This window comes from Nannocystis sp. (assembly GCF_016714285.1).
GTDB lineage: Bacteria > Myxococcota_A > Polyangia > Nannocystales > Nannocystaceae > Nannocystis.
Map to the genome: position 1 here is coordinate 1 of NZ_JADJNN010000003.1, position 56,849 is coordinate 56,849.

The 56,849-nt window shown below is 70.5% G+C and carries 50 protein-coding genes and 1 pseudogene (1 of these 51 running past the window's edge); 27 read left to right on the forward strand and 24 right to left on the reverse strand.

The features are described from left to right. Positions 1–1,529 (reverse strand): serine/threonine-protein kinase (locus IPJ59_RS07670; RefSeq protein WP_293270591.1); only part of this gene is annotated, 1,529 nt, incomplete at its 3' end. A gap of 101 nt (positions 1,530–1,630) precedes the next feature. Next, positions 1,631–2,245, reverse strand: coding sequence for an RNA polymerase sigma factor (locus tag IPJ59_RS07675; protein ID WP_293271331.1), 615 nt, complete (start codon positions 2,243–2,245; stop codon positions 1,631–1,633). Between the two features lie 167 nt (positions 2,246–2,412). Between IPJ59_RS07675 and IPJ59_RS07680 the strand changes: the two genes are divergently transcribed. Continuing rightward, positions 2,413–3,462 (forward strand): ADYC domain-containing protein, encoded by a 1,050-nt coding sequence (locus IPJ59_RS07680; RefSeq protein ID WP_293250032.1) that lies wholly within the window; start codon positions 2,413–2,415, stop codon positions 3,460–3,462. Between the two features lie 11 nt (positions 3,463–3,473). Here IPJ59_RS07680 and IPJ59_RS07685 read toward each other — a convergent pair whose 3' ends face one another. Continuing rightward, positions 3,474–6,716 (reverse strand): serine/threonine-protein kinase, encoded by a 3,243-nt coding sequence (locus tag IPJ59_RS07685; protein ID WP_293270592.1) that lies wholly within the window; start codon positions 6,714–6,716, stop codon positions 3,474–3,476. A gap of 281 nt (positions 6,717–6,997) precedes the next feature. On the opposite strand from IPJ59_RS07685, the gene IPJ59_RS07690 reads away from it, so the two are divergent. Both IPJ59_RS07690 and IPJ59_RS07695 read left to right on the forward strand, forming a co-directional pair. After that, positions 6,998–8,464 (forward strand): ABC transporter substrate-binding protein, encoded by a 1,467-nt coding sequence (locus IPJ59_RS07690; protein ID WP_293250036.1) that lies wholly within the window; start codon positions 6,998–7,000, stop codon positions 8,462–8,464. A gap of 191 nt (positions 8,465–8,655) precedes the next feature. Continuing rightward, positions 8,656–10,218: a serine/threonine protein kinase gene (locus IPJ59_RS07695; RefSeq protein ID WP_293270594.1), complete on the forward strand. Its 1,563-nt coding sequence runs from the start codon at positions 8,656–8,658 to the stop codon at positions 10,216–10,218. Positions 10,219–10,358: 140 nt separating this feature from the next. Here the strand turns inward: IPJ59_RS07695 and IPJ59_RS07700 are convergent, their stop codons facing one another. The 5 genes from IPJ59_RS07700 to IPJ59_RS07720 form a co-directional block, all read right to left on the reverse strand. Next, positions 10,359–11,225: a hypothetical protein gene (locus IPJ59_RS07700; RefSeq protein ID WP_293250040.1), complete on the reverse strand. Its 867-nt coding sequence runs from the start codon at positions 11,223–11,225 to the stop codon at positions 10,359–10,361. A gap of 120 nt (positions 11,226–11,345) precedes the next feature. Next, the gene (locus IPJ59_RS07705) at positions 11,346–11,846 is read right to left on the reverse strand and encodes an SET domain-containing protein-lysine N-methyltransferase (RefSeq protein WP_366524565.1); all 501 of its coding nucleotides are present in this window, start codon (positions 11,844–11,846) and stop codon (positions 11,346–11,348) included. A gap of 49 nt (positions 11,847–11,895) precedes the next feature. Next, positions 11,896–14,070, reverse strand: coding sequence for an ATP-binding cassette domain-containing protein (locus IPJ59_RS07710; RefSeq protein ID WP_293250045.1), 2,175 nt, complete (start codon positions 14,068–14,070; stop codon positions 11,896–11,898). A 148-nt stretch (positions 14,071–14,218) separates the two neighbouring features. Beyond that, positions 14,219–14,977 (reverse strand): GNAT family N-acetyltransferase, encoded by a 759-nt coding sequence (locus IPJ59_RS07715; protein ID WP_293250047.1) that lies wholly within the window; start codon positions 14,975–14,977, stop codon positions 14,219–14,221. Beyond that, positions 14,974–15,942, reverse strand: coding sequence for a fatty acid desaturase (locus IPJ59_RS07720; protein ID WP_293270596.1), 969 nt, complete (start codon positions 15,940–15,942; stop codon positions 14,974–14,976). Before IPJ59_RS07720 ends, IPJ59_RS07715 begins: the two co-directional genes overlap by 4 nt. Positions 15,943–16,101: 159 nt before the next feature. Here IPJ59_RS07720 and IPJ59_RS07725 point away from each other — a divergent pair, with 159 nt between their 5' ends. The 4 genes from IPJ59_RS07725 (at position 16,102) to IPJ59_RS07740 (ending at position 20,828) form a co-directional block, all read left to right on the forward strand. Next, positions 16,102–16,794 (forward strand): glutathione S-transferase N-terminal domain-containing protein, encoded by a 693-nt coding sequence (locus IPJ59_RS07725; RefSeq protein WP_293270598.1) that lies wholly within the window; start codon positions 16,102–16,104, stop codon positions 16,792–16,794. A gap of 49 nt (positions 16,795–16,843) precedes the next feature. Beyond that, a complete protein-coding gene (locus IPJ59_RS07730; protein ID WP_293270600.1) occupies positions 16,844–18,847 on the forward strand; it encodes a bifunctional aldolase/short-chain dehydrogenase in 2,004 nt (667 codons plus the stop codon). A 17-nt stretch (positions 18,848–18,864) separates the two neighbouring features. Beyond that, positions 18,865–19,983, forward strand: a complete 1,119-nt coding sequence (locus IPJ59_RS07735; RefSeq protein ID WP_293270601.1) for an MBL fold metallo-hydrolase — start codon at positions 18,865–18,867, stop codon at positions 19,981–19,983. An 83-nt stretch (positions 19,984–20,066) separates the two neighbouring features. Further along, entirely contained in the window at positions 20,067–20,828 is a 762-nt protein-coding gene (locus tag IPJ59_RS07740) for a hypothetical protein (RefSeq protein ID WP_293270603.1), read from the forward strand. Positions 20,829–20,850: 22 nt separating this feature from the next. Here IPJ59_RS07740 and IPJ59_RS07745 read toward each other — a convergent pair whose 3' ends face one another. The 7 genes from IPJ59_RS07745 to IPJ59_RS07775 form a co-directional block, all read right to left on the reverse strand. After that, positions 20,851–21,711: a DUF4215 domain-containing protein gene (locus IPJ59_RS07745; protein ID WP_293270605.1), complete on the reverse strand. Its 861-nt coding sequence runs from the start codon at positions 21,709–21,711 to the stop codon at positions 20,851–20,853. A gap of 67 nt (positions 21,712–21,778) precedes the next feature. Beyond that, positions 21,779–23,179: a DUF4215 domain-containing protein gene (locus IPJ59_RS07750; protein WP_293250062.1), complete on the reverse strand. Its 1,401-nt coding sequence runs from the start codon at positions 23,177–23,179 to the stop codon at positions 21,779–21,781. Between the two features lie 7 nt (positions 23,180–23,186). Beyond that, on the reverse strand, positions 23,187–24,341 hold the full coding sequence (locus IPJ59_RS07755; protein ID WP_293270607.1) for a DUF4215 domain-containing protein: 1,155 nt from the start codon (positions 24,339–24,341) through the stop codon (positions 23,187–23,189). Positions 24,342–24,370: 29 nt separating this feature from the next. Next, complete coding sequence (locus tag IPJ59_RS07760; RefSeq protein WP_293250067.1) at positions 24,371–25,339, reverse strand: DUF4215 domain-containing protein; 969 nt, start codon at positions 25,337–25,339, stop codon at positions 24,371–24,373. Positions 25,340–25,397: 58 nt separating this feature from the next. Then, positions 25,398–27,023, reverse strand: a complete 1,626-nt coding sequence (locus IPJ59_RS07765) for a DUF4215 domain-containing protein (protein WP_293270609.1) — start codon at positions 27,021–27,023, stop codon at positions 25,398–25,400. 227 nt (positions 27,024–27,250) lie between these two features. After that, complete coding sequence (locus IPJ59_RS07770; RefSeq protein ID WP_293270611.1) at positions 27,251–28,534, reverse strand: spinster family MFS transporter; 1,284 nt, start codon at positions 28,532–28,534, stop codon at positions 27,251–27,253. After that, a complete protein-coding gene (locus IPJ59_RS07775) occupies positions 28,531–29,121 on the reverse strand; it encodes a DUF1802 family protein (protein WP_293250073.1) in 591 nt (196 codons plus the stop codon). The genes IPJ59_RS07770 and IPJ59_RS07775 overlap by 4 nt, the downstream gene beginning before the upstream one ends. Before the next feature lie 26 nt (positions 29,122–29,147). On the opposite strand from IPJ59_RS07775, the gene IPJ59_RS07780 reads away from it, so the two are divergent. The 6 genes from IPJ59_RS07780 to IPJ59_RS07805 all read left to right on the forward strand — a co-directional run bounded on the left by IPJ59_RS07780 (position 29,148) and on the right by IPJ59_RS07805 (position 34,617). Then, complete coding sequence (locus IPJ59_RS07780; RefSeq protein ID WP_293250075.1) at positions 29,148–30,647, forward strand: gluzincin family metallopeptidase; 1,500 nt, start codon at positions 29,148–29,150, stop codon at positions 30,645–30,647. A gap of 188 nt (positions 30,648–30,835) precedes the next feature. After that, positions 30,836–31,075, forward strand: coding sequence for a hypothetical protein (locus IPJ59_RS07785; RefSeq protein ID WP_293250077.1), 240 nt, complete (start codon positions 30,836–30,838; stop codon positions 31,073–31,075). Between the two features lie 80 nt (positions 31,076–31,155). After that, positions 31,156–32,055, forward strand: a complete 900-nt coding sequence (locus tag IPJ59_RS07790) for an MbnB/TglH/ChrH family RiPP precursor modification enzyme (protein ID WP_293250079.1) — start codon at positions 31,156–31,158, stop codon at positions 32,053–32,055. Continuing rightward, positions 32,052–32,864 carry an HvfC family peptide modification chaperone gene (locus IPJ59_RS07795; RefSeq protein ID WP_293270612.1) on the forward strand — a complete coding sequence of 271 codons (813 nt, stop codon included), beginning with the start codon at positions 32,052–32,054 and terminating at the stop codon, positions 32,862–32,864. The genes IPJ59_RS07790 and IPJ59_RS07795 overlap by 4 nt, the downstream gene beginning before the upstream one ends. Before the next feature lie 110 nt (positions 32,865–32,974). Beyond that, positions 32,975–33,280 carry a hypothetical protein gene (locus IPJ59_RS07800; RefSeq protein ID WP_293270613.1) on the forward strand — a complete coding sequence of 102 codons (306 nt, stop codon included), beginning with the start codon at positions 32,975–32,977 and terminating at the stop codon, positions 33,278–33,280. A gap of 395 nt (positions 33,281–33,675) precedes the next feature. Continuing rightward, positions 33,676–34,617: a hypothetical protein gene (locus tag IPJ59_RS07805; protein ID WP_293270614.1), complete on the forward strand. Its 942-nt coding sequence runs from the start codon at positions 33,676–33,678 to the stop codon at positions 34,615–34,617. A gap of 15 nt (positions 34,618–34,632) precedes the next feature. Here the strand turns inward: IPJ59_RS07805 and IPJ59_RS07810 are convergent, their stop codons facing one another. Next, entirely contained in the window at positions 34,633–36,054 is a 1,422-nt protein-coding gene (locus IPJ59_RS07810; RefSeq protein WP_293250088.1) for a TolC family protein, read from the reverse strand. A gap of 239 nt (positions 36,055–36,293) precedes the next feature. Between IPJ59_RS07810 and IPJ59_RS07815 the strand changes: the two genes are divergently transcribed. The 3 genes and pseudogenes from IPJ59_RS07815 (at position 36,294) to IPJ59_RS07825 (ending at position 40,615) form a co-directional block, all read left to right on the forward strand. Next, complete coding sequence (locus tag IPJ59_RS07815) at positions 36,294–37,481, forward strand: efflux RND transporter periplasmic adaptor subunit (RefSeq protein ID WP_293270615.1); 1,188 nt, start codon at positions 36,294–36,296, stop codon at positions 37,479–37,481. A gap of 55 nt (positions 37,482–37,536) precedes the next feature. Further along, positions 37,537–38,943 (forward strand): annotated as a pseudogene (locus tag IPJ59_RS37640) (efflux RND transporter permease subunit); the annotation flags it as partial. A 148-nt stretch (positions 38,944–39,091) separates the two neighbouring features. Next, on the forward strand, positions 39,092–40,615 hold the full coding sequence (locus IPJ59_RS07825) for an efflux RND transporter permease subunit (RefSeq protein WP_293271333.1): 1,524 nt from the start codon (positions 39,092–39,094) through the stop codon (positions 40,613–40,615). A 50-nt stretch (positions 40,616–40,665) separates the two neighbouring features. Here IPJ59_RS07825 and IPJ59_RS07830 read toward each other — a convergent pair whose 3' ends face one another. The 4 genes from IPJ59_RS07830 to IPJ59_RS07845 all read right to left on the reverse strand — a co-directional run bounded on the left by IPJ59_RS07830 (position 40,666) and on the right by IPJ59_RS07845 (position 44,355). Further along, complete coding sequence (locus IPJ59_RS07830) at positions 40,666–41,601, reverse strand: acyl-CoA desaturase (RefSeq protein WP_293250094.1); 936 nt, start codon at positions 41,599–41,601, stop codon at positions 40,666–40,668. Between the two features lie 92 nt (positions 41,602–41,693). Then, entirely contained in the window at positions 41,694–42,470 is a 777-nt protein-coding gene (locus tag IPJ59_RS07835; RefSeq protein ID WP_293250097.1) for a response regulator transcription factor, read from the reverse strand. A gap of 49 nt (positions 42,471–42,519) precedes the next feature. Further along, on the reverse strand, positions 42,520–43,464 hold the full coding sequence (locus IPJ59_RS07840) for a sensor histidine kinase (protein WP_293250099.1): 945 nt from the start codon (positions 43,462–43,464) through the stop codon (positions 42,520–42,522). A gap of 3 nt (positions 43,465–43,467) precedes the next feature. Beyond that, positions 43,468–44,355 (reverse strand): hypothetical protein, encoded by an 888-nt coding sequence (locus tag IPJ59_RS07845; RefSeq protein ID WP_293270619.1) that lies wholly within the window; start codon positions 44,353–44,355, stop codon positions 43,468–43,470. Positions 44,356–44,392: 37 nt separating this feature from the next. On the opposite strand from IPJ59_RS07845, the gene IPJ59_RS07850 reads away from it, so the two are divergent. Further along, positions 44,393–44,998: a MiaE family protein gene (locus IPJ59_RS07850; protein ID WP_293250103.1), complete on the forward strand. Its 606-nt coding sequence runs from the start codon at positions 44,393–44,395 to the stop codon at positions 44,996–44,998. After that, on the forward strand, positions 44,995–45,471 hold the full coding sequence (locus IPJ59_RS07855) for a VOC family protein (protein ID WP_293250105.1): 477 nt from the start codon (positions 44,995–44,997) through the stop codon (positions 45,469–45,471). Before IPJ59_RS07850 ends, IPJ59_RS07855 begins: the two co-directional genes overlap by 4 nt. A gap of 46 nt (positions 45,472–45,517) precedes the next feature. On the opposite strand, the gene IPJ59_RS07860 is transcribed toward IPJ59_RS07855, so the two are convergent. The 3 genes from IPJ59_RS07860 to IPJ59_RS07870 all read right to left on the reverse strand — a co-directional run bounded on the left by IPJ59_RS07860 (position 45,518) and on the right by IPJ59_RS07870 (position 50,180). Continuing rightward, positions 45,518–48,301 carry an EAL domain-containing protein gene (locus IPJ59_RS07860; protein ID WP_293250107.1) on the reverse strand — a complete coding sequence of 928 codons (2,784 nt, stop codon included), beginning with the start codon at positions 48,299–48,301 and terminating at the stop codon, positions 45,518–45,520. A 466-nt stretch (positions 48,302–48,767) separates the two neighbouring features. After that, on the reverse strand, positions 48,768–49,172 hold the full coding sequence (locus IPJ59_RS07865; RefSeq protein WP_293250109.1) for a response regulator: 405 nt from the start codon (positions 49,170–49,172) through the stop codon (positions 48,768–48,770). Positions 49,173–49,352: 180 nt separating this feature from the next. Further along, positions 49,353–50,180, reverse strand: a complete 828-nt coding sequence (locus IPJ59_RS07870; RefSeq protein WP_293250111.1) for an MBL fold metallo-hydrolase — start codon at positions 50,178–50,180, stop codon at positions 49,353–49,355. A gap of 37 nt (positions 50,181–50,217) precedes the next feature. On the opposite strand from IPJ59_RS07870, the gene IPJ59_RS07875 reads away from it, so the two are divergent. The 8 genes from IPJ59_RS07875 (at position 50,218) to ttcA (ending at position 55,486) form a co-directional block, all read left to right on the forward strand. Continuing rightward, positions 50,218–50,952 carry an arginyltransferase gene (locus tag IPJ59_RS07875; RefSeq protein ID WP_293250114.1) on the forward strand — a complete coding sequence of 245 codons (735 nt, stop codon included), beginning with the start codon at positions 50,218–50,220 and terminating at the stop codon, positions 50,950–50,952. Positions 50,953–51,079: 127 nt separating this feature from the next. Then, complete coding sequence (locus tag IPJ59_RS07880; RefSeq protein WP_293250116.1) at positions 51,080–51,823, forward strand: FadR/GntR family transcriptional regulator; 744 nt, start codon at positions 51,080–51,082, stop codon at positions 51,821–51,823. After that, a complete protein-coding gene (locus IPJ59_RS07885) occupies positions 51,807–52,478 on the forward strand; it encodes a sterol desaturase family protein (RefSeq protein WP_293250118.1) in 672 nt (223 codons plus the stop codon). The genes IPJ59_RS07880 and IPJ59_RS07885 overlap by 17 nt, the downstream gene beginning before the upstream one ends. Positions 52,479–52,529: 51 nt before the next feature. Beyond that, the gene (locus IPJ59_RS07890) at positions 52,530–53,216 is read left to right on the forward strand and encodes a M14 family metallopeptidase (protein WP_293270621.1); all 687 of its coding nucleotides are present in this window, start codon (positions 52,530–52,532) and stop codon (positions 53,214–53,216) included. 162 nt (positions 53,217–53,378) lie between these two features. Continuing rightward, a complete protein-coding gene (locus tag IPJ59_RS07895; RefSeq protein WP_293250122.1) occupies positions 53,379–53,981 on the forward strand; it encodes a hypothetical protein in 603 nt (200 codons plus the stop codon). Between the two features lie 2 nt (positions 53,982–53,983). Continuing rightward, a complete protein-coding gene (locus IPJ59_RS07900; protein ID WP_293250124.1) occupies positions 53,984–54,244 on the forward strand; it encodes a DUF1244 domain-containing protein in 261 nt (86 codons plus the stop codon). Then, entirely contained in the window at positions 54,241–54,654 is a 414-nt protein-coding gene (locus IPJ59_RS07905) for a secondary thiamine-phosphate synthase enzyme YjbQ (RefSeq protein ID WP_293250126.1), read from the forward strand. The genes IPJ59_RS07900 and IPJ59_RS07905 overlap by 4 nt, the downstream gene beginning before the upstream one ends. Position 54,655: 1 nt before the next feature. Beyond that, complete coding sequence (ttcA, locus tag IPJ59_RS07910; protein ID WP_293250128.1) at positions 54,656–55,486, forward strand: tRNA 2-thiocytidine(32) synthetase TtcA; 831 nt, start codon at positions 54,656–54,658, stop codon at positions 55,484–55,486. Here ttcA and IPJ59_RS07915 read toward each other — a convergent pair. Further along, positions 55,483–56,535 (reverse strand): metallophosphoesterase, encoded by a 1,053-nt coding sequence (locus tag IPJ59_RS07915; protein ID WP_293270623.1) that lies wholly within the window; start codon positions 56,533–56,535, stop codon positions 55,483–55,485. The genes ttcA and IPJ59_RS07915 overlap by 4 nt on opposite strands. A 130-nt stretch (positions 56,536–56,665) precedes the next feature. Here IPJ59_RS07915 and IPJ59_RS07920 point away from each other — a divergent pair, with 130 nt between their 5' ends. Then, positions 56,666–56,849: the start of a response regulator gene (locus IPJ59_RS07920; RefSeq protein ID WP_293270624.1), read on the forward strand. Its footprint extends 950 nt past the window's final position; 184 of the gene's 1,134 nt are visible here — the first part of the coding sequence; its start codon is at positions 56,666–56,668; its stop codon lies off the right edge, out of view.

Consider the following 56,849-nt stretch of genomic DNA (forward strand, 5'->3'; position numbering starts at 1 on the left):
AGTTGATCTGACTGGCGCGCCCCGTGGTGGGTCTCGCAGGCCTCCGTGCGCATCGCCAGCCACTCCTGCGCGTAGGTGTCGAGGCGGGGCTGCACCCGTGCCCAGGTGTCGGCCGCGTAGGCGACCTTGGTGCCGGCGATCGCCGTCTGGACCGCCTGGCTGCGGGCGTCGTCCCAGACGCCGACGAGCTCGGCGTCGATGTCCTGGCACACGGGCGCGGCCGCCGGGAGCAGGGTGGCCGCGCCGAAGCTGCCGGCGCCGACGAAGCCGGCGAGCGCGGCCGAGGCGAACCAGCGACGCCGGGTCTGCGCCGGATCCTTGGCGAGTTCGGCGAGCAGCGCCGTCATCGACGGCCAGCGCTTGCTGGCGTCGACGGCGAGGCCGCGGACGAGCACCCGGCGGAGCCAGCCCGGCACGCGGTTGTTCGGTCCGGGCTCCTGCAGGCGCCCGGTCGTCACGCCAGCGATCAGCGTGCCGAGCGAGCTGCAGTCGAAGGGGTGGATGCCGTAGAGGCCCTCGTGCAGGCTGACGCAGAAGCTAAATTGATCGCTCTGCGCGTTGGCGATGCGGCCCTCGTGCTGCTCCGGGGCCATGTACGCCGGCGTGCCCATGATGGCGCCGGTGCGGGTGAGCGGCGTGTCGAGCAGGCTGCCCTTTGGCGCGCCCTGCTGGTTGTAAGCCCCGCTCTCGGGGGTGGCGGACAGCTCCTCGCTGCCGGCGTGCTCGAGCGCGCGGGCGAGGCCGAAGTCGAGGACCTTGACCGCGCCGTCGTCGCCGACGAGCACGTTGTGGGGCTTGAAGTCGCGGTGGACGATGCCGGCGCGGTGAGCCGCCTCGAGGCCGCGACCGGCGAGAATAAAGGTGTGAAGCACGGAGCGCCACGGCCTCGCCTCGCTCTTGAGCCAGGCGTCGAGGCTGTGGCCGCGGACGAACTCCATGGCGATGAAGATCTCGTGGTCGAGCGGCTCGACCTCGTAGACGGTGACGATGTTGGGATGGGAGAGGCGGGCCATCGCCTGCGCCTCGCGGAGCAGGCGGGTGCGGCCGTGTTGGTCGTGGCGGGTGGCCTCGCCGCGCAGCACCTTGACGGCGACTTTGCGGTCGAGCTGGTCGTCGTACGCGGTGTACACGACGCCCATGCCACCCTCGCCCAGGCGGTCGAGAACGGTGAAGCGGCCGATCTTGACGGGCTGGGCCCGGTTGCGGAACAGGCGGGCCTTGACGAGGTCGCGGGCGCGGCGGTCCTCGTCGCTCGGAGGCGGCGCGAGCTGGCGGCGGCTCGCGCCGTCGCCGTTGCTGAGCATGGTGGGGGCGAGGAGCGGTGAAGCGTGGTGCTCGTCGCGGGGGTCGGAGTCAGGGAGGGGAGTGCGGGTCTCGTCGAGGTCGATTGGCAGGGGAGTGAGCGTCTTCTCCAGGGCAGGGGGGAGCGGGGTCTGAGTCTTGGCGAGCGCCAGCTCGGGGTGGGGGCCACGACCATCCGACGACGCGAGCGTCTGGTCGAGACTGAGCTCGCGTGGTTCGTCATTCATGGCCACCCTCCGGATCACCCGTAGCATCGAGGGGACGAGTGTCGTCCGCGGCGGAAACAATTGCCTTGATCAAGAAGAACATCAGGCTGGCCGCGCGCGCCTCACTTGCGCTGCTTCAGGTCGTCGCGAAGATGCCGCGCCCAGCTCTCGAGGTCCGAGACCGTGCTGTGCAGCAGCGCCGGTGACGCGGCGAGCTGCTCGAGCTGCGCCTCGAGCAGCTGCTTGGCCCGACGGATGCGCGTGCGCGCGGTGCCCTCGGGGATCTCGAGCACGTCGCCGATGTCTCGCGCTGTCATGTTCTCCCAGAAGTACAGCTCGAGGATCATCTGCGACTCGATCGGGATCTTGCGCATGGCCTGCAGCAGCAGCCGTGTCTCCTGGGCCTGGGCCAGCAGGGTGGTAGGGGTCGGGCCGAGATCCTCGACCGAGCGCTCGGCCACGTCGAAGCGATCCCCGTCGCGTCGCTTGCCGCGGTAATGCTCGAGCAAGATGTTGCGCGCGACCCCAAAGAGGTACGCCTGGAAGCTGGTCCCCTCGCGCATCCGAGCCTGTGTCTCCAGGAGCACGAGGAAGGTCCGCTGGATGAGGTCCGGCGCGTGCTCGCCCGCCTTGCTGCGAAAGAACCGCGATAAAGCGTCGTAGAAGCGCTCAAAGAGCACCTCTCCGGCATCCTCGTCGCCGCCTCGCCAGGCCACCAGGAGCTGCTGATCATCCATCACGGGGCCGCATGTTAGCCAAAATCGCGAGCGCTGGGCCAGCGCGGGTGAGGACCCCGGTTCGAACCATGGTCAGCCATAGAAAATTCTCCGGCTTGCAGGCAATTGGTCGGGCATCGAGGATCACTAGTCCCCTGAAGCGCGGTGCGGTGGGAGCGGAGACAGCCATGAAGACCTTTATCAACAGCAACAACCTCCTTGCGATGGCCCTGATGTCCGTGGCAGCCGCCACGGGCTGTGACACCGGGGACGACGCCGACTTCGGCGCCGGCGACGTGACCGAGCGCTGCACCAACGGCTGCGGCATCAAGCTCAACACCTTCCTGTTCGGCAAGCTGGAGGCTGGCGAGCTCGCCCGCGACTTCACCGAGATCTACAACGACACCCGCCTCGCCGAGGTGCGCCTGCTGTGCACCAAGGATGGGAAGCAGGCGTGGCGCTTCCCCAAGTCGTGCAAGGAGAAGCCGACCTTCAAGCTCGAAGAGGTGTGGTCCGACCGGGGTGAGCTCAAGGGCAAGGCTGAGGGCCTCGAGTTCGGGCGCGCCGACTTCCTCAAGTCGGAGTGGGACATCGCGTTCTACGAGAACGGCCAGCAGAACGACCAGGTCACGCTCACCGTGAACAAGTACGAGGAGCAGCCCGGCTTCCACTTCTACACCTTCGACTATCCGAACACCGACCAGAGCGGCCCGAAGGACACCCTGACGGTCCCGGCCTGCAAGGAGACGCTCGACCCCGTGACCGGCCAGTACGTTGGCACCAAGGCCGTAGCGATCGAGGACATCGTCGTCGACACCACCACCGGGGTTATCGACCGCAAGAAGGGCATGATCTACATCGCCTGTGTCTCCGCGGCGGTCGGCAAGGCGACGCTCTGGGGCTTCACGCCCTACGACGCGCAGGTCGATGTCGAGAACTTCACCACCGCGGTGCGGGTCGTCCGCGCCGACTACTGCGGCGACGGCGACTCGTGGACCACGGTCGGCAACGCGCTGCAGCTCGCGGACAAGTGGGGCTACAGCAGCTTCAACAACAACCCCGGCCCGACCGAGGCGCTCTGGGGCGAGCACGGCGCGGCCTGCCTCGGCACGCCGCGCTGGCAGGGCACGTACAGCTACAGCGACGTGACCTGCAACGGCAACAAGATCGAGCCGTGCAAGGTCGGCGCTGACCTCGGCACCTACGAGGGCACGAAGTTCTGGTCGACCCTCCCCTAGTCGGCGGCGGGTCAACGAAGCTTCGCCAGCACGGCGTCGGCGTCGGCCCGCTTGCTGGCGAACTCGGCCGGGTCGAGCCCGGCGAAGCCTTCGCGCGCGTTCAGGGCGAGGGCCCGGGCGCGCGCTCGGTCCGTTGGTTTGCGGACCGCGAGCGCCTGGGCGAGCCGTAGCTTGGCCTCGAAGACGTCCTGCGGCAGCGCCTCGCTGCTGGCCTCGTAGATCTGCAGCGAGCGCTCGGCCGGCGTGGTCGCGTCGCCGCCCGCGAGTCGTTCGAGCTCGGACTGCGCGGCGAGGCAGGCGGCGACGTCGGGGTGCTGCGGCCCGAGGGCGCGCGTGCGGATCGCCAGCGCGGCCGTCAGGCGCTCGCGCGCCTCGGGGTAGCGGCGCTGACGGGTGAGGGTGGCGCCGAGGTTGAACAGGCTGGTCGCGACCAGCGGGTGGTCGGCGCCGAGGGTCTTCTCGCGGATCTGCAGCGCCCGCTCCTGATGCGTGACCGCCGAAGTGAGGTCGCCCTGCTCCGTCTCGATCTCGCCGAGGTTGTCGAGGTTGTAGGCGACGTCGGGGTTCTCGGGGCCGAAGGCCTGCTCGCGGATCTTCAGCGCGCGCTGGTAGTAGACCAGGCTCTCGGTGAGCTTGCTCTGGTTGCGCAGCACCAGGCCGATGTTGGTCAGCGAGTAGGCGACGGTCGGGTGGTCGGGGCCGAGGGTCTTCTCGTGGATCGCCAGCGCGTGTTCGTAGTTGGCGCGGGCTCCTTCGAGGTCCTCCGTCATCAGCTCGGCGTTGCCGAGGTTGACCCACGAGGCGGCGGTGTTCGGATGGTCGGGTCCGAGGCTCTGCTCGCGGATCGTGAGCGCGCGCTGATAGTGGTCCCGCGCCCGGGCGAACTCGCCGCGGGCGTAGTCGACGGCGCCGAGGCTGTTCTCGGTGTCGGCGACGCGGGAGTGCTGCCCGCCGAGCACGCGCGTGCGGATCGCCAGGGCCTCGCCGAGGTGGGACTCGGCGTCGTCGTAGCGGGCGAGGCGGTAGTCGTTGTTGCCGAGGTCGTGCAGCGAGGAGGCGACGTCGGGGTGATCGTTGCCGAGGGTGTGACGACGGGTGTCGAGGGCGCGACGGAAGTAGCGGTCTGCGGCCTCGAACTCGCCCTTGCTGTTGTAGGTGGTGCCGAGCGCGGCGAGCACGTCGGCGATCGCCAGGTCGCGGGCGTGGGTCTCGTTGTCGGCAGGCAGGCCCTCGTACAGGGCGAGCGCGCGGCCGCTGATCTCGATCGCCTCGGCGAAGCGAGCCTGCGCGTGCAGCACCCCCCCGATCGCGGCGAGCAGGCGAGCGGTGAGGACCGTGTCGTCGCCGGCCCAGGCGATCGCGGCCTCGCCGGCCAGGCGCATGGCCAGGCCGCGCTCGGGTTGGGCCTCCTCGACGCCGACGAGGTGGATGAGTTCGATCCACGCCTCGGCGGCGGCGGTCGCGTGCTTGCCCACCGCGGCTGTCCGCACCGCCTCCGACAGCGCTGCCTCGGCCTCGCGCATCTTGCCCGACTGAAACAACAGGTCACCCTCGATCACCAGCGCCTCCGCGAGCACCGGCGCGTAGGCCAGCTCGCGTGCGGTCTCGGCGGCGACCCTCGCGGTCTGCAGGCCCGGACCGTACTTGCCGGCCCGCTCGAGCGCTCGCGCCGAGTCGAGCTGCACGCGCACGCCGTCGACCGCGGCCCGCGTCTGCACGTCGGCGGGCGGCACGACGGCGGATGTCAGCGCGTCCTCGTCGGTGCAGCTGCGCAGGTCGTTGAGGCCGGCGACCATCTGCACCGCGCGCTCGAGCACCGGCGCGTCGGCGCGGGTGAACACGGCGGTGACGGCTCTCAGCTCGCTGAGGCGGCGCGCGAGGCAGGCGTTCTGGAGGTGGAGGAGCTCGACGCTCTGGGTGTGGTCGATGTGAGTCGCGGTGCAGGCCGCGGTCTGCACGCGCACCCAGCCGTTGGTGTAGCTGTCGAGGGTCCGGGCGACGCGCTGCCAGGTATCTTCGGCGAAGGTGCTGTCACCGGCGGCGAGGAAGGCGGTGTGGGCGGCCTTGCGGGTGTCGTCGTCCCACACGCCGGCGAGGTGTTGCTCGGCGTCGGCGCAGCGCTGGGACGACTGGGCCAGGTACTGCGCGTAGCCGACGGCGGCGAGGGCGAGCAGGCCGAGGCCGGTGGCCACGGCGAGCCAGCGCTTGCGCTGGTTGCTGGGGTCGCGGGCGAGGGCGTCGATGAGCTCGGAGATCGTCGCGTAGCGGTGGGTGGGGTCGCAGCTCAGGCCCTTGAGCAGGACCTTGCGCAGCCACGGCGGCACCCGGGCTTGCGACTCGCGCGGGGCCTCGGCCACCTTGCCGCCGACCACCGCCATCGCCAGGCTCGCCATGGTGTCGGCCGGGAACGGCGGCGTGCCGTAGAGCGCCTCATAGAGTCCGACACAGAAGCTGAACTGGTCGGTGCGCGCGTCGGTCGGCAGGCCGAGGTGCTGCTCCGGAGACATGTACGCTGGCGTCCCCATCACCGCGCCCTGTTGGGTGAGCTCGCGGCTGAGCGACTGCATGCTGCTGGCAAGCTCGAGGGCGCTGCGCTCCGGCTTGTCCGCCCGCTCGCCGCCCTCCTCGGTCGACTTGGCGAGTCCGAAGTCCAGGACTTGCGCCTGACCGGCGGTGGACACGAGCACGTTCTCGGGCTTGAAGTCGCGGTGGACCAGGCCGGCGTCGTGCGCGGCCTGCAGGCCGCGGCCGGCCTGGATGAACACCGCGAGCACCTCCTTGCGGGTCCGCGGGCGCGCGCGCAGCCACGACTTGAGGGTGGAGCCCTCGACGAACTCCATGGCGATGAAGACGCGGTCGCCGTAGGAGCCGACGTCGTGCACTGCGACGACGTTGGGGTGGCGCAAGCGGGCCATCGCCTGGGCCTCGCGCAGCAGTCGGGCGTGGCCGTCGACGCGCGACTGGGTCGCGCCGCCGCGGGTGATGGCCTCGCTGTGCAGCAGCTTGAGCGCGACCTTGCGGTCGAGCTGCGGGTCGTAGGCCGCGTAGACCACGCCCATGCCGCCGGCACCGAGCGGGTTCAGGACCACGTAGCGACCGACCAGCTGTCCGTGGCCGATCTCCTCGGGCGTGCGCGTGAAGGTCGAGCCGCTGCCGCCGATCGTGCGCGCCATGCTGATCTCCTCCGCGCCCTGGCCGCGTGCGCCCAGGACCGAGGGCGCCTCGTGGACGAGGGTGGCGTCGCGGGGGTCCACGGCGGCGAGTGTACCACCCTCATCCATGCGCCCCGGCGGGCGCCTTCGCGCGGCGTACGCGTGCCATTGTCGGGTTCGACATGGCCGTTGCGACCTGTGCGATCGAACATGTCCTAACGGATAGGCGAGGCTGATTCGCGCGCCCCCGAGGCGTTATTTTGCATGATCGTCCGTATATTTGTATCAGTGGGGCACGAGGCCAACTTTTCGCCACTGCACCGCGACCAGGAGCCTCGTTGGGGCGGTAGGAACTTGGCCGCCTTGGTACTAAGATGCCGCCGATGTCACGCGCTTTTCTTCGGACCTGCCTCACCGCCTCTGGTCTGGTCGCTGTCGCTGTCGCCACCGCGGCGCTGACCGTCGCCTGCTCCGTGGTCACGAAGGTCGACTACAACGAATGCGTGAGCAGCGACGAGTGTCGCGGCGCGTTCGGGCTCGGGTGGGTCTGCGGCGACGCGGGGCTGTGCCAGGAGGTGGAGACCCTCAAGCGCTGCGACAGGGTGTTCCCGGAGGACCTGTTCACCAACCCGGATGCCTACCGCGACGCGATCATCTTCGGCTCGCTGTTCGACCACAACACAGCGGACGGCGACCTCATCCTGGTCAACGCCGCCAGCCTGGCGATCGACGAGGCCAACGCCTCCGGCCTCACGGAAGGGCGGCTGTTTGGCATCGTCCACTGCGACTATCAGGAAGACCCGAAGATCGACGCGCTGACCTCGGAAGAGGCCACCGTGGCGTCTGCGAAGTACCTCGTGGACGAGCTCGGCGCGATCGCCATCATCGGCCCGGGCTATTCCAGCCTCGCCGAGGCGCTGTTCAAGGAGCTCCAGAGGCCCGAGCACGATCCCACCGCCGTCATCATCTCGCCTTCGGCCACCAGCGACAGCCTCACTGACATCGATGTCCGCGACGGCGACAAGCCGGGCCTGTTCTGGCGCACCGCTCCGCCTGACGGGCAGCTCGGGGCCAACTTGGCCGGGCACATGACCGCCGAGAACGTCACCAGCGCCACGGTCATCTACGCGAACGACGCCTACGGCAGCGGCCTCGCCACCGCGTTGCAGCAGAACTACGACGGCACCATCGAGCTGCTCGCCTTCACCACCCAGGACGACATCCTGGCCCACGTGCAGACGGTCAGCAAGAAGGCTCCGGGCGACGACGTCGGCGTCGTGTTCATCGGCTCGGAGGTGTCCCAGGCGACGGCCTTTCTCAACGCGGCCCAGCCCTACGCCTTCTATGCCATGTCGCGCATCTACCTCGGCGACGCGGCCTACAACAAAGATTTCCTCGACGGCACCAAGGAGGCGGCAAGCCTCTATCCGCGGGTCCGTGGGGTCTTTCCGGGTGCGCCCGCCGGCGACAATTACGACTCGTTCGTGTCGCGCTACCTCGCGGTCTTCAAGCAGAACCCGAAGGACGCCTCGTACTCGTCGCAGACCTACGATGCCACCTGGCTGGCCATCTATGGCACGGCCTGGGCCGAGTACCAGCGCAAGGGCGAGCTGACCGGCCTGAACGTGGCCTTCGGCCTGCAGCGCATCAGCGACACCAAGGGCGTCGCGGTCGACATCAGCCGCGACGGCTGGAACGTCGTGAAGCGCGAGTTCAAGGCCGGGCACAGCATCGACATCACCGGCGCCTCGGGTGATCTCCAGTACGACCCGGAGACGGAGGAGACCACCGCGACCGTCGTCTACTGGCAGATCAAGCCGGACGGTACCGCCTTCGAGAACGTGCCGTGAGGTGTGTGCGGGCTCATGGCTCCAGCCGGTGCGCGTGCTGTGGCCAGGCGCGGGCCCGAGCGGTCGGACCCTCCGAGGCCCTCACTCGTACCACGGCGATGGATCGTGTACGCTCGGCACGATAGAGGTTGAAGTACGTGGCAGGCCAAGAAACACCCAATCCAGCGCGGACGATCATCTCTGCCGCCGGCGTGCCGCAGCCGATGACGGGTGAGTTCGTGGCCCGCAGCAGCGATGGCATGGGCGCCGGTATGGGCGCCAATCTCGTCGGGGTGGCCCTCCTGGGCCGTTATCAGGTCCAGGCCCATATCGGCGACGGCGGCATGGGCACCGTGTACCTCGCCGAGCACACGACGATCCTCAAGAAGTTCGCGGTCAAGGTCCTGAGCGCCGAGCTATCGGTGCGCCCCGACCACGTCGACCGCTTCATGCGTGAGGCCCGGTCGGCCTCGATGATCAACCACCCCAACGTCGTCGAGATCACGGACTTCGGGGTCACGCCGGACGGCCAGCCCTTCTTCGTGATGGAGTACCTGCAGGGCAAGGACCTCTCGCAGGTGCTCGCCGAGGCGGGCTCGTTGCCGTGGAAGCGGGTCCGGTTGATCGCGCTGCAGATCTGCCACGCGCTGCAGGCCGCCCACGACCAGGGCGTGATCCACCGCGACATGAAGCCGGGCAACGTCGTGCTGGTCAAGCGCGGCAACACCCCGGAGCACGTCAAGGTCCTCGACTTCGGCATCGCCAAGGTGCTCGGTCAGGAGGGCGAGGTGAAGGGCCTGACCCAGAGCGGCATGGTCGTCGGCACGCCCGAGTACATGTCGCCCGAGCAGGGCTGGGGCCAGCCGGTCGACCACCGCGGCGACATCTATGCCCTCGGCGTCATCATCTACGAGCTCCTCACCGGCAAGATCCCGTTCTCGGGCTCGACGATGATGGAGATCCTGAACCGGCACATGTTCGAGGTGCCGGACGTGAAGCACCCGAACATCCCCGATGAGGTCGGCGCGATCATCCTCAAGGCGATGCAGAAGGACCGGGCGCTGCGCTTCCAGTCGATGAACGAGCTCGGCGCGGCGATCGAGGCCGTCGGCACGGGGGCCAGCCCGGTCACCGTGGTCGACGAGGAGATCAAGACCCCCTGGGGGCCCGTCACCGCCCGCTTCACTTCGGTGTCGCCGGTGGTCATGCCGCAGCAGCGCAGCTGGGTGTGGCTCAGCGTGCTCTCGGCGGTCATCGCCGTCGGCGCCCTGGTGTTCGCCATGTGGCCCGACGCCGTCCCGGCGCCCGTGCAGCCGATGCAACCCGTCGTGGCTGCGCCGGTCGAGCCGAGCGAGACACCCGAGGTGGCGCCCAAGCCGGTCGTGCTGCCGCCCGAGGTCGAGAAGGTCCAGTTCACCATCACGACGCCCGGCGTCAACGCGCAGATCCTCGACGCCCGCGACGAGGGCATCTACGGCATGACCAACGACGCCGCCGGTGTGATGGTCAAGAAGTCCGACGAGCCGCTCGAGCTCATCCTCCGCGCCAAGGGCTTCGAGGACAACCGCTTCTCCATCATCCCCAACCAGGACAAGCGCTTCGACAAGGTCCTGGCCGCCACCAAGGCCGGCAGCACCTCCAAGCCAGTCCGACCCAAGGGCGACCCCAAGGTCGGCAAGCCGGACACCAAGCTGCCGACCGAGACCAAGGCCGTCGACCCCGGCGACGACAGCGGCCTCGGCAGCGACCTCAAGAACCCCTTCGGCAAGAAGTGAGGGCCTGATGGCAGAAGGGACATGTCCTGCAGGACATGTCCCTTTCTGTCGCCGGTCCGAGGAATCTGGGCGTCACCCCGCAGCTCGGCGAACATGTCCTGCAGGACATGGCCCCCCGATCTGCGAGGCGTCGCCGCGCTCTAGAAGCGCAGGCCGAGCGTGAGCCCGGCTCCGCGTGGCCCGGCGTAGGGCGCCAGCTGGGCCTTCTGTTCGGCGTTGCCCTTGTTCTTCTTGGTCGCCTTGAGGACGAGCACCGTGACGAGGCCGATGGCAGCCGCGCCAGCGACCGCGAAGCCGATGTCGGCGATGAGGGCGGAGGTCTTGCGGCCGTCGAGGGCGCTCTGGCCGGCGTCGGAGCAGAAGCGGCCGTCGCCAGCGTCCATGCACTGGTCGAGGGCGTCCTTCTTCTGACCGGTGGCCTTGAGACCGAAGCCGACACCGAGGCCGAGTCCCACGGCGACACCCGCGGTGAGGGCGATGGCGGCGGGCCCGAACAGGCGGTCCTTCTTGGGCGGCGGCTGGTCCGTCGGCGGGTTGTTGGTCGGAGGATTCGGGTCGGGCTGCGGGTTGGTGACCGGGTTGGTCTGGTTCGCCGCGGCCGCGTCGCGCTCCTTCTGCTCCTTCTCCTTCTGTCTCTGATCGAGCGCCTGGATCCGGCGTGAGAGGGCCTCGCGCTCCTTCTCGGGGGCGAAGGCCCGGTACTGGTCGAGGTAGCGCCGCGAGTTGGCGAAGTCGCCGAGGCGCTCGTAGGCGTTGCCGATGTTGTAGAGGAGCTGGGGCTCCTTCGACAGCTCGTAGCTCTCCTGGAACGCGAGGATCGCCGACTCGTACGAGCCCTCGGTGTAGAGGCGCTCACCGTTGCGGTACAGCTCCTCGGCGCGCTTGAGGTTCGCGGCCCTCTCGTCGCCCGCAGGCGGCGCACTCGCAACCGCCTGCGCCGACACGCGGAGCGGCGCGAACGCGAGGCCGAGGCTCAGGAGGAGGACAGCGCTGTCTCGGATCTTCATGCGAACCTGGGGGCGGCCGGGCCGCGAATGGCGCCAGTATAGGGGCGCAGCGTCCAGGGAGGCAAGTACACCCGCCCGCCAAGGCAGGCCGGGCCTAGCTGCCCTTTGGGTCAGGCCCGCTCAGGCCTTGGTGCGCTCGGCCGCGAGTCGCTGACGCAGGTAGGGCGAGGCGAGCGGGGCCAGGGCGTCCTGCTCGGCGGGTGCGAGCCAGCGAAAGCCGCTGATCGAGCGCATGCAGCCGGCCGCGCCGCAGCCGCAGCGAAAAGGCGCGGCCATGTCCCACTCGGAGCTCAGATAGTTGAAGCTGAGCTCCTCGCCGGCCACCAGCGGGCGAAGGGCGACCAGCTCCAGGCGATCGAAGACGAGGGCGCAGTTGGGGTCGCAGCTGTGATTGAGGTAGTCGTCGATCTCGCCGGTCCCGGCCTGGTGGCGGTGCTCGTCGATCTGGATCGTGTGCTGCGCCCGCTGCTCGACGAAGACCTCGGCGATCGCCATCAACACCTCACCGGCGGAGATCGCCTCCACGGCGAAGACTCCCAGTCCCTCGGCGCCGGGGCGTAACTCAATCTTCGGGCTCGACCAGGTGCGAGCCCGCGGCAACGGGGCGATACGAGCATCCATGGGTTCCAATCTTTAGACCGAGAGCCTAAACCCGGGCCTAGCCCAATGACTAGACCAGAGTTTGTGGGACCGTGCCACGCAGCTCCGACACGATGTTGAACTGACTGCGTAGCCGCGGGTCACTTTGGATCAGTTCCATGAACTGGCGGCGCTGGAGGGTCAGGAAGATGCAGGGGGTGAGCGTGCGGATCGTCGCGTTTCGCGGGGTGTCCTTCAACAGGGCGACCTCTCCGAAGTGGTCGCCGTCCTGCAATGTGGCCACCTGTACGTCCGTGCCGTCGGGCTGGCGCTTGAGCACGGCGACCTTGCCGCGGGCGATGATGTAGAACTTGTCGACCGTGGTGTCGCCCTCGCGGATGACCTTGCGGTCCTCGGAGACCCGCTCGCTGAGGAACATCTTGGCCAGCTTGGCCAGCATGGCGTCGGCGAGCTTGGACAGCACCGGCACGGCGCGCAGGCGTTCGGGCTCGATGCCCGCGCGGGCGCCGTCCTCGCTGATGACGAGGCCCTGCTGCTTGTCCCACAGCTTCTTGTACATGCCGCCCTGGGCCAGCAGCTCGTTGCTGTTGCCCTGCTCGACCAGGCGACCGCGATCGAAGACGAGGATCTGGTCGGCGTTGACGGTGGAGGCGAGGCGGTGGGTGACGGAGATGACGGTGCGCTGGCGACCGAGGCGCTCGAGGGTGGTGTTGACGGCGGCCTCGGTGGTGGGGTCGAGCGCCGAGGTGGCCTCGTCGAGCAGGAGGATCGCGGGGTCACGGACGATCGCCCGGGCGATCGCCACGCGCTGACGTTGGCCGCCGGACAGTCGGCCGCCGCGCTCGCCGACGATCGTGTCGTAGCCGTCGGGCAGGCTGACCACGAGGTCGTGGATCTCGGCCGCCCGCGCGGCGGCCTCGACCTCCTCGTCGCTGGCGTCAGGCCGACCGAAGCGGATGTTCTCGCGGATCGTGGTGTTGAACAGGAAGCTCTCCTGGAACACGATGCCGAGCTGACCGCGCAGCGAGCCGAGCGTGGCGCTGCGGAGGTCGCGACCGTCGAGGGTGACGGCGCCGGTGTCGGGGTCGTAGAAGCGGGCGATGAGGGCGAGCGCGGTGCTCTTGCCTGAGCCGCTGCCGCCGACCACGGCCACGTTGGCGCCGCGGCGGATCGTGAAGCTGACGTGGTCGAGGTTCTTGTGCTCGCCGGTGTACGAGAAGTTCACGTCGGCGAAGGCCAGTGCGTCGGCGATCGGCGGCAAGGCGGCGGCGGCGGCGGCGTCGGCGACGTGCGGGGTCGTGTCGAGCAGCTCCTGGATGCGCCGGATGCCGCCGGCCGCGAGCAGCAGGGGGGGCATGACGCGGGTCAGCGAGGTGACGTAGCTGCTGAGGTAGCCGAGCAGGACGTTGAAGGCGATCAGCGAGCCGAGCGAGAGCTCGCCGTTGAAGCACTGCACGGCGCCGAAGCCGAACACGGCGATCTGCAGCAGCAAGAAGGCGAGGTTCGGCGTGCGCTCGACCAGGTAGGCGAGCAGGTTGAAGCGCAGGCTGATCTTGTAGAAGCCGCGCAGCTGGCTGCGGAAGGCGCCGAGCTGCAGCGGGGCGAGGCTGAAGGCGCGGATGACCGGCTGGGCGCTGACGTTCTCCTGCACGGTGCTGGCGATCTTGGCCTCCTCGTGGCGCACGAGGTAGCTGTCGCGCTCGGCCCGGGGCCCGAGGATGCGCGGGCCGAGCATGGCGAGCGGGAGGCCGAGCACGGTGAGCAGCGCGAGCTGCCACGAGAAGATGAACAGCAGGGTGGAGATCGTGATCAGGCCGAGGGTGCCGAGGATGGTCTCCGGGATGGCGAGGATCACCGCGTTCTGCACGGCCGAGAGGTCGGTGGAGAAGCGCGACATGATGTCGCCGATCTGGACCTTCGAGTAGTAGCCGGCGGACAGGCGCTGCAGGTGCTCGAACATCCGCAGGCGGAGGTCGTTCATCACGCTGGTGCCGAGCCGCGCGTAGAGGTAGTCACGGCCGATCGCCGCCATCGCCGAGAGCAGCGCGGCCGCGACCAGGCCGATGAGCACCGACCACAGCAGCGCCTCGTCGTGCTTGGCGATCGCCTCGTCGACGATGTACTGGAAGCTCATGCCGAACAGCACGGCCCACGCGAGGTCGATCAGCAGGCCCGCGAGCAACAGCCAGACCTGAGCCCGGTAGGGCTGGAGGTACAGCAGGATGACTCGCAGGGCGCTGAGCATGAGGACGGGCTGCGCGATTTCGTGAGACGCCCGCGCGGCGACGCGTGCGGCCGAGGCCCGCATGGTGACACAAGCCGCGGACGCCCGGGGAGTCGCGGTGACGCCGACGAGCGCGAGCCCTGGCGCGGCGCCTGGCCCGGGTGCGGGGCTATGGGCTGCGCGTGAGGCTGTGCGCCGCGGCGGCGAGGCGGAGCAGGCGGGCTCGGCGACGCGGGTCGGTCTGCGCGTCGGGGTCGAGGGCGGCGCGCGGGACGACGAAGATGTCAGAGGTGATCGCGCCGACGCCCTCGTAGTGTTCGTCGATGCGGCCGACCTGCAGCGCCCCGACGGCGGCCAGCAGCGGGCGAGACGCGAGGTTGCGCACTGGCTCGTCGACGACGGTCGTGACCACGACGGCGCAGCCCTCGGCGAACAGGGTGGCGAGCGCGTGGTAGGCGAGCAGGACGCCGAACATGGCGAGGCCGGGCTCGGGGAGCAGCGCGAGCTGGTCGAGGTAGGCGAGGGGCAGGCGCTCGAGCTCGCCGAGCAGCGCGCGTCGCGGGCCGAGGTCGATCTGCTCGCGGCGTCGCCACAGCTCCGAGGCCCGCAGCTCGGCGTCGGCGAGCGCCGCGGCGAAGCCGATGACGGCGCCGCCGCAGCTGAGCACCTGGGTGCGTCCGTGGGCGATCAGGCGGGCGTACTGCGCGGGCGAGGTGCCGAGCAGGAAGCCGCCGCGGCCGGGCGCGTCGGCCTGGAGGCGCAGGCGCTGCTTGATCGCCAGGATCGCGGGGAGGTCGTCGGCGACGGCGGGCCGCAGGCGCGGGGCGGGCGCGGTGGACATGGCCTCGGGGACAGATAGATCGACGGACATGGTCTTGGGGACAGCTTGGTCGGACATGACCTCGGGGACAGCTTGCACGCGGCTCACGGGGCGGACTCCGGCGGCGGGCGCTCGACGAAGCTCGGGCCGCGCAGCTGCTGCAAGATCGCGGCGGCGAGGGTGTCGACGCGCTGGTTTTCCGGGTGGGCCGGGGTCACGCGCAGGGTCGGCAGCAGGTACCACGGGAGCGTGGGGTCGGCGTGGTGGGTGGCGTGCTCGCTGAAGTTGAGCATGACCCACGAGAGCAGCCGGCTGCGCGGGCGCAGCGAACGGACGTTGTGCCGGACCTCGCCGCCGAGCGTGGTGTCGTAGTGATAGATGTAGAGCATCAGCGACCACAGCCACGCGAAGGCCAACAGCGGCAGGCCGAGGGTGGCGAGCCAGAGCTCGCGGCCGCCGAGGCGCCAGACCAGGAGGTGCAGCGCGGCGCCGGCGAGCAGCTCGAGCCAGGCGCGCAGGCGGTGGCGCGGGCGCCAGCCGTGAAACGCGGGTGAGACGCGGCGGGCGACGGCGGTGGGGAGCAGGAGGAAGAGCACCACCGAGACGAGCGAGTGGATAAAGAAGCCGCCGGCGAACACGGCGAGCAGCCAGAGGGTGAAGCCGCTGACGCGGGCGAGGCGGCGACGCCACGGAGGGCCGGGCGGGAGGAGGACGACGTCGAGGGTGGCGACCCCGGGGGCGCGGCGGTTGTGGCCGTGGTGAAAGCCGTGGATCTTGCGGACGACGGCGAAGGGGGCGAGCAGCGGCGCGAACATGAGGGCGCCGAGGAGGTCGTTGAGGCGGGGCTGGTCGGGGAAGAGCTTGCCGTGGACCGCCTCGTGGCCGACGTTGAAGAGGCGGTCGAGCCACAGGCCGAGGGCGAGCAGCAGCGGCGGGGCAGCGAGCAGGCGCGGCCAGCCGTCCAGCTGGAAGGCCGCGGCCGAGGCGGCGCACAGGCCGAGGTAGATCAGCAGGGTCTCGAGCACCAGCCGCGTGGAGATCCACGCGTGGGCGGGTGAGCGGTCGCTGGACACGCGGCGAGCTTAGCGGAGTTTTCGCGGGGCCTGGCTGCGAGGCACCGGAGCTCGCGCACCTGGCGGACACGGGGGGGGGGGGGGGGGGGTCTGCGGGTCGATGGGGTCGAGCCGCGATGGTGGCTGGCCAGTTCGTCGCACTCGGGCTACACGCTGGCCATGTCGCGCGTCCTCGATGTCTCCACCTCGTATCTGTCCTCCGGGCTGCGCCTCGGCGCTGGCGTGTTCGTCCGCGGCGTCGGTGCCCGGCCGGAGGCGCGGATCCGCCTGTACGAGTTCGAGGCCTGCCCGTTCTGCCGCAAGGTCCGCGAGATGTTGACGGTCCTCGACCTCGACGCGGCGATCTTCCCGTGCCCGAAGGGCGGGACGCGCTTCCGCGGCGAGGTGGAGCGGCGCGGCAAGCTGCAGTTCCCCTTCATGATCGACCCGAACACGGACACCGAGCTGTTCGAGTCGGACAGCATCGTGCGCTACCTGGCCGAGCGCTACGGCGACGGCACGGTGCCGCTGTCGCTGCGGCTCGGGCCGCTGACGGTGCTCAGCGGGTCGCTGGGGTCGCTGCTGCGGTTTCCTCGCGGGACCTGGGTGCGGAGCTCGCGGCAGCCGGAGGGGCCGCTCGAGCTGTACAGCTTCGAGGGCTCGCCGTACTGCCGCATCGTCCGCGAGGCGCTGTGCGAGCTGGAGCTGCCGTACGTGCTGCACAACGTCGGTCGCGGCAGCGGCAAGCGCGATGACTTTCGCCAGCTCGCGGGCAAGCTGCAGGTGCCCTACCTGATCGACCCCAACAACGGCACGGCGATGTTCGAGTCGGCGCAGATCGTGAAGTACCTCGAGCAGAACTACGCGCTGTGAGCTCGTGCCGGGCTTCTCGGCTGCCGGCGCGGGCTGTAAGGTCACCGCCATGAGAAGCGCCTGGTCCGACGCCGACGCCCGCGCGGCCGTCTCCCACTACACCGCCCGCTATCCGCGCAGCTGCAACGAAGACGTGGCGCTGCGGGTGTACAGCTCGCGCCTGCTCGGCCGCGAGGCGGCGCTGGTGCTCCACGGCGGCGGCAATACGTCCGTCAAGACGACCCTGCCGGATGACCTCGGCGAGCCCACCGCGGTCGCGTGCATCAAGGGCAGCGGCTGGGACCTGGCGAGCCTCGAGCCGCCAGGACTGCCAGCGGTGCGGCTGGCCCCGTTGCAGGCGCTGCGCCGGCTGCCGGGGCTCAGCGACGAGGCGATGGTGGCGGCCCTGCGCGCGCGCCTGCTCGACCCGTCGGCGCCGAATCCGTCGGTGGAGGCGCTGCTGCACGCCTTCCTGCCGCACAAGTTCATCGACCACTCGCACGCGGACGCGGTGCTCGCGGTGGTCGACCAGGCGCACGCGGCGGAGCTGTGCGAGGAGGTTTACGGGGCCGACTACGCGGTGGTGCCGTACGTGATGCCGGGCTTCGCGCTGGCGCTGCGGGCCGCGGAGGCCCAGGCGGCGGCGCCGGGCTGCCGCGGGCTGCTGCTGCTCGGGCACGGGCTGTTTAGCTTCGGCGAGGACGCGCGCGAGAGCTACGAGCGGCACGTCGAGGCGGTGACGCGGGCGGAGTCGCGGGCGAGGCGGGTGCAGGTGAGCGTGCCAGCGCCGACCCCGGATGAACGCGAGTACCTGCGGGTCGCGCCGCTGCTCCGCGGACGTCTCGGTCGCCGGGAGATCCTCCACTGGCGACCTGTCCCGGAGGCCATGTCGTTCGCGGCCGACCCGGCGCTGCGCGAGCTGTGCGGGCGCGGGCCGGTGACGCCGGACCACGTGATCCGGACCAAGCAGCGGCCGCTGGTGCTGGACGCGGGGGCCGACGCGGCGGCGATCGAGCGCGCGCTGGCCGAGTACCGGGGGCGCTACGCCGCGTACTTCCACGCGCAGCAGGCGGCGCGCGGGGTGACGCGGGTGATGCTGGACCCGGACCCGCGGGTGGTGCTGATGCCGGGGCTCGGCATCGTCGCCGCGGGCGTCGACGAGGCGGCGGCGAAGATCGCGGCGGACCTGTACGAGCACACGATCGCGGTCATCCGCGACGCCGAGCAGATCGGCCGCTACCAGGCGCTGCCGGACGGCGACATCTTCGACATGGAGTACTGGTCGCTCGAGCAGGCCAAGCTCGGCAAGGCGACGCCGCGGGCGCTGGCGGGGCAGGTCGTGTACGTGACCGGCGCGGCCTCGGGGATCGGCCTGGCCTGCGCGCGGCGCTTCGCGGCGGCCGGGGCGGCGCTCTACCTGGTCGACCGCGACCCCGGCGTGCACGCGGTCGCGGCGGGCCTGAAGGCGGCGAGCGAGGTGGTCGACGTCACCAGCCGCGCGGCGGTCGAGGCCAGCCTCGATCGCGTGGTGCTGCGCTTCGGCGGCGTCGACGGGGTGGTCTCCAACGCGGGCGCGGCCTTCCAGGCGCCGATCGCAACCTGTCCCGAAGACCAGCTGCGCGCCAGCCTCGAGCTGAACCTGCTGTCGCACCAGTGGGTCGCGGCGGCGGCGATGCGGGTGCTGACGGCCCAGGGCAGCGGCGGCTTCCTGCTGTTCAACGCGTCGAAGGCGGCGTTCAACCCGGGCGAGGGCTTCGGGCCCTACGCGGTGGCCAAGGCGGGGCTGGTCGCGCTGATGAAGCAGTACGCGCTCGAGGGGGCGCGGGTGGGGGTGCGGGCCAACGCGGTCAACGCGGACCGCGTGCGCACCGGCCTGTTCGCGCCGGGCGTGGTCGAGGCGCGGGCGGCCGCGCGGGGGCTGGCGCCGGATGCGTACTTTCGCGCCAATTTGCTGGGCCGCGAGGTGACGGCGGAGGACGTGGCGGAGGCGTTCCTGTGCCTCGCGCTGGCGGGGAGCACGACCGGGGCGGTGCTGCCGGTGGACGGCGGCAACCTGGCCGCGGCGCCGCGCTGAGGTGTTACACAGGCGAGATGTCGACGAGCGCACTCGGGGTGTCGCCGCAGCCTTTCGGACCGGCGTGGCGGACGATCGATGAGATCGACGATGGTTGGCGGGAGCTGCGGCCGGGGCCGCGGCTGTGCGAGCTGCGGGCGCGAGGCGAGGCCTTCGCGCCAGTGTTCAAGGCGCAGGGTCCGGTGCGGGCGGTGCGGACGATCGACCTGCTGCCGTTCCCCTATCCGGTGGCCTTCGCGTTCTGGCAGGCCGCGCCGACGCGGGCGAAGTACCTGCTGATGCGCAACCGCTGTCAGCTGATCGAGTTCGAGGACTTCAGCGGCGCGACGAAGGTGCTGCTGGTCAACCCGAGCGAGGCGGACCTGTCCGCGCGGGCAGGTTTCTTCGAGCAGGCGCGGCGCGAGCTGCTGCCGTTCGTGCCGGCCTCGCTGCTGACGCGCGCGCCGGGTCCGGCGGCGCTGCTGCGTCGGCTGGGGGTCGACCCGGCGCGCGTCGACTACGTGACCTTCGACCACCTCCACGTGCAGGACCTGCGGCGCGGGCTGGCGGGCGAGGGCGGGCGGCCGCCGCTGTACCCCAACGCGAAGCTGCTGGTGAATCGCCGCGAGCTCGAGACGCTGGCCGCGATCCACCCGCTGCAGCGGCCGTGGTGGATCGACGGGGCGCTCGACGGGGTGGCGGCGGAGCGGGTCGTCGCGCTCGCGGGCTCGGTGTGGCTGGGCAAGGGGCTGGCGCTGGTGTGGACGCCGGGGCACACGCTCGGCAACCACTCGATCGTGTTCCACGCGCCGGACGGAGGCGTGTATGCGATCTCCGAGAACGGGGTGGCGCCCGAGTGCTACCTGCCGGCGGCGTCGCAGATCCGTGCGCTCCGAGAGTACGCCCGCAAGTACGAGGCCGAGGTCGTGCTCAACGGCAACACCCTCGAGAGCGCGCTGTCGCAGTACAGCTCGATGGTGCTGGAGAAGGCGCTGGTCGACCGCGGGGCGGGCGGCGGGGAGCTGCCGAACATCCTGTGCTCGTCGCCCTTCGTGCGCTCGCCGCTGGCCTGGGGGCTGGGGCCGAGTCATGTCGTGCCGGGGGTGAACGGCGGGGCGCTGGGGTCGAGCCTGGCTGAAGGGACAGGTAACGGTTAGGGCGACGGCGACGCAGGCGAGCGCGCCCATCGCAACATTTGATCAGGGCCGCGTGGCGCTCAATTGTGTTATGGCCGTGCCGCGTGATCGTCGGCGTCAGTCTGTCCCTGTTCGTGCTCGCGGCGCCGGAGGACCGGGACTACGTCGGCGCGGAGGCAGTCGAGGCGGCGGGGCCAATCGAGGTGGTCGAGGTGGTCGAGGCGCCCGCGAAGCCGGCACCGCGCGAGGCGCCCGCGAAGCCGGTGATGCCGGGCGCGCCGAGCCCGGGGCGAGCGGCGCGGACGGCCCTCGAGCGGCCGCCCCCCGGTGAGCCGCCGCGGCCGAAGTGGTGGGGCCCGTATCCGCGGCCGAAGCTGACGGGCTTCGGCGGTCCGGTGCTGCAGTTGACGGGCCTGACGCGGTCCTTCGCGGCGATGGTGGGGCTGGCCGGCGGCCTGACGATCCGCCAGCGAGTGTCGCTGGGGGCGACGGCGCTGTGGTTGCTGAACCCGGTCGCGGCCGGCAGGACCGAGGTGGGCGCCGAGCAGCGGCTCAACGTCAACTTCGGCGGGCTGTTGCTGGCGGTGGTGGTCGCGCGGACGAAGCGGGTCGACTTCACGATCGAGGGCATCGTCGGCGGGGGCGGGGCCTGCTTGCAGAACCCGAAGACTGGCAGCTGCTACGCGCGCACGGCGATGTTCGTGGGCCAGCCGGGCGTGGGCCTGCACGTCCGCCTGGCCCCGGTCGTGCGCCTGGCGCTCGGGCTCGGCTACCGCCTGGTCGCGGCGAAGGCCTGGGCCGGACCGAGCAGCCTGCAGCTCGGGGCGCCGGTCGGCAACGTGATGCTCGAGTTCGGGCTGTTCTGAAGCACCTGTCCTTGGGGACAGATCATGGGACGCAGGCCGAATCGACGCACTTCTGGCCGTCGGGGCAGGGCTTGTCGCACTGGCCGCAGTGGGCCGCGGTGACGCGGGTGTCGGTCTCGCAGCCGAGGTCGTGGCCGGCGTCGTCGAGGTCGTCGTGGCTGCAGTCGCCGAAGCCCTGGTCGCAGGCGAAGTGGCAGGTGAGGCAGAGGGCGTGGACGAAGGGGCCGTCGCCCTCGCAGTTCTCGAGCGCGGCCTCGTTGACCTTGCCGTCGCCGCACACGGGGGCGCGGCAGTCGAAGTCGCAGTCGACGGTCTCCTTGTTGCCGCCGGCGTCGCACTCCTCGGTGGGGCTGACGAAGCCGTCGCCGCAGCGGGCGTCCTTGCAGTAGCCGGTGCAGGCGGCGTTGTAGCCGTTGTTCGGGCCGTCGTCGCACTCCTCGTTGAACTTGCTCTGGAGGATGCCGTCGCCGCAGGTGGGCTGGCGGCACAGCGAGGTGCAGTCGTCGTCGTCGTCGTCGTTGGCGTCGTCGCAGGCCTCACCGGGGTTGATGTGGCCGTCGCCGCAGGTTGAGGCGCACAGGTTGGAGCAGGCGTCGTCGTCGACGGCGTTGGCGTCGTCGCAGGCCTCGCCCGGGCCGACGAGGCCGTCGCCGCAGGCGGCCGGGCTGCAGTCGGGCTTGCAGGCGGCGGTCGGGGCGTTGTCGGGGCCGTCGTCGCAGGCCTCGCCGGGCTCGAGCAGCGCGTTGCCGCAGACCGCGGCGGGTTCGCTGGTGACGGGCTCGCCGCTGCTTCCGGACGACGACCCGGCGTCGCCGACCTCGCTGTCGCTGAAGCACGACAGCAGCGCCCACGGGAGCAGGGCGACGCGGAGCCTGTACACCATCGATCTCACCATCGCAGGCGACCAGGCTATCACCGGGCGTCGCGGAAGTTGAGGCGCGCGAGCGCGGTCAGGGCGGCTGCTCGACGCAGTAGAGGTGCAGGGTCTTGGCGCAGCTGACGCTCGGGCAGCCGCTCGTCCAGCTGAGGTTGGTGCGCGTGATGATGCCCGCGGCGCCGGTGCTCTCGGTGTCCTGGAACTTCCACCCGCCGCAGTGGGTGGCGCCCGGCAGCGCGCCGGCGGTGGCGTCGGTGTGGGTCCATGCGAGCAGATCGGGGGCGTCGCACGACTCGCCGGGGCCGACCGTCGCGCCGTATTCGGTGGCCTGGAGCGGGCGCTCGAGCACGCCGTCGACGAGGTCGATCCAGTCCAGCGCCACGACCGAGCCGACGCCCTGCTCGCCCGCGGGCAGGATGTAGGGCAGCTCGCTCTTGTGGAAGCGGGTCGCCGGGCTCGCCGTGCCGTCGCTCAGCCAGGCCATGTAGGTGCCGGGCAGGCCGGCCTGGGTGGCGAGCTCCTGACAGTGGGCGTCGCCGCCGCTGAGGCCGCCGACGCCGCCGCCCTGGTAGGTCTCGCTGGTGACGAATACGAACAGGGCGTCGCGCTCGCACAGGGCGTCGCAGCCGTCGCCGGGGATGTCGATGCCGTCGTCGCACAGCTCGTCGCTGGCGCGCACGCCGTCGCCGCAGACGGAGAGCTGACAGTCGGGGGTGCAGTCGTCGCCGAAGACGCCGTTGCCGTCGTCGCAGGGCTCATTGGCCTGCTTGTAGTTGTCGCCGCAGCGCGGCACGCTGCAGAAGTCGGTGCAGGTGTCGCTGGCGCCGTCGCAAGGCTCGCCGTTGTCGAGCATGCCGTTGCCGCAGCTGGGGATCCTGCACTGCTCGTTGCAGGTGGCGCCGGCGGGGTCGCAGGCCTCACCGGGCTGGACGATGCCGTCGCCGCAGCTCTGCTTGAGGCACGTGGTGGTGCACTGGCCGTCGTCGGCGTTGCGCTCGCCGTAGTCGCACTGCTCGTCCTTGCCGAGCAGGCCGTCGCCGCAGCGGGGCGCGGCGCAGATGGTGCTGCAGGCGTCGTCCTCGGCGCCGTTACCGTCGTCGCAGTCCTCGCCGGGCTGGACGATGCCGTCGCCGCATAATGCGGGGCTGCAGTTGTTGCGGCACAGGTCGTCCTCGATCTTGTTGCCGTCGTCGCAGGGCTCGCTCGGGCCGGGGAAGCCGTCGCCGCAGAAGTTCGGCAGGCACAGCGGGGTGCAGGCGCCGTAGAGCGTGTTGAGCGGGCCGGCGTCGCACAGCTCACCGCCCTGCATCTCGCCGTCGCCGCACATCGGCGGCTCGCCAGTGGGTTCGTCGGTCTCGCTGCCGGAGGAGCTGCTCGAGCTGCCGCCGGTCATGGTCTCGGACGGGCCGTCGTCGACGAAGCAGCTGGCGAGGCCCAGCGCGCAGGCGAGCAGGCGAGCGGGTGCGGCGGTCATGGGCGGCTCAGGTGCCCTGTTCGAAGCAGTAGAAGCGCAGCGCGGTCTGGCACGTGAGGCTGCAGTTGTTGGTCCACCCGCTGGCCTGGCTGTGAGGGTCGCCGGCGCGGCTGCTGCCGACCGGAAAGGCCCAGCCGAGGCAGTCGTTGTCCAGGTTCACGGGGGTGCCGTCGGTCCGGGTGTTGGTCCACGTGGCGCTCTCGGGCGAGCAGGCCTGCGAGGCGGGCAGGGTCATCCCCGACTCGGTCTGGTCGATCGGGTGAGCGAGGCTCGCGCTGATGAGGTCACCCCAGTCGCTCGCGACCGGCGAGCCGTCGGGCAGGACGTAGGGGATCGGCGAGTGGATGAAGCGGGTGGCGGGGCAGTCGTTGTCCTCGCTGAGCCAGGCCATGTAGATCCCTGGCAGGGCCGCGGCGGTGGCCAGCTCGGCGCAGTGGGCGTCGGCCTCTATCAGCCCGCCGAAGGTGCCGACGTAGCGTTGGCTGGTCACGAACACGAAGTAAGCGTCGCGCTGGCAGGTCGCGCTGCAGCCGTCGCCGTCGGTGAGGTCGCCGTCGTCGCAGGCCTCGCTGCCCTCGAGCACGCCGTTGCCGCAGACCTCGAGCTTGCACTCCGGCGTGCAGCCGTCGCCGGCCTCGAGGTTACCGTCGTCGCAGGCCTCGACGTCGGTGTAGATCACACCGTCGCCGCAGACGGCCGGCTTGCACAGGCTGGTGCACGCGTCATGGTCGTCGAGGTTGCCGTCGTCGCACTGCTCGCCGGGGCCGGGAGCACCGTCGCCGCAGGACTCGAGCTTGCAGCTGGCGCTGCAGCCGTCGCCGGGCGCGAGGTTGCCGTCGTCGCAGCTCTCGTTGCTGGCGAGGTAGGCGTCGCCGCACAGGTTCGAGGTGCAGTCGCCGCGGCAGAACGAGCCGTCGACGCCGTTGATCGCGGCCCCGTAGTCGCACTCCTCGTCGGGGTCCTGAATCGCGTCGCCGCAGGTCGGTGGGGCGGTGGTGGTGACAGGTCCGCTGGTGCCGGTCGGCGCCTCGCCGGTGCTGGTCCCGGTGCTGCTGCTGGTCTCGACCGCCCCGCTGGTGTCGCCATCAGGGCCACCCCCGACGTGGCCGGCGTCGACGAAGCAGCCGGCGACGAGCGCGAGCAGGCTGCTCCATGCGGTCACGCGCCGCATCACGCCAGGCTCACGCGGCGTCAAAACGCGCATGATCCGCCCACGCACTTGACGGCGCAGTCATGGTCGCACTCGCCGCAGTGATTCTTGTTGGTGTTGGTGTCGATCTCGCAGCCGTTCGCGGGGTTGCCGTCACAGTTGCCGCGGTCGGGTAGGCAGCTGATCGACTGACAGTCGCCGGCGCAGGTGGCGAAGGGTGGGGGTGCCGCGGGTTCGCACTTCTCGTCCGGCATGTCGACGATCCCGTCGCCGCAGTAGGGGCCCATGGTCTTGCAGTCGGCGCCGCAGCCGCTGTCGTAGATGCCGTTCTTCAGGCCCAGGTCGCAGACCTCGCCGGCGCTGGCGTTGAACTTCTCGTCGCCGCACTGGGCCAGCGAGCAGTCGGCGTTGCACGCGGCCGTCTCGCTGACGTCGTCGCAGCTCTCGACGTTGGCCTGCACGTAGCCGTCGCCGCAGACCGCCTTCTTGCAGGCGATGCATCCGTCCGTGTCGATCTGGTTGCCGTCGTCGCAGGCCTCGCCCTCGTCCATCTCGCCGTTGCCGCAGCCCTTCGGCAGCGTGCAGTCGTTGCGGCAGCCGTCGGCGTCGTCCTGGTTGCCGTCGTCGCAGGCCTCGGCCTTCGCTAGCGGGTAGCCGTCGCCGCAGACGTTGGCCTGGCACAGCGGCGTGCAGGGCTTGGTGGGGCCGTTGGCGGGGCCGTCGTCGCAGGCCTCGCCGCCGTCCAGGCGGCCATCGCCGCACGACCCTGGCGGGTCACCGGTGGTGGTCGCGCTGTCACTGTCGCTGACGCTGCCAACGTCGGTCGCGGGGGTCGTGGAGGTGCTTTGCGGCCCCGACGGGTCGCCGCTGGTCGTGAGCGGCCCGGAGCCGGCGGTGCTGCTCGTGCTCGTGCTCGCGGCGCCCGAGCCCTCCTCACCGAGCCCGCCCGCGTCGAACTTGCAGGCGAGCAGCGCGAGGAGGACGAGCATTCGGTGGCGACGCAGGAGCATGGACGCGGGGTTTCGTGGTGCGCCTCCCTGCGCGGTCGGGTACGGAGCCGAGCTCCGTTCAGGGTGCGGGTTGCTCGATGCAGTAGATGCGGGCCGGGACGTCACACTTGGGCGTGCAGAAGTCGGTCCACTTGGCGTCCTTCGCGGTGGCGAGGCCGCCCGCGCCGCTCGGGCCCATCGTCGCGTCGCTCCAGGCGTCGCAGTGGTCGGTGCCCTTGGCGGTGCCGTTCTTCATCGTGTTGGTCCACACCAGGGCCTCGCTGTTGCACGAGTTTCCGGTTACCGCCTGGTTGGTCTCGGTGCGGTTGATCGGGTTAATGAGGTCGAGGCTGATGAGCTTCGCCCAGTCGTCCGCGACCGTCAGTTTGTCGGGGCGGATGTAGGGCTTCGTCGAGATGTGGAGGCGGGAGACGGGGTCGTCGGTCCCGTCGCTGAGCCAGGCCTTGTAGATGCCCGGCTGCTTGCCCGCCGCCAGGGTGTTGCACTTCGAGTCGGCGCCGGCGAGGCCGGCGAGGTCGCCCTTCCACTTCATGCTGCTGATGAAGGTCATGAACGCGAGGCGCTTGCACGCGGGGTCGCAGGTATCGCCGCCCATGGCGTTGCCGTCGTCGCACTCTTCCTTGTTGTCCTTGTCGATCTTGCCGTTGCCGCAGTCCTTCGCGCACATCGTGCAGCCGTCGCCGGCGGTGGCGTTGCCGTCGTCGCAGTCTTCGACGCCTGCCTGCACGAACTTGTCGCCGCACTCGGCCGTCTTGCACATGTCGACGCAGCCGTCGTCGTTGTCCGGGTTGCCGTCGTCGCACTCCTCGACGCCGTCCAGCACGAGGCCGTCGCCGCACTTGGCGTTCTTGCACATTGTGGTGCAGGCCTTGGTGTCGCTGTTGTCCGCGCCCGCGTCGCACTCCTCCATGCCCGCCCACAGGTTGCCGTCGCCGCACGCGGCGTTCTTGCACAGGCTGGTGCAGGCGTCGGTGTCGTCGGCGTTGTCGTCGTCGCAGTCCTCGCCGGGCTGGATCTTGCCGTCGCCGCAGGTGGCGAGGGTGCAGTTGTTGCTGCACTCGTCATCGTCGATGTCGTTGCCGTCGTCGCAGGCCTCGACGCCGACCTGGACCTTGCCGTCGCCGCAGGTCGCCGCGGTGCAGTCGATCTTGCAGGCCTTGTCGTCGCCGTTGTCGACGCCGTCGTCGCAGGCCTCGCCCATGTTCATCACGCCGTCGCCGCAGAAGGGCAGCTTGCACAGGTCGCTGCAGGCGTCGCTCGGGTCCTTGGCGTCGTCGCACTCCTCCGGCGGCACGACCTCGCCGTCGCCGCAGCCGGCCGATTTGCAGCTGTTGCTGCACTCGTCGCCGTTGTTCTGGTTGCCGTCGTCGCAGCCCTCGTTCGAGGCGACGTAGCCGTCACCGCACACGTTCTTGGTGCAGTCGATCTTGCAGATGCTGCCGTTCATCCCGTTGTTGAGCTCGCCGTTGTCGCACTCCTCGCCGGGGTCGAGCTGCGAGTTGCCGCAGTCGGCCGGGTTGCTGGTCGGGTCGCCGGTGGTCGGGTCGACGGTGGTGGTCACGACCGGGCCGGTGCTGTCGGACTCGGTGGTCTCCCCGGTGCTCTCGGCGCCGATGCCCAGGGCGTCGAAGGAGCACCCTGTGAACGAGAGTGCGGCGGCCGCCACGAAGAGGTGAAGGCGCATGATACGAGCTCCTGACATCATGATTAATGCGAGTGAAAGAAGTTGACGACGCAGCGAGACTTTCGTGCCGCGGCGCCAGAACACCATACGGGAGCCGCTGTCCGGCTGTCTACTTCAGTCGAGCGTGAACGAGCGGCCGCGCTGCGAGCCACCGACCAGGGGCACCGGCGAGGCCGCGAGCTGTGGGCTGCGGCCGACAGCTCGTGCGGGCGGATCTGCCCAAGGCCTCAGCCGGGGTAGGTCATCAGCCCGTTGGGCTGCCGGGCGATCCAGCGCGCACCGCGGAGCAGCACGACGCCGCCGACCGCCACCGGGATCGCCGTCGCCGCGACGGCCAGGCTGAGCCCGGCCGCGGCACTGCCGAGCACCGGCGTCGCCGCGTCGCTCACCACCCCGAGCAGCACGTTGGAGAGCGCGTCGCCGAAGGCGTGGATGCACAGCACGTTGACCGCGAACGCGGCCCCCCGCATCTGCACCGGCACGCAGCCGATCAGCGCCGCGTTGAGCGGCCCGGTGTTGAGGAAGAGCAACATCTCGGCGACAAACACGACGATGAAGATGCCGGGCAGCCAGCCGATCACGGTCATCAGCACGATGAAGGGGCTGCTGGCCAGCAGACCCATCCCGCTGAGCCGGAAGAAGCCCCCGGGCGAGCGCGCCTGCATGCGGTCGCCGAGGCGCCCGCCGAGCAGGGTCCCGCAGATCCCGGCGATGACCGTCACGCCGCCGAAGATCGTCCCCGCCTGGCCCGCGCTCATGCCGTGCACGCGCTCGAGGTAGCTCGGCATCCACAGCGCGAGCCCGCCGATCGTGAAGGTCAGCAGCGCGAGGCCGACGGTGTTGATCCGCCACGCCGGGGTCTTGAACAGACGCTTGATCGTGGCCCCCAGCGACATGCCCGGACCCGACGACAGCGGCTCGTCGTCGTACTGCCCGCGCTTCGGCTCGACCATCAGAAAGGCCAGCAGCGCGAACAGCAGGCCCGGCAGGCCGCCGACCAGGAACACGGCGCGCCAGCCGTAGAACTCGCCGATGTAGCCGCCGAGGATGTAGCCGAGCGCCGAGCCCACCGGGGTCGCGAGGTAGAAGTACGCGAGCTTGCGGCTGCGCAGGTCCTTGCTGTAGAGGTCAGCGATGATCGACGGGGCGATCGTCGCGTAGCAGGCCTCGCCCACGCCGAGCAGCGCCCGCGCGACCAGCAGCTCGTGGTAGTCGCGGGCGAAGGCCGCGGCGACGGTGGCCAGGCTCCACAGCAGCACCCCACCGGCGATCAGGTTCTTGCGCCGCATGCGGTCGCCGAGGAAGCCGACCGGCGCGACCACCGTGTAGACGATCACGAACATGCTGCCGAGCAGGCCGCCCTGCGCGTCGGTCAGCGCCCACTCGGTCTTGATGCTCTCGAGCACCGCGCTCAGCAGGCGCTGGTCGATGTAGTTGAGGAAGTTGACCGTCGTCAGGACGATCATGATGTAGACGGGCCAGCTCCGGACCCCACCGCTCGTCCCGTTCATGCGCCCGTCTCCTCGCCCAAGAGCTCATGGAGGCGCGCACGCTGGCGGGCGTGCTCCTCGTCGCTCGCCACTGCTACAGCCTCGCCGCCGACCGGCGCGTCGAGCCGCACCCACGACACGCAACCGGCGTAACCTGGCCGATCGCGCAGCTCCACCGCCTGCGTCAGCCGTCGGGTCCGCAGGTGGAGCACCCACAGCCCCGGCCGACGGTAGGCGAAGCGCTCGGCGACCGCGCGCTCGCTCAGCACGTGCAGCCCGGCCAGCCCCGCCAGCGAGGCCAGCGACGCCACCCACCACAGCCCCGTGACCTCGGCGTGCAGCTCGAAGCGCAGCAGCCCGGAGGTCGGCGGGCGCAGCTCGGCGAGCGCCGCGTGCTGCTCCGGGACCAGGTCGCGCTCGCGGCCGGGATCTTGCGCATGAAAGTAGGTCGGCAGCAGGCAGAAGGCCCGATGCTCGACCGCGAAGTCGCGGGCAGGATTGGCCTCGCGGATGCCGCCCTTGCGCAGCAGCACGCACTGTCGCCCGTCACGCAGGGCGGCGCAGACGACCGCCCATTCCTTGAGCGCGACCTCGGCCTCCACATGCATCGCGGCGCCCAGGCTACCATGGCGGCGTGATCAAGGGCGCCGGCGCGGAGCGTCTGGGGGCGGTGCTGCTGCCGCTTGCGCTGGCCTGCGCCCACCAGCGCCCCGGCGACGCGTCGCACGGTTGGGACTACGAGGTCACGCCCACGCCGCAGCTCGACCGCCTCGACGTGACCCTGTGCTTCCACGACGCGATCCCCCGCAGCCTGGTCGCCGACGAGGCGGGCGCGGCCCGCTACATCCTCAGCCCTCGCGCAGTCGCCAACGGCCACCCGCTGACCCTCGCGCCCGACGGCGAGACCCTCGACACCCGCGGCGCGACCGGCAAGTGCCTCGCCTACGCCGTCGACCTCGCGCGCATGGCCGAGGAGGTCGAGGAGCAGCACATGGTCCGCGTCGGTGGGGTTGTGGCCACCAGCCCGCACCTGTGGCTGTGGCGTCCAGGCAAGCTGATCCGCGAGGCTGATGTCAGTCTGGCCTTCAAGCTGCCCGCCAGCGTGCAAGCCTCGGCGCCCTGGCCCGTGGACGACCGCGGCCGCCACCGCCTGCCCTACACCGCCTTCAGCTGGGCCTCGCAGGTGGTGCTCGGCGAGTTCGACGCGCTGCACTTCACCAGCGCCGGGACCGAGTTCGACGTCGCGGTGATGAAGCTGCCGCGCGAGATCTCCGACGCCGGCCTGCAGCGCTGGCTCGACACCGCCGCCACCACCGTCGCCGGGCTCTACGGCGGACAATTCCCGGCGTCGCACATGCAAGTGATCGTCGTGCCCTACCCGGGCGGGGGAGATCCCGTGTACTTCGGGATGGCCCTCCGCGGGGGCGGGCCTGCGGTCCAGCTGCTGATTTCGGCCGCCGCCGGCGACGACGAATTCCCCGGCGAGTGGGTCGCGATCCACGAGCTTCTCCACCACGGCATGCCCTTCGTCCAGCGCGACGACGCCTGGCTCTCGGAGGGCTTCGTCACCTACTACACCGAGGTGCTGCGCGCCCGCGCAGGCTTTCACAGCGAGCGCGACGCCTGGCAGGCGCTGCTCGCCGGCTTCGACCGCGGCAGCCGCTCCGGCGCGGGCCAGAGCCTCGCCGAGGAGAGCCGGCAGATGCACGAAAACTTCGCGTATCAGCGGGTGTATTGGGGCGGGGCCGCGATCGCGCTGCTGGCCGACGTCGCCTTGCGTGAGGCCGGCAGCTCGCTCGACGCCGCCATGCGTCACCTGCAGCGCTGCTGCGCCTCGACGCTGCGCGTGTGGCCAGCGGGGCAGATCTTGCAGGCAATGGACGACTCCGGGCCCGCGCTGCAAGGCTCATCAGGGCAGGCGAAACTTGAGGCCCCGAAACTTGAGGCCCCGAAACTTGAGGCCCCGAAACTTGAGGCGCTTGCCAGTCCGATCTTGCGCAGCGCCGCCTTCCCCGACTTGACGCCTGTCTATAGGAAGCTCGGGGTGAGTATGGTAGACGGGGAGCCAACGCTGGATGAGTCCGCTCCCGTCGCCCATCTCCGTCGCGCGATCTTCTCGCAGCCCCGGCCGTAATGCCGGGACGCTGACGATCGTTCGCCGGGTTGTCGCCGCGTCTGCCCCCGTACCAGACCAGGTATTGGCTAGCAGCGCGGCGAATCGCAGGCGCGTGGTCCCTCGGCCAGATGAAACCAGGTGACCAATCCGGGCCACGTACGGATGGCGCGTCACACCCCACCAAGCACACACAGGAGAAAACCATCATGAACGTCAAGCACATCGCCGCCACCCTCGCCATCCTCGGCTCGACCTCCTTCGCCATCGCCGGCTGCGGCAAGAAGCCGGAGGGCACCGAAGTCCCCGCTGGCGACGGCGCCGGCAAAGAGCAAAGCTGCGGCGCCAATAAGGACGGCAAGTGCGCCGGCGACAAGAAGCCGGCCGACGCCGCCGACGCCCCGGCCGAAGCCCCCGCCGAAGCTCCGGCCGAAGCCCCGGCTCCCTGAGTCGCGCCGACTCCCTGAGTCGAGCACCGCGGGCCAGGGTCTCTCCGGAGGCCCTGGCCTTTTGTTCTCCTCTGTGAGCCATGTCTGTCCCGAGCGACCTGTCCCTTCGTTCAGCCACCGCGCCCACCGGCGTGGGCCTCGGCCTGCGCGGTAGCTTCATCGCGGAGGTCGACGCCGGTGCGGCCGACGGCCGCGTCCCCTTCTTCGAGATCTCCCCCGAGAACCACATGCACCGCGGCGGCGCCGGTCCGGCGCGGCTCGCCCGCATCCGCGAACGCTTCCCCGTCCTCACCCACGGCCTGTCCATGTCGATCGGCGGCCTCGAGCCCCTCGACTCCGACTACTTCGCCACCCTCCGCGAGTTCCTCGCCCCCTTCGGCGAGCACTGGCACTCCGACCACCTCTGCTTTTGTGGCGTCGACGGCAAGCAGCTGCACGACCTCCTGCCCGTCCCCTTCACCAGCGCGTCCGCCCGCCGCCTCGCCGCCCGCGTGCGCGAGGCCGCCGACCGCCTCGAGCGACCCATGGCGGTCGAGAACATCAGCTACTACCTGCCGCTCGGCGTGCCCAGCGTCGACGAGCCTGAATTCATCGCCGAGCTGCTCGAGCGGGCCGACTGCGGCCTGGTGCTCGACGTCAACAACGTCTTCGTCAACGCCACGAACCACGGCTTCGACGCCCGCGCCTGGCTGGCCCGCATCCCGCTCGCGCGGGTGGTCCAGCTGCACATCGCCGGGCACGAGTTCTGGGATGACGTCGAGCAGACCCTGATCATCGACACCCACGGCGCGCCGGTGCGGACCGAGGTCGACGAGCTGCTCGCCTGGGTCATCGAGCGCACCGGCCCGCTGCCGGTCCTGCTCGAGCGTGACAACAACATCCCCGCATTGCCGGAGCTCCTGGCCGAGCGCGACCGACTGCAGGCAGTCTATGATCGCGCGCTCGCACGCCGGGAGCTCGCGGCCGGAGGCCAGCCATGACCGAGGACCGCGAGGGCGCCGCGATCGCGGCCTTCGCCGCCGCGATGTGCGAGCCCGACGCGCCCGCGCGCATTCGCGACGATCTGCCCACATACCTCGCCGAGCACGGCGTCGACCCGGCCGACCGCGAGATCCTCACTCGCCACCGCGACCAGCTCCTCGTCTACCGCGCCATGGTCCACAGCCGCCTGCGCGGCGTGATCAGCGAGTATCTCCCGCGTACCGTGGCGATCCTCGGCAAGCCGCGTCTGCACCGGGAACTGAGCGCCTTCATGGCCGAGCAGGCCCCGCGCTCGGTGTACTTCCGCTGTGTGCCTGGCGAATTCCTCGCCTGGGCCGCACCGCGCTGGCGCCTCGACGATGCCCTCCCGGCCCACCTCGTCGACCTCGCCAGCCACGAGCTGCTCGATCAGGAGGTCCACGACAGCGTCGCCGGCGGTGAAGCAGCCAGCGGCCTGCCGCTCGCTCTCGACCGCCCCGTCCAGCTCGACGGCAGCGTTCGCCTGCGCCGCTACGCATTCGCGGTCCACCGCAACGACGACCCCCCGACCCGCGAGCCGACGGCGCTCCTCGCCTATCGCGACCGCGACTCGTTGCGCATGCGCCTGCTCGAGCTGACCCCGCGTGCCGCGGCCCTCTGCAGTCATCTCTTCGCCGGCGCTTGCCTGCAGACCGCGCTCACGGACACCTGTACGGATTGCGGCGAAGTGATGAGCGACGAATTTCTCGCCGCGATGGCCAGCTTCCTCGCCGACCTGGGCGATCGCGGCGTGCTCCTCGGCGCCGCGGACAGCTGCCCTCCGGGGTGATCACACATGAATCTCGTATCTTCGTCCTTGCTTCGTTGATCTGCCAGTGAGATAGATTGTCGCAGATGTTTCCGAGGGCGAGGCTGCGCCTGCTCTGGATCTTGCTGCTCATGCCGATGCTGAGCGTGCTGGGTCTGGATCTGCATCGCGTCCATCACGCCCAGGAAGAAACCGTCGAGCGCGCCGCACCCGTGACCCCACAGGCGGTCCGGCGCGAGACCGGCGAGCTAAACCCCGGCCAGTCCAACAAGACCAGCCCGCAGCGCCTCCACGCGGGCCTGCACCTGCAACCGGCGTTGACGCTGTCCGGCCCGAGCGCCGCTGACCTCGCCCCCGCGGTGGCGCAGGCCTGGGTCCGCCATGACAGCGTGAAATGGTCGCCGTGGCAGCCACGCGGCCCCCCGTCGGTGATTTGAGATCCTCATCCTGCGGTCATCGATCGGAGCCCCGTGCTCCGATGAATGACCTGCGCCCGTGATCCAAATCCGCCAAGGAGCTGCCTTTCATGGCTCCCCCGTCTCTGACCCCGATCTTGGGGGCAGCGATCGCCGCTGCATTGGTTTCGTCGTACGTCCCACGCACGAGCGCCGCTCCGCCTCCTCCTGAGCCGATCTCCATCCCCGCTTCCGACACCACCCCAGCCTCGCCCGAGCCCGCCCCGGGCCCGCTATTGCGCGAGGCGACCGCCCCCGGCGCTCCTGTCGCCCCTGTTGTTTCTGGGCCGACCGTCCCGACTGCCCCGGCCCCGCAGGGCCCGGCGCAGCCCGTGGTCCATGAGTCCGCCCCACAGCGGCCGGAAGCCCCCACCGAGGTGAGGGCGCCCAGCTATTGGGCCCCGTATCCGCCCCCGAAGCCCGAGGAGTTCCCGCCGCCCGAGGCGCACGAGCCCTTCGACGCCAGCGAGCGCAACAATATCTTCAATCAGAAGATCTCCGGCGAGTGGGATCCCGAGAAGATCATCAACACCGACCGTCCGGACTTCACCGACGTCCTCCCGACCGTCGGCAAGCACGTCTGGCAGACCGAATCCGGAACCGCATTTCGTCACCGTGTCGGCGAGGGCTACAGCTTCAATCGCACGTCCGTGCCGGAGACCACCCTCCGCCTCGGCGTCAGCGACCACTTCGAGCTGCGCATCAAGTGGGACAGCTTCATGTTCTCCCAGCGGACCGGCACCGCGAACGGCGGCACCAACGAGGGCAAGAGCGCCTACGGCTCGGACTTCCTGGTCGGCTTCAAGTGGCTGGCGGTGCCCCAGGCCGGCTGGTTGCCGGGGCACACCTTCCTCGGCACCCTCACCTCTCGCATTGGCACCGGCGGCCCAGCCCAGACCCTGATCCAGCCCGGCGTCAACTGGGTCTACGGCTGGCAGATCAACAAGTGGATGGTCCTGCGCGGCAGCACCGGCGTGGAGATCGTCATCGTCACGCCCCAGCACCGGCTGGTCGACGGCGTCGAGACGCTCCAGCCCAGCTCGGCCCGCACCGTCTTCGACCTCCACCAGTCGGTCGTGACCTACATGCAGGTCGTCAAGCGCCTCGGCATGTACCTCGAATGGTTCAGCTTCTACGACCACGGCGCCGAGCGCACGCACCAACACAACGGCGGCGTCGGCTTCTACATCTACCTGACCCCCAACATCCAGATCGACCTGCGCGGCGGCGGCACGATCGTCGGCACCCACAACGAGGTGTTCACTGGCGCGGGCATCTCATTTCGCGGAAAGTACAAGTATAAGAAGCGTAAAAATTAGTACGAGCAACGGCCCTCAACCTGCCACAATCGTCTGGATCGGGCTGCCGAGCATCGACTCCAGCGTGTACACCGCGTCGTAGTAGGCCCGGTACGCGTCCAGCGCCTCGTTCTGGATGCGCAGGAAGTTCTCGCGGGCCACGAACACCTCGAGGATGTCGACCTCGCCGAGCTCGAAGGCCCGTTGCAGCAGGTTCAGGTTCTCAACGAAGCGCGGCACTACCTCCACCGAGTAGGTCCGCACCCGCTCGGCCGCCGTGTTCACCGAGTCGACCGCCCGCCGCGCGCTGAGGGCCAGCGTGTAGCGGGTCGCCTCGAGCTCCTGCTCCGCGACCGTCAGCTCCGCCCGCGTCTGCGCGCGCGCGGCCTGGTTGCGCTTCCACAGCGGAATCGGCAGCGTGAACATCACCAGGGCGATCTTCGAGGCGTTGATCGTCGCGCCGGGCTCCCACTCGCGGCCGAGGTACACCCCGAGCTGCGGCTCCGGCAGGCGGTCGCGCTGGGCCGAGACCGTGCGCGCCTGACCGAGCCCGACCGCCGCCTCGCGGGCCTTCAAGGCCGGGTGCTCCTGCTGCACCCGGGCGATCAGATCGGCCGCGTCCCGCACCCGCACCGGCGGCTCGAGGACCCCCGCCGGCGCCACCAGCTGCGGCGGCGGCCAACCAGCCATCTCGGTCAGATGAATGCACGCGAGCCGATACTCGAGGTCCGCGTTGAGCTTGTTCTGCCGCGCCTGCGCCAGCTCGCCGGTGGCCACCCGCACCCGCAGGTTCGAGATCTCGCCCGCCTGCGCCCGCCGCGACGCCACATCGAGCAGGCGGGCCGAGAAGGTCGCCGTGCGCTCCGCCGTCTGGGCCCGCGCCCTCGCCAGCAGCGCCATGTTGTACGCGTAGTGCACCTGCGCGTAGGTCTCCCACTGGATCTGCGCCAGCTCCTTGTCCAGCAACTCGCGGTAGCGACGCCCGGCCTTGATCCGCAGCCCACGCTCGCCGCCAAACTCGAAGGGCTGATTCAGCGTGCTCTGCAGCTCGAAGTTGGTGCCGAGCTGGTTCCAGCGGGCCCCCGCGCCGACGTACAGCTGCGGGTTGTCGACCATCAAGGGCTTGGCCCCGGCGATCGCCGCGTCGCCGATCTGCAGGCGCGAGCGGGCCACCCGGACCCGCATCGCATTGTCTCGCGCGTGCCTCATGACCACGTCGAGCGGCAGCATCTGTGCCCCGGGCAGCAGGCTATCGCCGGCGCCTTGTCCCCGGCTGGGCGAAGCCTGATCGAGCGGGTCCAGCGGGTCGAGCTTGGCCGTCGGCGCGTCCATCAGCGGCGGCGGCGCAGTCGTGGTGCCCCGCGCCGGCGCGGCGTGCAGCGCGTGGGCCGGGTACGAGGCGGTCGCTCCGGCGAACGAGACCAGCGCAGTCACCAGCGCACGAGAGCCGCGAGACATGAAATTCATGAGAGTCTGATGCTGAGGCCTCAAGACCCAGGTGGCCGGGCCGTGAGCGACTCTAACATGCTGTGTTTCGAGCCCCGAATCTTTGCCGGTCTCCACGGCCCGCAAACCGCGTTCCTTCGCGTGAGGGTCATCTCTTGACTTCATCGCCTGCTGCGGTATTGCATGGACCGGCGCGCGCGCAGAGCCGCATTTCTGACTCTCGCGTCGTACGTCCTTCTGTGTTTCTCAGCATGCCCTCCACGTCGCCGTCTCGTCCGCCGAGCAAGGCTCCGCTCGCGTCGTTCGCCTCCTGTGCCTGCGTCTTCTGGGCCGTAGGCCTGCTCCTGGGCGGCGCCTGCTCCGACAGCGCGGCATCCCCCAACGACCAGCCAGCGGCCGCCCCCGAGCTGCCCTACTTCGACAACGGCGTCGTCCGCCTCCCACCCGCCTTCGCCGCCCGCATCGGCCTCAAGACCCAGGTCGCCAGCGTCACCGACATCTCGCCGGTGGTCTATGTCACCGGCGTGCTCGAGTTCGACGAGCAGCTCATCGCCGCCGTCGGCTCGCGCATCTCCGGCCGCGTGAAGGAGGTGCGCGTCATCGAGGGCACCAAGGTGAAGCCCGGTGACACCCTCGCCACCATGGAGAGCGCCGAACTCGGCAAGGCCCAGGCCGAGATTTTCTCCGTCAAGGCCCGGGCCCAGTACGCGGGCTCCGACGAGGAGCGCAAGAAGAAGCTGCTCGCCGAGGGCATCGCCTCCCAGCGCTCGCTCGAGCTCGCCTCGCAGGAGTCCCTCGTCACCAGCGCCGAGCTCCGCGCCGCGAAGCAGCGCGTCCAGGCCTTGGGCGGCAGCGACAACAGCAAGGCCCTCGGCGTCATGGCCCTCACCAGCCCGATCCACGGCGACGTCGTCAAGGTCCACGTGTTCCGCGGCCAGGCCGTCGAGCCCAGCTACACCGCCTTCACCATCGCCGACCGCAGCTCGCTGTGGGTCCGCCTGTCCGTGTTCGAGGGCGAGGTCGGCAACGTCCGCGTCGGCGACATCGTCGAGCTGTCCGCCCAGGTCAGCGCCGACGAGGTCCTCACCGGCACCGTCACCTTCATCAACACCGTGCTCGACCCGGTCACCCGCAGCGCCGAGGTCCGCGTCATCGTCCCCAACGAGAAGGGCCGCCTGCGCGTCGGCCAGGCCGTCAACGCCCGCATTCGTCCCAGCGCCGCCGGCAAGCGTGCGCTCGCGGTGCCCCGCAACACCGTCGTGCAGGTCGACGGCAAGCCCACCGTCTTCGTCGCCATCGACGACACCGGCGTGGTCCCCCGGCCCGTCGAGCTCGGGGTCCAGGGCGCCGACCTCGTCGAGATCACCAGCGGACTCAACGAGGGCGACAAGGTCGTGATCGAGGGAGTCTTCGCCCTGAAGTCCGAGCTGTTCCGATGAAGCCCCGCCCATGCTCGCCTCGCTGATCGACCTCTCCATCCGCCTGCGTTACATGATGCTCGCGCTGCTCGGGGTGCTCCTCGCAGGCGGCGTGTTCGCGGCTCGCACGCTCCCCATCGACGCCATCCCCGACATCTCGGGCATCCAGGTCTCGGTCCTCACCGACGCGCCCGGTCTGTCCGCCCTGGAGGTCGAACGCAACGTCACCTTCCCGATGGAGAACGCCCTCAACGGCGTGCCCGGGATGGTCGAGCTGCGCTCGGTGTCCCGCGCCGACATCTCCGCGATCACGATCGTCTTTCAGGACGGCACCGACCCGTGGTTCGCCCGCCAACTGGTCTTCGAGCGCATGCTGCAGGCCAAGGGGGACCTCCCGGCCAACATCCCGACGCCGCAGATCGCCCCGCTCACCACCGGCCTCGGCGAGATCTACCAGTTCGTCGTCCGCTCCCCGGTCCACTCGCGCAAGCAGCTGCGCACCATGCTCGACTGGGAGATCGTCCCGCGCCTGCGCGGCATCCCCGGCGTCATCGAGGTCAACACCATGGGTGGCGACCTCAAGCAGTTTCAGGTGGTCGTCGAGCCCGCCAGGCTCGCCGCCTACAACCTCTCGATCCGCGAGCTCACCGACACCCTCCAGCGCTCCAGCAGCGTCGTCTCCGGCGGCTACCTCGACCGCGGCGCCGAGTCCTTCACCCTCCGCGCCGTCGGCACCTTCGCCGGCCTCGAAGACATCGGCAACGTCGTCGTCAAGACCTCCCCCGAGGGCCAGCCCGTCCTCGTCAAGCACGTCGCCACCGTCCGCGACGGCGCCGCCCTCCGCCACGGCGTCATCACCCACAACGGCGAGGACGAGGCCGTCACCGGCGTCATCATGATGCTGCTCGGCTCCAACAGCCGCGACGTCATCTACGCCGTCAAGGACCGCGTCGCCGAGATCCAGCAGAGCCTCCCCCCCGGCGTCCTCATCGAGACGATCTACGACCGCGCCGACTTCGTCGAGCGCACCCTCACCACCGTCATGACCAACCTGGTCGAGGGCGCCATCGTCGTCTTCATCGTCCTCGTGGTCTTCCTCGGCAGCATCCGCGGCGCCCTCGTCTGCGTCATCGGCATCCCCGCCTCGATGACCATCGCCCTGTTCGGCATGCACTGGGCCGGCGTCACCGGCGACCTCATGTCGCTCGGCGCCATCGACTTCGGCTTCCTCGTCGACGGCCCGATCGTCGTGCTCGAGGCCCTGCTCGCCAGCTACATCGGCAAGCAGCTCAGCCCCGACGAGCGCGTCGAGGCCTACATCAGCACGATCCAGCGCGTCATCCGCCCGGTCGCCTTTGCGGTCGCCATCATCATGCTGGTCTACGTGCCCCTGCTCGGCCTCGAGGGCGTGGAGGGCCGCATGTTCCGGCCGATGGCCACCACCATGGCCTTCGCCTTGCTCGGGGCGCTCGTCTACTCCCTGCTGTTCCTGCCGGCCCTGCTCGCCGTGTTCGTGCCGCCCATGAAGAAGGACGGCGCGCGCTGGCTGCAGCCGATCGGCCGCCTCTACGGGCGCATGGTCCCCGGCGCTGCGCCTGCGCTGGCCGCTGATCCTCGCCGCCGCCGCGGCCCTGGTCGTCTCGGGGTACGTGTTCAAGAACAAGGGCGCCAACTTCGTGCCCCGCATCGACGAGGGCGACGCCGTCGTCACGATCCGCCGCGCCCCCTCGATCAACCTCGAGGAGGCCAAGCGCCTCGACCTGCTGGTCCAGAAGACCCTGTTTCAGTTCCCCGAGGTCATCACCACCCTCGCCATGACCGGCCGCGCCGAGGTCGCCATCGACCCGGTCGGCAAGGACACCAACGACACCTTCGTCCGCCTCAAGCCCAAGAAGGAGTGGACCACCGCGAAGGACCTCGACGGCCTCAGCGTCGCCTTCAAGGACGCGCTCGAGCGCGAGGTCCCCTCCACCTTCTTCTCGATCTCCCAGCCGATCGAGGACCGCACCAACGAGATGATCAGCGGCTCCCGCGCGGACGTGCAGATCATGATCACCGGCACCGACCTGCTCGAGCTCAAGCGCGTCAGCGAGGCCATCCGCGACGCCGTCAAGGGCATCGCGGGCACCGGCGACGTCCGCGTCGAGCGCGTCCTCGGCATGCCCGAGCTCACCGTCAAGCCCGACCGCGCCCGCCTCGCCCGCTACGGCGTGCACATGGAGGACGCCCTGCTCGCGATCGAGGCGGCCCGCGTCGGCATGCCGCTCGGCTGGGTCTACGAGGGCCAGAAGCGCTTCGAGACCCGCCTGCTCGTGCCCCCACGCGCGCCGGTCCCCGAGGCGCTCGGCGACCTCCTGGTCGAGACCGACGACGGCCACCGCGTCCCGCTCTCCGAGGTCGCGACCATCACCGAAGCCGAGGGCCCGGCCCAGATCCGCCGCGAGAACCGCGTCCGCATCGTCCGCGTCGAGGTCAACCTCCGCGGCCGCGACCTGCTCTCGTGGGTCACCGACGCCCAGATCGCCGTCGATGACAAGGTCGTCCTCCCGTCCGGCTACGAGATCCAGTGGAGCGGCCAGTTCGAGAACTTCGAGCGCGCCAGCAAGCGCCTCGCCGTGGTCGTGCCGATCGCCCTCGCCCTCATCTTCGGCATGCTGCTGTGGAACTTCGGCGACGTCCGCTACGCCATCTCCGTGTTCGCCGTGGTCCCCTTCGCCCTCACCGGCGGCATGGTCGGCCTCATCCTCCGCGACATGGAATTCAGCATCCCCGCCGCTGTCGGCTTCATCGCCCTCGCCGGCGTCGCCGTGCTCAACGGGGTCGTCCTCGCCACCGATGTCCGCCACGCCCTCCACGAGGGCGGCCACTTCGACAGCGCCCTTGTGAAGGGCTCCGTGCACACGATGCGAGCCGTGCTCACCACCGGCGCCGTCGCGGCCCTCGGCTTCCTGCCCATGGCCCTGGCCACCGGCGCCGGCTCCGAGGTCCAGCGTCCGCTCGCCACCACCGTCGTGTTCGGCATCGGCGCCTCGACTCTCATGACCATGTTCCTGCTGCCAGCGATCCTGAAGATCACCCTGCGCCGCGAGCAGAAGGCCCAGCTCCACGCCCACCCGCACCACCACCCCGTGGTGGCCACCACGGCGCGCGAGTAGTTCCTGAGAGGGGCCTCAAGGTGCCGGGGCCTGAAGCACCGGCCTGAAGCTCAGGCCTGCTCGGCCATCGGCACGATGACCGAGTCCGGCATCGCCTCGCCACGACGCGCAGCCGCGTCGCGGGCCCGCCCCTCCGCGAGGATCGCCGCCGGCACCGGACGCAGGTCCCAGATCAGACCGACAGCGCTGAGCGCCCGCAGCACGTAGTAGGTGATGTCGAGCTCCCACCAGTAAAAGCCCTGCCGCGTCGAGCCCATGTAGTGGTGATGGTTGTTGTGCCAGCCCTCACCGAAGGTGATAAGCGCGATCCACCAGCTGTTGCGCGAGGTGTCGCCGGTGTCAAAGCGCCGCTTGCCGGTCACGTGCGCCAGCGAGTTGACGAAGAAGGTGATGTGCCAGCACAGCACCGTGCTCAGGCAAAACCCGATGAACAGCCCCGACCACCCGAACAGCCACCACGTCGCCACGCCCAGCGACACCGGCGGGACCAGCCAGTGCTTGTTGAGCCACACCAGCTCCGGATACTTCGCCAGGTCCTTGATCTTGCTGTAGTCCGTGACCTCGGTCCCGCGGTCGACCAGCCACAGCACGTGCGAGTACCAGAAGCCCTTCTGGATCGGTGAGTGCACGTCCCACGGCAGGTCCGAGAACTTGTGGTGCGTCCGGTGATGCGCCCCCCACCACAGCGCGCCCTTCTGCGAGCTCGTCTGCGCCAGGAAGGCCAGCACGAACTGGAACCACCGGCTGGTCTTGTAGGTGCGGTGTGAAAAGTAGCGGTGGTACACGCCCGTCACCGCGAACATCCGCACCGCGTAGAGCACCGCACACACCGTCCAGTCGACCCAGCTCGCCCCCGTCCACAGCGCCCCGAACACCGCCAGGTGGATAGCGATGAACGGCATGAAGGGTCCCCAGTCGTACCCCTGGCTCGGCGGCGGTAACGGCAGGTCGCGGTACTTCTCGGGGATCGGCATCGGCGACGACATGGCCGACCCAATGTCGCAAAGGCCCTCGCGCCCCGCCCGTCATCGTTGTGTCATCACCCGCCCCGCGCAGCCCAATTCACGCGCCCGACGCACTAATCTCCGGGCTCCGCCCCGTCCGCGACCAGACCCGCCACGCCCTCAGGCACGAACTTGTAGCCCGAACCTCGCACCGACACGAAGTGCGCAGGCATCGCAGGGTCGGGCTCAAAGTGCCTCCGCAGACGCATGATGAAGTTGTCGACCATCCGCGTGTTCGGATAATTCGCCAGCTTCCACACCCGCTCCTGCAGCTCCTGCCGGCTCAGCACGCGCCCGGGGTGGTCGGCGAAGTAGCGCAGCAGGTCGAACTCGAGGCGCGTGAGCTTGACCTCTTGCCCGTTCATGCGCGCCTCCTGCCGCTCGCAGTCGACGCTCGCCCCGCCGAAGCGGATCTCCGCCGCCAGTGCCCCGCGCGTCGGCGGCTTCTGGCGCTCCCAGCTGCGCCGCCGCAGCAACGAACGCACCCGGGCCAGCAGCTCGGTCAGCTCGAAGGGCTTGACCAGGTAGTCATCGGCCCCGACCTCCAACCCCGTCACCCGGTCCTCCGTCGAGTCCAGCGCCGTCAACATCAGCACCGGCGTGAAGTTGCCGCCGTCTCGCAGCTTCTTGCACAGCTCGAAGCCCGTCGTGTCCGGCAACATCACGTCGAGGATGATCGCGTCGTAGCCGCCCGCCTGCAGCAGACACTCACCCGCACGACGAGCCGACGCCGCCATGTCGACCGCGTAGCCCTCCAACTCGAAGTTGAGCTTGAGCGCAGCCGCCAGGTGCTGCTCGTCCTCGACGACGAGCAGGCGCGGCGGGCGAGGCGGTGCGGGGAGCGCTGTCACGACTCCCGCTGAACCTACTCAAATTCGCCGCCCACGCCTGCAAAATTCGTCACCCGCGCAGGCGTAGCGCTCGGGTCCGTGGTCGGCTCGGCAGCACCACCCGCATCGTCGTCCCCTGACCCGCGCCCGCGGACTCCGCGGTGACCCGGCCGCCCAGCGAGCGCACCAGCGTCGAGACCACGAAGAGCCCGAGCCCGGTGCCGCGACGCGAGCGCACGTCCTCGTTGGGCGCGCGATAGAAGCGGTCGAAGACCCGCCGCAGGTCGGCGCGCTCGATGCCGATCCCGCGGTCGCGGACCTCGATCACGACCTGTCCCTTGCGACCTGGCCGCGCGGACAGCTCGACGTCGACACCCTGCTGCGAGTACTTCACCGCGTTGTCGATCAGGTTCTCGAGCACCGCCGCCAGCGCGAGCTCGTCGGTGGTCAGCGTCAAGTCGGCCGGCACGTCGACGCGGACCACCTCCTCGGGCTGGTGCGCCCGGCGCGTGACGACCGCGACGCAGCGGCGGGCCAGCGTCGCCAACGCGATCTCTTGCAGCGGCTGCGAGCTGCGCTCGGCCGGCAGCCGGGTCGCCGCCAGCACGCGGTCGATGAAGCCGGTCAGGCGCTCGACGTCGTCGAGCATCATCTGGCGCAGCCGCGTGTGCTGCGGCGGTGGCAGGTCGGGCCGCGCCATCGTCTCCAGGCACAGCTTGAGCGCCGCCAGCGGGCTCTTGAGCTCGTGCGTGACCGAGTCGATGAAGCTGGTCTGCCGCCGCACCTCGCGGATCTCCCGCACGAGGAACACCGAGAACAGCACCAGCACCAGCATGATCACCACCAGCGACACGATGCCGATCACCAGCAGCCAGGTGTTCGCCACGATGTCGTCGGCCAACGGCTTGGTGCGCGCGATCAGCAGGGTCCAGCCGACCAGCAGCGCCACGCTCAGCGACACCGCCACCGACGACAGCACGATCGGCAGGGATATCGAACGCGTGATGCTCGGCACCGCCTACCTCGCCGTCACTGGCAGGACGCCAGCCGCCGGCAGGACGCCAGCCGCCGGCAGGACGCCAGCCGCCGGCAGGACGCCAGCCGCCGGCAGGACGCCAGCCGCCGTGGCCTGACCCCGACCATCCTGCGCCGCCCCGGCCGGCAGCTCCACCTGCATCACCGCCGTCGTCCCCGGCGCGCAGAACTCGAGCAAGACCTCGTCCACGTCGAGCAGCGCCGCCGCATCCGCCGCTCCGCGCGTCCCGTCCGTCCGCACCAGCACCGGCCACGGCGCCGCATCCGGCCGATGCACCGGCGCGCTCCACAACACTCGCAACGCCTGCCCGCGGCCCTCACAGCCGGGACCGGGCGCCACCGGCTCGGCCAGCACCGCGAACACCGGCTGCGTGCGCGGCACGACGTCCGCCGCCAGCCCCTCGAGCACGCGCCCGTCGACGTCATGCAAGAGCCCGGTGATGGTCACGCTGATCGGGTCGGTGAGCGGCGCGATCGCCTTGCCACCGTCAGGCGGCGGCGGCGGCGTGTCAGCCAGCAGCAGCGTCACGCTCCGCTGCGCCCCCGGCTCCGCACCGATCAGCACCGCCACCGGCGCCACCCGCCGCCCGTCCGCCAGCGCCAGCACGAACTGCTGCGGCACCAGCGTCAGCGGGTCGACCGGCCGCGAGAACAGCAGATACACCGCCGCCCGCACCGGCAGCACCTGCTCGCGATCCGCCGGCCGCGGCGGCTGCACCTGCGCCGCCAGCAACGCCGTCGGCGGCCCGACCGGAGCCGCCGACGGCGTTGCTGGCGGCTCGGCGTGACGTCGCCGCGGACCCGGCATCGCCGCGCCGAAGCAGGCCGTCACCAGCACGAGCAGCGGCGCGAGGCGGAGCGGGGAGGGCACGCCGCGAGCCTAACATCGGCTACCCTCCCGCGTCGCCATGCTGCACCTGGCCTCGATCACCGACCCGCGCTGGGGCGCCCAGGCCCGCGAGCACCTGGACGAGATCCTCCTCGACCACGCGCACTGCGAGAAGAAGGCCGCATCGACCGCGATGTCCCTGATCTTCCGTTACCCCGAGCGCCCGGCGCTGGCCATCCCGCTGGCCCGCCTCGCCCGCGAGGAGCTCGCCCACTTCGAGGAGGTGATCGAGGTCCTGCGCGCCCGCGGCGGCGAGTTTCGCCGCCTCACCCCGAGCCCCTACGCCGCCCGCCTCATGAGCGCCGTCCGCAAGCACGAGCCCGCCCGCCTGCAGGACACGCTGCTGTGCTGCGCCCTCATCGAGGCCCGCTCCTGCGAACGCATGCAGATCCTCGCCGACACCCTCGCCGAACCGGCGCTCGTCAAGCTCTACCGCGGCCTGCTCGCCTGCGAGGCCCGCCACTTCGGCAGCTACATCGACCTCGCCCGCGGCGAATTCCCGAACCTCGATCTCAACGCCCGCCTGGGCGAGCTCGCCGCCCACGAGGCCGCCGTCCTCCGCGAGCCCCCCGGCGAGCTCCGCCTCCACAGCGCCACCGGTCCGCTGTTACAGTCGCAACCATGAGCGATGCCCGCCCCTTCCGCGTCCTCGGCCTCCAGCAGGTCGCGGTCGGCGGCCCCGACAAGGCCAGCCTCCGCCACCTCTGGTCCGACCTCCTCGGCCTCCCGATCTCCGGCAGCTTCCGCAGCGAGCGCGAGAACGTCGACGAGGACATCGCCGTCGCCGGCCGCGGCCCCTTCGCCGTCGAGGTCGACCTCATGCAGCCCGTCGACCCCGACAAGAAGCCCCGCGTGCACGACCCGGCCCTGAACCACCTCGGCCTGTGGGTCGACGACCTGCCCGCCGCGGTCGCCTGGCTCGCCGCGAAGGGCGTGCGCTTCACCCCCGGCGGCGTGCGTCGCGGCGCCGCCGGCCACGACGTCTGCTTCATCCACCCGAAGGGCGACGCCACCACCCCGCTCGGCGGTCAGGGCGTGCTCATCGAGCTCGTGCAGGCCCCACCAGCGGTGGTCGCCGCCTTCGACGCCCTCGCGTAGCCGGCTCCGAGCAGCTCCCTCGCGTGGTCCGCATCGGCCTCGTCTTCTACGCGGTCTCTTGCCAGGTGCTGGTCGTCGTCTGGCGGGCGATCATCGCCTCCGCCAGCGGGGCCGTGACGGCCCGCGAGAAGAAGAAGCCCTGCGCGTACTCGCAGCCCATCTGGCGCAGCAGATCGAGCTGCGCCGCCGTCTCCACGCCCTCCGCGATCACGCTCATCCCCAGGTTGTGCGCCAGGTTGACGATCGTCTGCACGATCGCCGCGTTCTCGCCTCCGGGCCCGATGTTGGTCACGAACGATCGGTCGATCTTCAGCGCCGACATCGGGAAGCGGTGCAGGTAGCTGAGCGAGCTGTAGCCGGTGCCGAAGTCGTCGACGTAGCTCTGCACCTCCTGCCGCTGCAGCTGCTCGAGCAGCTTCGACGCCGCCTGCGGGTCCTCCATGATCACGCTCTCCGTGATCTCCAGCTTCAAGCTCGACGGCGCCAGCGCGCTGTCTCGCAGCGCCATGCCGATGTGCGCCGGGTGTGAGAACTGTTTGCCCGACAGGTTGACGCTGATCGACAGCTTGACCCCCACCGGGAACTTCTCGTGCCAGCGCTGCATCTGCCGGCACGCCTCGCGCAGCACCCACTCGCCGATCGGCACGATCAGCCCGGTCTCCTCCGCGCAGCCGATGAACTCGCCCGGCAGCACGATCCCCCGCGCCGGATGGTTCCAGCGCAGCAGCGCCTCGAAGCCGATGATCAGCCCCGTCTCCAGCGCGATCACCGGCTGGTAGTACACCTGGAATTCGCCGCGTTCGATCGCCCGCCGCAGGTCGTTCTCCAGCGTCAGCAGCGCGACCGCCTCGGTGTGCATCCCCGCGTCAAACAGCTCGTAGCGGCCCTTGCCGCGCCGCTTCGCCCGGTACATCGCCGTGTCCGCGTCGCGCAGCACGTCCTCCGGCCGCTCGTACTCCGGCGTGCTGAACGCGATCCCCACGCTGGTCGGCACGTACACATCCTGGCCGCGCAGCGAGAACGGCTGCTTGAGCAGGTTCAGCACCCGGTCCGCGACCCGGATCGCGTCGCTCGCGTCGTGCACCCGGCGCAGCAAGATCGCAAACTCGTCGCCGCCGAGGCGGGCCAGCGTGTCCTCCGCGCCGATGCACTCGTGCAGCCGCCGGCTGAAGTCGATCAGCAGTCGGTCGCCCGCCGAGTGGCCGAGGCTGTCGTTGATGTTCTTGAAGCGGTCGAGGTCGAGGCACAGCACCGCGAAGTGCGACTCGCGCGGCGACTGGCGCGCGTGGATCACCTCCATCTCGAGTCGGTCCAGGAACAGCATCCGGTTCGGCAGCCGCGTCAGCGGGTCGTGCAGCGACTCGTGCCGCGAGCGCTCCTCGCGGTCGCGCAGGGCGATCTCCGCCCGTCGCTTGCTCGACACGTCGCGGGCCACGATCTGCGCGCCGATCACGTCGCCCGCGTGGTCGCGCAGCGGCATCACCGTCGACGCGAACCACAGCGTCTGCCCCTCGAACTCGACCATCTCCTCGATGTCGATGTTCTGCCCGGTCTCCATCACGTGCAGGTAGCGGGCGTGGTGCGCCTCGGCCAGCTCCGGCGAGCTCATCACGTCCTTCAACCTCCGCCCGAGCAGCGCCTCGGCCGACGCGTGCAGCATGTGCGCCGCCTGCTCGTTGGCCCGCGTGATCCGCCCCTCGCGGTCGAGGCACACCACGTACACGTCGCTGGCCTCGACCAGCAGCCGGTACTGCGTCTCGCTCTCTCGCAGCGCCCGCTCGGCCCGCTTGCGCTCGCTGATGTCGACCACCGTCACCATCACCCCGGTGGTCTCCTGCGCCCCCGGGTCCATCAGCGGCAGCGCCGTGAACACGGCCCAGAACAGCCCCCCATCCTTGCGCCGCACCCCCAGCACGATCGGCTGCTGCGGGGTCAGGGTCCGCAGGCAGCGCGTCATCGGCAGCGCATCCGGCGGGCAGCGCTGTCCGTCCTCGAACACCACCGCCAGCTCGAGGTCGCTGACCGTCAGCTTCGAGAACTCGTCCGCCGTCAGCCCGAACATCCGCTGCGCCGGCGCGTTCGTCATCACCACCGCGCCGTCGATCGACAGCTGCAAGATCCCCGTCGGCACCGCGTCGATGATCTGGCTCAGCGCGTTCGGCGTCGCCGTCGCCCGCCGACTCACCCCGTGCTCGGCCCCGTGCTCGGGTACCGGCTCCGCCGGGCTCAGATGCGCCGCCAGCCGCGGCTCCTCCTCCAGCAGCTGCGCCCGCGACTCCGCCAGCGCCGACTCGGTCCGCAGCGCCAGCTCCGGATACGCCGCACACCACTGCCAGCGCGTCCACGCGTAGGCCAGCAGCGCCGACCACCGCATATACAACTCCGCCGGCAGCAGCCGCCGCAGCTCGGCTTGCAGCGACACACAATTCGTCGGCTCGAGCGTGTAGGCGATCGACCCGGCCAGCACCGCGTCGGCCAGCGGTCCTGGACCTGGCCACTGTGTCCACGCCTCGGCGCAACCGGTCAGCAACTCCATGTTGCGGCGAAACTCCGACTGCGGCCCGCTGCGGTCCTCGAGCAACGCGAGGATCTCCGCCGCGCGCACGCCTTGCCGCGCAAGCGCTGCGGCGTGGCCCACCAGCCCGTACGGCGTCGGGCAGCGCCGCATCACACCCAGCAGCAGCGCCTCCTTGAAGCGTCCCGGCAGCGGGTTGTCGAGGTACGCCGCGCGCGTCTGCTGCCACATCGCCTCGAGCAGCTCGGGGCTGCCGAGGGTCGGGTCGAACAGCGCCGGGACGAAGCCGATGCGCAGCTCGATCTGCGCGCGCAACGACGCGATCACTCGACCCGACTTGCGGGTGGCCTCGGCAGACGCCTCGCTCCAGGCCGGAGCGACGTCGCTGCTTGGGGTCGTGGTCTCCGAGATCGCAGCGCTCCATGCTGGTCGCGCAGGTTTCCGCGCCAGCATTTCAGCGTTACAGCCAGCGCCCGCAGGTGTCAATCACAGGTCGTACGCCAGTGCCCACGGGACGAGGTTCTACGCGGGTTTCGCGGCTCGGCTCGCCGCCACCGCGCACCTCGACCATTGGCGCGCCCGCCGCTCGCGCCGCTCGAGCAAGACCCGGCGATCGGGCAGCCAACAGGCAGCGATCGGGGACTCCCATCGACGGCCGCGCCCGGTACACAACCGTCGCCATCGCGCCCCACGGGCGCGCAGTCCGTCCACGCTGAGCTCAGGCCAGGGACTTCTCGCCGCCGTCGCGCCCCACGGGCGCGCAGCCCGTCCACGCTGACCTTCAGGCCAGGGACTTCTCGCCGCCGCTGCCGCTCGCCTCGGGGTCCTCGACGAAGCGGATCATCTTCGACAGCAAGCGACGCAGGTCGATCGGCTTGGTGTCGTACTCGTCGCAGCCGGCGTCGATCGCCTTCTCGCGGTCGCCCGACATCGCGTGCGCCGTCAGGGCGATGACCGGGATGGCCTGCGTCTTCGCGTTCGCCTTCAGCCGCCGCGTCGCCTCCCAGCCGTCGAGGTCCGGCAGGCTCAGATCCATCAGCACCAGGTCTGGCAGCTCGCGCTGCGCCATCGCAATCCCCTCCTGCCCGTCGGTCGCCACCAGCACCTCGTAACCCTTGCGACGCAGCCGCCGGGACAGCATGTCGCGACTAAGTTCGTTGTCCTCGACGATCAAGATCTTGGGCATGGCTGTTGGCTCGCTTGCCGTGGCAGTACTGGGGGTCGCTCGCAAGGTCCAGGAGCGAGGCCCCCATCTTACGGCTTTTTTGCGGGAGGAACACCGCCTGCGAGCCCGCGATGCGCGCTCGCGCCCCGCACCATGGATGGCCCGGGCGGCGCGGCCTGCTTCGGCGCCCGGCAAGAACCCTCAGGCCCGGGCCAGCGAATCGCCCAGGCGCCGCACTCGGCCCTCCACGACCAGCTTGCGCAGGTGGGCCTCGAGCGAGCGCATGGCCAGAGGCCACAGCGCCTCCGGCGTGTCCGCGTAGGCCTCGGCCAGCACACCAGAGAGATCGCGCGGCGCCGCATGGATCGCCGCCAGGACCCGGTCCTCACGCATCAGTCGGTGCGCTCGATAGCGCCGAAGCACCGCCTGCGGGTCGTCCAGCACCGGTCCGTGCGCGGGCACCAGAGCCCTCGGCCTCGCCGCGGCCATCCGCTCCAGCGAGGCCAGATACGCGATCATGTCGCCGTCATCCTCGGGGTCGATGAGGATCGTCCCGACCCCGGCCACCATGTCGCCCGCGTACGCCAGCCCCGTGCGCCGCTCCGTGTAGACCAGGTGCCCCGGCGCGTGCCCGGGCGTGTGCATCGCCGAGACCACGAACCCCTCCCCGAGGTCGACCTCGGCCCCGTCCACGAGCAGCACGTCGACCGCGAAGTCGACCCGCTCCGCCGTCGCCGCGTGGGCGTGGATCGGCGCACCCGTGCGCTCGCGCAGCGCCGCCGCGTAGCCGGTGTGATCGCGGTGGTGGTGCGTCAGCAAGATCGCAGCGACCTCGGCCCCGAGCCCCACCAGCCCCGCGAGCAACTGGTCGAGCGCCGCCTGCTCATCGGCGAAGGGCGTCGCCGGCTCGATCACCGCCAGCCGCCTCTGTCCCACCACCAGCGTGTTCGTCGCCGTCGCCGGCAGCAGCGTCGGGGTCCGTAACGCGACCAGCCTCACCCCCTCCGCGATCGCCTCGAATCCCCGCACCAGCGAACTCTAGCACCGCGGCATATACTCGCGTGGCATGCGTTGGCGCCCCCGTCTGCTCCCGGCTGACCCCCCCGAGCTGCTCGTCTACGACGAACCCACGCCCTGCCCCTACCTCAGCGGTCGCCAGGCTCGCATGCCCCTGCGGGTCCCGACGCGCATGCTCACCCACGCCGAGTTCGGCGCCCGCCTCCGCAGCGGCGACCGCCGCCAGGGCGTCCTCCTCTACCGCACCGCCTGCCCGAGCTGCCGCGCGTGCGAGCCGATCCGCCTCGACGTCGAGGACTTCGCGCCGACCCGAACCCAACGAAGGATCTACCGCCGCGGCCTCGAGCGCTTCGACGTGGAGATCGGCCCGCCTGAACTCAGCCCCGAGAAGGTCGCCCTCTACAACCTCCACAAGACCGGCCGCGACCTCAACCCCGACGGCCAGGACATCGACGAGCAGGGCTACCGCGCCTTCCTCGTCGACACCTGCTGCGACTCCCTGGAGATCCGCTACCGCCACAAGGGCCAGCTCGTCGGCGTCGCCATCGTCGACCGCTCCGACGACGCCCTCTCCGCGGTCTACTTCTACTTCGACCCCACCTTCGAACCCTGGTCCCCCGGCGTCTTCTCCATCCTCAAGCAGGTCGAACTCTGCCGCAGCTGGGGCCTACGCTACCTCTACCTCGGCCTCTACATCGCCGAGTGCCCCTCGATGGCCTACAAGGCCACCTACCTCCCGCACGAGCGCCTCCTCCACGGCAGCTGGCAACGCATCGAGGGCTGACGAGCTCGCGTGCCCGAGTGCTTGTCGCTGACGACGCCGACCCAACCTGTCTGCGGACGAACACCCTCATTGTCACAAACTGGTCATACCAGTTGACCATCATCTCACTCGCTGTCATGGTCAGTGAGTGTTGAAGCCCGTCGCCCGCCAGTCCCTCTCCGACGCCGTGTTCGAGCAGCTCTCGCACGAGATCGTCCACGGCCGCATGGTCCCGGGCGCCCCGCTGCCCTCGGAACGCAACCTCTGCGACATGCTGCGGGTCAACCGCGGCGCCGTCCGCGAGGCCCTCAAGCGCCTCTCCCAGGCCGGCCTCGTGACGATCCAGCACGGCGGTGCCGCCCGCGTCCTCAACTTCCGCCAGTCCGGCAACCTCGACCTCCTCACCCGCCTCCTCTTCCACAGCGACGGCACCGTCGACCTCAAGGTCGCCCGCTCGGCCATGGAGATGCGCGCCGCGATGGCGCCAGACATCGCCCGCCTCGCCGCCCGCCGCCGCAGCCCGGAGCAGCTGCACCGCCTGCTCGAGCTGGTCGCCGCCATGGCCGACCACGCCGACGACCTGCCCGCCCTCCAGCTGCTCGCCCTCCAGTTCTGGGACGTGCTCGTCGAGGGCAGCGACAACATCGCCTACCAGCTCGTCTTCAACAGCCTGCGCGACGCCTACGAGCGCCTGCGCGAGCTCCTGGTGGAGGTCCTGGCCAGCGAGCTGCGCGACCTCGCCGCCTACCGGGCGATCGCCGAGGCCGTCCAGCGCCAGGATGACCTCTCCGCCGCCGCCGTCGCTCGCACCCTGATGGAGCAGGGCAGCAGCGCGATCTTCCAGCTCATCGCCGCCATCGAGGAGGGAGACGACAATGTCGAACGAACCTGACCCAAAGACCAGCTCAGAGCTCGGCCCCGGCCCGTCGCTGTGGACCACGCTGCGGGTGTTCTTCCGCTTCCCCAGCCCGCGATCCTTCCTGGTCGTCACGGCCCTGCTGGTCGCGCTGCGCCTGCAGCTCGGCAGCTTCAGCTGGTGGGACCTGGCGATCGTCCCGCTGATCCTCGCCGTCGAGCCCTTCGCCGAGTGGCTGATCCACGTCTACATCCTCCACTTCAAGCCGAAGAAGATCTTCGGCCGCGTCCTCGATCTGCAGGTCGCCCAGTTCCACCGCGCCCACCACCGCGACCCGTGGAAGCTCGACGTCGTGTTCATCCCGCGTCGCGCCGGCTACGTCGGCTTCGCGATCCTGATCGCCGCCTGGTACCTCGCCATGCCGACGATCCCGCTGTTCACCACCGCCGTGCTCGGCAGCGTCCTGATGGGCTTCGCCTACGAGTGGATCCACTACCTCACGCACACCGCCTACCGCCCACGGACCCGCCTCTACCGCCACCTGTGGCGCCTCCACCGGCTCCACCACTTCAAGAACGAACACTACTGGCAGGGCGTCACCACCCACCTCGCCGACCGCGTCCTCGGCACCCTGCCCGACCACCACAAGGTCCCCACCTCCGCGACCTGCCGCACCCTCGGCGTCGATTGAGCCAGCGCCGCCGCTTGCCAGCCGCCGCGCCCCCGGGCCAAGCTGCGCGGCGTGACGCGCCTCAGCCCGGGCCTCCACCACTTCACGCCCACCCTGCCGATCCACGTCTTCGACGCCCCCGGGCCCGGCCCCACCGCGCTCATCCAGGCCGGCATCCACGGCGACGAGATCGCCGGCGTGCATGCCCTGCAAGAGCTGCTCGAGGAGGGCATCCGCCCGACCCGCGGTCGACTCATCGTCGTCCCGGTGATGAACCCCGCCGCCTACCGCGCCCGCCAGCGCTGCGCCCCCGGCGGGCTCGACCTGAACCGCTGCTTCCCCGGCGACGCCGACGCCCCCGAGCCCGAGCGCCGGCTCGCTCGTCGCTTCATGGACCTCGTGCTCGCCGAGCGACCCGCGCTGATGGCCACGCTCCACGAGAGCCACAAGCGCTACGACCCCGCGGTCACGCCCTCCTTCGGCCAGACTCTGGTCTACGGCGTCGACCCGATGCCCGAGATCGTCCCGCGGATCCTCGCGCGGCTGAACGCCCGCTTCACCGGCGATAACGAGCGCTGGGACCCACAATTTTATCCCGTCGCCACGTCCTCCACCGAGGTCATCGTCGCCGCCACCGGCTGCGTCGGCCTCTGCGTCGAGACCTGGATGGGCTTCGTCGAGGCCCGCCGCGTCGAGATGCAGCGCAGCGTCGTCGAGCTCCTCCTCGACGACCTCGGCGTCCGACCCCTGTCCGCTTGAACCCCCGGGTGCACAGGCCGCTGCCGTGAGGACAAACAAGCTGGTGTGGCGCGCCACCCACCTGAAGCCCCGGGTGCGCAAGCCGCTGCCGTGGCCCCCCTCACTCGCCCGCGATTTCATCCTCTCGCCGCAACTGGGCTAAGGTCGATGTACATGCCCGACATGTTCACGGCCCCCGACGCTCCCTCCGCGCTGCGCGCCGTCCCCGATGCTGGCCAGGGCCTCCCGAGTGGCTCGCTCGCCTGCCATGCCGAGGCCGTGTTCGAGCGCGTCAGCCCCTACGACGGCGTCGGCTTCCGCAACCACTGTCGCCGCCTGTTCACCTTCAGCGAGATGTTGATGCGCCAGGCCGACGTGGCGATGGACCGCGACGTCGCCTACGCGGTGGCGATGTGCCACGACCTCGGCATCGTCAGCCGCGACGACACCGGCCCGACCTACCTCGCGCGCAGCCGGGCGCTGTTCGAGCGCGAGACCGCCGGCCAGGACCTCGCCGGCACCCCGGCCCGCATCATCGACGAGTGCATGATCTACAACCATCGCATCCTCGCCGTGCCGAACCTCAGCCCCCAGGCCGACGCCTTCCGCCGCGCCGTCCAGATCGAGCACTCGCGCGGCCTGCTGCGCTTCGGCCTCGACGCCGACGCGGTCAAGCAGGTGTTCGTCCGCCACCCGCGCGGCAACTTCGACCGCGTCCTCCTCGACTTCACCTGGCGCACCCTCCGACGTGAACCCCTGACCCTGGTCCACGGCATCTTCTTCTAGCCATGACCCCCGCCGACCTCAGCCCCCAGCAGACCCTCGAGCTCGAGGCCGCCGCCTTCCGCAGCCTCGTCGAACACCTGCGCACGCGCAACGACGTGCAGAACATCGACCTCATGAACCTCGCCGGCTTCTGCCGCAATTGCCTCTCGCGCTGGTACCACGAGGCCGCCCAGGCCCGCGGCCTCGAACTCAGCAATGACCAGGCCCGCGAGCTCGTGTACGGCATGCCGTACAGCGAGTGGAAGGCCAAGCACCAGCGATGAGCAGCGAGCAGCTCGAGGTCGCGACCCGCGGCCGCGGCCTCGTCGACATCAGCGCAGAGGTCCAGGCCGTCGTCGCCCGCAGCGGCGTCCAGGTCGGCCTGTGCAACGTCTTCATCCACCACACCAGCGCCTCCCTGCTGATCACCGAGAACGCTGACCCCGAGGTCCAACGCGACCTCGAACGCTTCTTCGCCCGCCTCGTCCCCGACGGCGACCCTCTGTTTCGCCACACCGAGGAGGGCCCCGACGACATGCCCGGCCACGTCCGCGCCGCGCTCACCCAGGTCAGCCTCGGCGTGCCGGTGCGGGCCGGTCGCTGCGAGCTCGGCACCTGGCAGGGCATTTACCTGTGGGAGCACCGCCACGCCGCCCACCAGCGACGCCTCACCGTGACCGTGATCGGCAGCTGACATGTCCCAAAGTTCACGCGACCACGGCTCCGCGAGGCTGGCCCTCTCGAAGCGGGCCCTCTCGAAGCAGATGACGCGCACGATCTCCAGCTACGGCCTGCTCGCCGAGGGCGACCACGTGCTCGTCGCCGTGTCCGGCGGCAAGGACAGCTACACCCTCCTCGACCTGCTGTGGCACGCCCGCGCCCGCGCCCCCTTCAAGTTCGACCTCACCGCCGTGCACTTGGACCAGGCCCAGCCGGGCTACGACGGTCGCCCGCTCGCGGCCTGGCTCGCGGCCTTCGGCGCCCCGCACCAGATCTTGCGCGAGGACACCTACTCCGTCGTCGTCGATCGCACCCCGGCCGGCGGCACCTACTGCGCGGTGTGTTCACGGCTGCGTCGCGGCATCCTCTACACCGCCGCTGAGCGCCTCGGCTGCAACAAGATCGCTCTCGGTCACCACCGCGACGACGCCCTCGAGACCCTCCTGCTCAATCTCTTCTACGGCGGCAAGCTGCAGGCCATGCCCGCCGGCTACACCACCGACGACGGCCGCTTCCAGGTCATCCGCCCGCTGATCGAGTGCGCCGAGGCCGACATCGCCGCGCACGCCCGCGACGCCGGCTACCCGATCTTGCCGTGCAACCTGTGCGGCTCGCAGGACGGCCTGCGCCGCGACGCCATGGCCCGCCTGCTCGAGTCGCTCGAGCGCGACTCGCCGAACATCCGCGCCGTCATGCTGAGCGCCCTCAAGAACGTCAGCCCCACCCACCTGCTCGACCCGCGCCTGCTCGGCCGCCCCGCAGCGCCCGCGTCCGGTCCGGTGCGCCTGCCCGTGCTCAGCGGCTAGCGCAGCGCCTTCACTTGATCGCCGACGATCTCCAGCACCTCGGGGTGGCCGTTGTAGTAGGCCGCCATCCCGACGTCGATGCACCACACCTTGCCCCCGCAGTTGCTCACGATCCCGTCGGTGTGCACCGTGTGCCCGAGCACCATGCGCTGGACCTTGAGCAAGGCGAGCGACTCCTCGGCGACGGTACAGTCTTCGGGGCCTGGATCCTGGCAGAAGCGCCGCGACCACAGCGGGCTCTCGTCGCCCTGCAGCAGCTCCGGCGAGATCTCGCCCTCGCCTCGCAGCCAGCGCTGCGTCTCGGTGTTGATCGCGTCGAGGCCCTTGCGGGCGTGCTCCGGCAGCACGCCGCCGTGGGCGAACACCGTGTCGCCGACGATCAGCAGCACCGGTCGCGTCGCCAGCTTGCGCGCATAGGGGCCGCCCGGCGTGAACGCGAGCAGGCGCCCGCGCATCGCCGGCTCCACGCGCGCGACCCGGGGGTCGGCAAGGTCGATCCCCGGCACCTCGGCGAAGTCGACGAAGCCGCCGGCGGTCACGTAGCGCAGGTCGCCGGCCGCGTTCATCAGCTCGTGATTGCCGTTGAGCACGTGCAGCGCTCCGCCGGCCTTGCGCGCCTCACCCTCGAGGCGCTCGAGCAGCTCGAGGATCGCCCGCTCGCCGTCGCCGCGATCGAGCTGATCGCCGGTCTGCACGACCACCAGCGACCCACCGATCCATCGCTCCTGTTCGTCGATCGCCCCGGCCAGCCGCAGCGCCGCGCGGGTCGCCGCGAGGTCGCCGTGCAGGTCGCCGAGCGCGACCAGCCGGGCCGGCGCCGGCAGCCGGCTCGCTCCGTCTGCGAGCGCTGCGACCTGGGCCCGCTGCGCGACCTGGGCCCGCTGCGCGACCTGGGCCCGCTGCGCGACCTGGGCCGGCTCCGCGGGTGAGCTCGCGGCCGCGGGTAGCGACGCCTTCCCCTCGCTCACCGGCGCGGAGGCGGCCGCCGGCGGGCGAGCGTCGCAGCCCAGGAGCGGGAGCAGGAGCAGGGCGAGCGAGGGGCAGCGCATCGCGGGCATGCTAGCAGCGCCGCCGGGCAGTTGCGCGCTGTTGCGACGCGCCGCGTGCGCGCTGGCCGTGGCTGTATAGCGACAATCGATACCCCCGTTTGCAGCGATCGCGGTAACTTGGTGAGTACCCATGGAGATCGCATCGCGGCCCGAGACCGGTCGGATCCTCGTCGTCGATGACGAGGCCATGATGCGTCGGCTGCTGGAGAAGCTGCTACGAATGGAGGGATATGAGGTCGCGCTCGCCAGCAGCGGCGAGCAGGCCCTCGCCGAGCTGTCGAAGCACGGCGCCGACACGGTGCTGCTCGACATGC

Excerpts from the sequence above, each read along its gene's own strand:
- IPJ59_RS07830 (WP_293250094.1), bottom strand. The coding sequence starts at position 41,601 with ATGTCGTCGCCGATGCCGATCCCCGAGAAGTACCGCGACCTGCCGTTA.
- IPJ59_RS07790 (WP_293250079.1), top strand. The coding sequence starts at position 31,156 with ATGTCTGTCCCGAGCGACCTGTCCCTTCGTTCAGCCACCGCGCCCACC.
- IPJ59_RS07885 (WP_293250118.1), top strand. The coding sequence starts at position 51,807 with ATGTCGAACGAACCTGACCCAAAGACCAGCTCAGAGCTCGGCCCCGGC.
- IPJ59_RS07895 (WP_293250122.1), top strand. The coding sequence starts at position 53,379 with ATGTTCACGGCCCCCGACGCTCCCTCCGCGCTGCGCGCCGTCCCCGAT.
- IPJ59_RS07710 (WP_293250045.1), bottom strand. The coding sequence starts at position 14,070 with ATGCTCAGCGCCCTGCGAGTCATCCTGCTGTACCTCCAGCCCTACCGG.
- IPJ59_RS07730 (WP_293270600.1), top strand. The coding sequence starts at position 16,844 with ATGAGAAGCGCCTGGTCCGACGCCGACGCCCGCGCGGCCGTCTCCCAC.
- IPJ59_RS07680 (WP_293250032.1), top strand. The coding sequence starts at position 2,413 with ATGAAGACCTTTATCAACAGCAACAACCTCCTTGCGATGGCCCTGATG.
- IPJ59_RS07770 (WP_293270611.1), bottom strand. The coding sequence starts at position 28,534 with ATGAACGGGACGAGCGGTGGGGTCCGGAGCTGGCCCGTCTACATCATG.
- IPJ59_RS07865 (WP_293250109.1), bottom strand. The coding sequence starts at position 49,172 with ATGCCCAAGATCTTGATCGTCGAGGACAACGAACTTAGTCGCGACATG.
- IPJ59_RS07750 (WP_293250062.1), bottom strand. The coding sequence starts at position 23,179 with ATGACCGCCGCACCCGCTCGCCTGCTCGCCTGCGCGCTGGGCCTCGCC.
- IPJ59_RS07800 (WP_293270613.1), top strand. The coding sequence starts at position 32,975 with ATGCCGATGCTGAGCGTGCTGGGTCTGGATCTGCATCGCGTCCATCAC.
- IPJ59_RS07915 (WP_293270623.1), bottom strand. The coding sequence starts at position 56,535 with ATGCGCTGCCCCTCGCTCGCCCTGCTCCTGCTCCCGCTCCTGGGCTGC.
- IPJ59_RS07810 (WP_293250088.1), bottom strand. The coding sequence starts at position 36,054 with ATGTCTCGCGGCTCTCGTGCGCTGGTGACTGCGCTGGTCTCGTTCGCC.
- IPJ59_RS07905 (WP_293250126.1), top strand. The coding sequence starts at position 54,241 with ATGAGCAGCGAGCAGCTCGAGGTCGCGACCCGCGGCCGCGGCCTCGTC.
- IPJ59_RS07765 (WP_293270609.1), bottom strand. The coding sequence starts at position 27,023 with ATGCGCCTTCACCTCTTCGTGGCGGCCGCCGCACTCTCGTTCACAGGG.
- IPJ59_RS07700 (WP_293250040.1), bottom strand. The coding sequence starts at position 11,225 with ATGAAGATCCGAGACAGCGCTGTCCTCCTCCTGAGCCTCGGCCTCGCG.
- IPJ59_RS07785 (WP_293250077.1), top strand. The coding sequence starts at position 30,836 with ATGAACGTCAAGCACATCGCCGCCACCCTCGCCATCCTCGGCTCGACC.
- IPJ59_RS07725 (WP_293270598.1), top strand. The coding sequence starts at position 16,102 with ATGTCGCGCGTCCTCGATGTCTCCACCTCGTATCTGTCCTCCGGGCTG.
- IPJ59_RS07735 (WP_293270601.1), top strand. The coding sequence starts at position 18,865 with ATGTCGACGAGCGCACTCGGGGTGTCGCCGCAGCCTTTCGGACCGGCG.
- IPJ59_RS07675 (WP_293271331.1), bottom strand. The coding sequence starts at position 2,245 with ATGGATGATCAGCAGCTCCTGGTGGCCTGGCGAGGCGGCGACGAGGAT.
- IPJ59_RS07745 (WP_293270605.1), bottom strand. The coding sequence starts at position 21,711 with ATGGTGTACAGGCTCCGCGTCGCCCTGCTCCCGTGGGCGCTGCTGTCG.
- IPJ59_RS07760 (WP_293250067.1), bottom strand. The coding sequence starts at position 25,339 with ATGCTCCTGCGTCGCCACCGAATGCTCGTCCTCCTCGCGCTGCTCGCC.
- IPJ59_RS07900 (WP_293250124.1), top strand. The coding sequence starts at position 53,984 with ATGACCCCCGCCGACCTCAGCCCCCAGCAGACCCTCGAGCTCGAGGCC.
- IPJ59_RS07690 (WP_293250036.1), top strand. The coding sequence starts at position 6,998 with ATGTCACGCGCTTTTCTTCGGACCTGCCTCACCGCCTCTGGTCTGGTC.
- IPJ59_RS07850 (WP_293250103.1), top strand. The coding sequence starts at position 44,393 with ATGCTGCACCTGGCCTCGATCACCGACCCGCGCTGGGGCGCCCAGGCC.
- IPJ59_RS07875 (WP_293250114.1), top strand. The coding sequence starts at position 50,218 with ATGCGTTGGCGCCCCCGTCTGCTCCCGGCTGACCCCCCCGAGCTGCTC.
- IPJ59_RS07775 (WP_293250073.1), bottom strand. The coding sequence starts at position 29,121 with ATGCATGTGGAGGCCGAGGTCGCGCTCAAGGAATGGGCGGTCGTCTGC.
- IPJ59_RS07705 (WP_366524565.1), bottom strand. The coding sequence starts at position 11,846 with ATGGATGCTCGTATCGCCCCGTTGCCGCGGGCTCGCACCTGGTCGAGC.
- IPJ59_RS07815 (WP_293270615.1), top strand. The coding sequence starts at position 36,294 with ATGCCCTCCACGTCGCCGTCTCGTCCGCCGAGCAAGGCTCCGCTCGCG.
- ttcA (WP_293250128.1), top strand. The coding sequence starts at position 54,656 with ATGTCCCAAAGTTCACGCGACCACGGCTCCGCGAGGCTGGCCCTCTCG.
- IPJ59_RS07795 (WP_293270612.1), top strand. The coding sequence starts at position 32,052 with ATGACCGAGGACCGCGAGGGCGCCGCGATCGCGGCCTTCGCCGCCGCG.
- IPJ59_RS07855 (WP_293250105.1), top strand. The coding sequence starts at position 44,995 with ATGAGCGATGCCCGCCCCTTCCGCGTCCTCGGCCTCCAGCAGGTCGCG.